General features: G+C 62.9%; 39 protein-coding genes, 1 tRNA gene and 6 pseudogenes. 22 read left to right on the top strand and 24 right to left on the bottom strand.

All coding sequences use genetic code 11. The annotated features are described in order from the left end of the window. From ACTHJR_RS17555 to hspQ, 3 genes are all read right to left on the bottom strand, one after another. A partial coding sequence (locus ACTHJR_RS17555) for a bL21 family ribosomal protein (protein ID WP_440524609.1) occupies positions 1–149 on the bottom strand: 149 nt, incomplete at its 3' end. 138 nt (positions 150–287) lie between these two features. Further along, positions 288–2,744, bottom strand: coding sequence for a TonB-dependent receptor plug domain-containing protein (locus ACTHJR_RS17550; protein WP_440524608.1), 2,457 nt, complete (start codon positions 2,742–2,744; stop codon positions 288–290). A 144-nt stretch (positions 2,745–2,888) separates the two neighbouring features. Further along, positions 2,889–3,269 (bottom strand): heat shock protein HspQ, encoded by a 381-nt coding sequence (hspQ, locus tag ACTHJR_RS17545; protein ID WP_440524606.1) that lies wholly within the window; start codon positions 3,267–3,269, stop codon positions 2,889–2,891. 135 nt (positions 3,270–3,404) lie between these two features. On the opposite strand from hspQ, the gene ACTHJR_RS17540 reads away from it, so the two are divergent. Next, a tRNA-Ser gene (locus tag ACTHJR_RS17540) sits at positions 3,405–3,494 on the top strand. Between the two features lie 187 nt (positions 3,495–3,681). Then, complete coding sequence (locus tag ACTHJR_RS17535) at positions 3,682–5,028, top strand: tyrosine-type recombinase/integrase (RefSeq protein WP_440524605.1); 1,347 nt, start codon at positions 3,682–3,684, stop codon at positions 5,026–5,028. 190 nt (positions 5,029–5,218) lie between these two features. Here the strand turns inward: ACTHJR_RS17535 and ACTHJR_RS17530 are convergent, their stop codons facing one another. Continuing rightward, on the bottom strand, positions 5,219–6,925 hold the full coding sequence (locus ACTHJR_RS17530) for a S8 family peptidase (RefSeq protein WP_440524604.1): 1,707 nt from the start codon (positions 6,923–6,925) through the stop codon (positions 5,219–5,221). On the opposite strand from ACTHJR_RS17530, the gene ACTHJR_RS17525 reads away from it, so the two are divergent. From ACTHJR_RS17525 to ACTHJR_RS17515, 3 genes and pseudogenes are all read left to right on the top strand, one after another. Continuing rightward, entirely contained in the window at positions 6,844–9,945 is a 3,102-nt protein-coding gene (locus ACTHJR_RS17525; RefSeq protein WP_440524602.1) for a hypothetical protein, read from the top strand. The two genes, ACTHJR_RS17530 and ACTHJR_RS17525, sit on opposite strands and share 82 nt — an antisense overlap. A gap of 2 nt (positions 9,946–9,947) precedes the next feature. Then, positions 9,948–10,370, top strand: coding sequence for a hypothetical protein (locus ACTHJR_RS17520; protein WP_440524601.1), 423 nt, complete (start codon positions 9,948–9,950; stop codon positions 10,368–10,370). Between the two features lie 33 nt (positions 10,371–10,403). Further along, positions 10,404–10,598: pseudogene (locus ACTHJR_RS17515) on the top strand (hypothetical protein); the annotation flags it as partial. Between the two features lie 13 nt (positions 10,599–10,611). Here the strand turns inward: ACTHJR_RS17515 and ACTHJR_RS17510 are convergent. Then, a pseudogene (locus ACTHJR_RS17510) lies at positions 10,612–10,710 on the bottom strand (IS5/IS1182 family transposase); the annotation flags it as partial. 94 nt (positions 10,711–10,804) lie between these two features. On the opposite strand from ACTHJR_RS17510, the gene ACTHJR_RS17505 reads away from it, so the two are divergent. The 4 genes from ACTHJR_RS17505 to ACTHJR_RS17490 all read left to right on the top strand — a co-directional run bounded on the left by ACTHJR_RS17505 (position 10,805) and on the right by ACTHJR_RS17490 (position 13,178). Continuing rightward, a complete protein-coding gene (locus ACTHJR_RS17505; protein ID WP_440524600.1) occupies positions 10,805–10,969 on the top strand; it encodes a DUF6572 domain-containing protein in 165 nt (54 codons plus the stop codon). Beyond that, positions 10,947–11,954 (top strand): hypothetical protein, encoded by a 1,008-nt coding sequence (locus ACTHJR_RS17500; RefSeq protein ID WP_440524598.1) that lies wholly within the window; start codon positions 10,947–10,949, stop codon positions 11,952–11,954. Before ACTHJR_RS17505 ends, ACTHJR_RS17500 begins: the two co-directional genes overlap by 23 nt. A 145-nt stretch (positions 11,955–12,099) precedes the next feature. Beyond that, complete coding sequence (locus tag ACTHJR_RS17495; protein ID WP_440524597.1) at positions 12,100–12,435, top strand: hypothetical protein; 336 nt, start codon at positions 12,100–12,102, stop codon at positions 12,433–12,435. After that, positions 12,432–13,178: a zeta toxin family protein gene (locus tag ACTHJR_RS17490; protein ID WP_440524596.1), complete on the top strand. Its 747-nt coding sequence runs from the start codon at positions 12,432–12,434 to the stop codon at positions 13,176–13,178. The genes ACTHJR_RS17495 and ACTHJR_RS17490 overlap by 4 nt, the downstream gene beginning before the upstream one ends. On the opposite strand, the gene ACTHJR_RS17485 is transcribed toward ACTHJR_RS17490, so the two are convergent. From ACTHJR_RS17485 to ACTHJR_RS17450, 8 genes and pseudogenes are all read right to left on the bottom strand, one after another. After that, entirely contained in the window at positions 13,175–13,696 is a 522-nt protein-coding gene (locus ACTHJR_RS17485) for an ImmA/IrrE family metallo-endopeptidase (protein ID WP_440524595.1), read from the bottom strand. The two genes, ACTHJR_RS17490 and ACTHJR_RS17485, sit on opposite strands and share 4 nt — an antisense overlap. Next, positions 13,693–13,983 (bottom strand): helix-turn-helix domain-containing protein, encoded by a 291-nt coding sequence (locus ACTHJR_RS17480; RefSeq protein WP_440524594.1) that lies wholly within the window; start codon positions 13,981–13,983, stop codon positions 13,693–13,695. Before ACTHJR_RS17480 ends, ACTHJR_RS17485 begins: the two co-directional genes overlap by 4 nt. Positions 13,984–14,135: 152 nt before the next feature. Beyond that, positions 14,136–14,978, bottom strand: a complete 843-nt coding sequence (locus ACTHJR_RS17475) for a hypothetical protein (RefSeq protein WP_440524592.1) — start codon at positions 14,976–14,978, stop codon at positions 14,136–14,138. A 202-nt stretch (positions 14,979–15,180) separates the two neighbouring features. Continuing rightward, positions 15,181–15,855: pseudogene (locus ACTHJR_RS17470) on the bottom strand (conjugal transfer protein TrbE); the annotation flags it as partial. Next, entirely contained in the window at positions 15,849–16,127 is a 279-nt protein-coding gene (locus ACTHJR_RS17465) for a VirB3 family type IV secretion system protein (protein WP_440524590.1), read from the bottom strand. The pseudogene ACTHJR_RS17470 and the gene ACTHJR_RS17465, both read right to left, overlap by 7 nt. Continuing rightward, positions 16,127–16,462 carry a TrbC/VirB2 family protein gene (locus ACTHJR_RS17460; RefSeq protein ID WP_440524589.1) on the bottom strand — a complete coding sequence of 112 codons (336 nt, stop codon included), beginning with the start codon at positions 16,460–16,462 and terminating at the stop codon, positions 16,127–16,129. The genes ACTHJR_RS17465 and ACTHJR_RS17460 overlap by 1 nt, the downstream gene beginning before the upstream one ends. Before the next feature lie 2 nt (positions 16,463–16,464). Continuing rightward, the gene (trbB, locus tag ACTHJR_RS17455; RefSeq protein ID WP_440524588.1) at positions 16,465–17,451 is read right to left on the bottom strand and encodes a P-type conjugative transfer ATPase TrbB; all 987 of its coding nucleotides are present in this window, start codon (positions 17,449–17,451) and stop codon (positions 16,465–16,467) included. After that, the gene (locus tag ACTHJR_RS17450; RefSeq protein ID WP_440524587.1) at positions 17,448–17,849 is read right to left on the bottom strand and encodes a CopG family transcriptional regulator; all 402 of its coding nucleotides are present in this window, start codon (positions 17,847–17,849) and stop codon (positions 17,448–17,450) included. The genes trbB and ACTHJR_RS17450 overlap by 4 nt, the downstream gene beginning before the upstream one ends. A gap of 115 nt (positions 17,850–17,964) precedes the next feature. Between ACTHJR_RS17450 and ACTHJR_RS17445 the strand changes: the two are divergent. The 4 genes and pseudogenes from ACTHJR_RS17445 to ACTHJR_RS17430 all read left to right on the top strand — a co-directional run. Then, a pseudogene (locus tag ACTHJR_RS17445) lies at positions 17,965–18,315 on the top strand (conjugal transfer protein TrbE); the annotation flags it as partial. A gap of 98 nt (positions 18,316–18,413) precedes the next feature. Further along, a complete protein-coding gene (locus ACTHJR_RS17440) occupies positions 18,414–19,166 on the top strand; it encodes an antitoxin Xre/MbcA/ParS-like domain-containing protein (RefSeq protein ID WP_440524585.1) in 753 nt (250 codons plus the stop codon). After that, the gene (locus ACTHJR_RS17435; RefSeq protein ID WP_440524584.1) at positions 19,163–19,750 is read left to right on the top strand and encodes an RES family NAD+ phosphorylase; all 588 of its coding nucleotides are present in this window, start codon (positions 19,163–19,165) and stop codon (positions 19,748–19,750) included. Before ACTHJR_RS17440 ends, ACTHJR_RS17435 begins: the two co-directional genes overlap by 4 nt. A 218-nt stretch (positions 19,751–19,968) precedes the next feature. Beyond that, positions 19,969–20,685: an IS6 family transposase gene (locus tag ACTHJR_RS17430; protein WP_440524583.1), complete on the top strand. Its 717-nt coding sequence runs from the start codon at positions 19,969–19,971 to the stop codon at positions 20,683–20,685. A 204-nt stretch (positions 20,686–20,889) separates the two neighbouring features. On the opposite strand, the gene ACTHJR_RS17425 is transcribed toward ACTHJR_RS17430, so the two are convergent. Genes ACTHJR_RS17425 through ACTHJR_RS17415 form a run of 3 tightly spaced genes read right to left on the bottom strand, consistent with a single transcriptional unit; the run spans position 20,890 to position 23,314 of the window. Then, entirely contained in the window at positions 20,890–21,315 is a 426-nt protein-coding gene (locus ACTHJR_RS17425) for an aconitase X swivel domain-containing protein (protein ID WP_440524581.1), read from the bottom strand. Continuing rightward, positions 21,290–22,534: an aconitase X gene (locus ACTHJR_RS17420; RefSeq protein WP_440524580.1), complete on the bottom strand. Its 1,245-nt coding sequence runs from the start codon at positions 22,532–22,534 to the stop codon at positions 21,290–21,292. Before ACTHJR_RS17420 ends, ACTHJR_RS17425 begins: the two co-directional genes overlap by 26 nt. 18 nt (positions 22,535–22,552) lie before the next feature. Beyond that, positions 22,553–23,314 carry a helix-turn-helix domain-containing protein gene (locus ACTHJR_RS17415; protein WP_440524579.1) on the bottom strand — a complete coding sequence of 254 codons (762 nt, stop codon included), beginning with the start codon at positions 23,312–23,314 and terminating at the stop codon, positions 22,553–22,555. A gap of 139 nt (positions 23,315–23,453) precedes the next feature. Between ACTHJR_RS17415 and ACTHJR_RS17410 the strand changes: the two genes are divergently transcribed. From ACTHJR_RS17410 to ACTHJR_RS17400, 3 genes and pseudogenes are all read left to right on the top strand, one after another. Next, a complete protein-coding gene (locus ACTHJR_RS17410; RefSeq protein ID WP_440524578.1) occupies positions 23,454–24,398 on the top strand; it encodes an ornithine cyclodeaminase family protein in 945 nt (314 codons plus the stop codon). 107 nt (positions 24,399–24,505) lie between these two features. Further along, positions 24,506–25,669: pseudogene (locus ACTHJR_RS17405) on the top strand (L-serine ammonia-lyase); the annotation flags it as partial. 112 nt (positions 25,670–25,781) lie between these two features. Further along, positions 25,782–27,233: an amino acid permease gene (locus ACTHJR_RS17400; protein WP_440524576.1), complete on the top strand. Its 1,452-nt coding sequence runs from the start codon at positions 25,782–25,784 to the stop codon at positions 27,231–27,233. Positions 27,234–27,310: 77 nt separating this feature from the next. Here the strand turns inward: ACTHJR_RS17400 and ACTHJR_RS17395 are convergent, their stop codons facing one another. After that, positions 27,311–28,192 (bottom strand): TSUP family transporter, encoded by an 882-nt coding sequence (locus ACTHJR_RS17395; protein WP_440524575.1) that lies wholly within the window; start codon positions 28,190–28,192, stop codon positions 27,311–27,313. A 166-nt stretch (positions 28,193–28,358) separates the two neighbouring features. Here ACTHJR_RS17395 and ACTHJR_RS17390 point away from each other — a divergent pair, with 166 nt between their 5' ends. The 4 genes from ACTHJR_RS17390 (at position 28,359) to ACTHJR_RS17375 (ending at position 33,277) form a co-directional block, all read left to right on the top strand. Next, positions 28,359–29,615 (top strand): M24 family metallopeptidase, encoded by a 1,257-nt coding sequence (locus ACTHJR_RS17390; RefSeq protein ID WP_440524574.1) that lies wholly within the window; start codon positions 28,359–28,361, stop codon positions 29,613–29,615. 10 nt (positions 29,616–29,625) lie between these two features. Next, positions 29,626–30,567: an alpha/beta hydrolase gene (locus tag ACTHJR_RS17385; RefSeq protein WP_440524573.1), complete on the top strand. Its 942-nt coding sequence runs from the start codon at positions 29,626–29,628 to the stop codon at positions 30,565–30,567. Positions 30,568–30,627: 60 nt separating this feature from the next. Further along, entirely contained in the window at positions 30,628–32,466 is a 1,839-nt protein-coding gene (locus ACTHJR_RS17380) for a M2 family metallopeptidase (protein ID WP_440524572.1), read from the top strand. A 103-nt stretch (positions 32,467–32,569) separates the two neighbouring features. Beyond that, positions 32,570–33,277, top strand: coding sequence for a fumarylacetoacetate hydrolase family protein (locus ACTHJR_RS17375; protein ID WP_440524570.1), 708 nt, complete (start codon positions 32,570–32,572; stop codon positions 33,275–33,277). Here ACTHJR_RS17375 and ACTHJR_RS17370 read toward each other — a convergent pair. Then, the gene (locus ACTHJR_RS17370) at positions 33,274–33,540 is read right to left on the bottom strand and encodes a hypothetical protein (protein ID WP_440524568.1); all 267 of its coding nucleotides are present in this window, start codon (positions 33,538–33,540) and stop codon (positions 33,274–33,276) included. The genes ACTHJR_RS17375 and ACTHJR_RS17370 overlap by 4 nt on opposite strands. Before the next feature lie 37 nt (positions 33,541–33,577). On the opposite strand from ACTHJR_RS17370, the gene ACTHJR_RS17365 reads away from it, so the two are divergent. After that, positions 33,578–35,782 carry a TonB-dependent receptor gene (locus ACTHJR_RS17365; protein ID WP_440524567.1) on the top strand — a complete coding sequence of 735 codons (2,205 nt, stop codon included), beginning with the start codon at positions 33,578–33,580 and terminating at the stop codon, positions 35,780–35,782. Between the two features lie 122 nt (positions 35,783–35,904). After that, complete coding sequence (gene ald, locus ACTHJR_RS17360) at positions 35,905–36,987, top strand: alanine dehydrogenase (protein ID WP_440524565.1); 1,083 nt, start codon at positions 35,905–35,907, stop codon at positions 36,985–36,987. Positions 36,988–37,044: 57 nt separating this feature from the next. Here ald and ACTHJR_RS17355 read toward each other — a convergent pair whose 3' ends face one another. The 6 genes and pseudogenes from ACTHJR_RS17355 to ACTHJR_RS17330 form a co-directional block, all read right to left on the bottom strand. Next, positions 37,045–38,403 (bottom strand): dihydroorotase, encoded by a 1,359-nt coding sequence (locus tag ACTHJR_RS17355; RefSeq protein ID WP_440524563.1) that lies wholly within the window; start codon positions 38,401–38,403, stop codon positions 37,045–37,047. Further along, positions 38,403–39,065 (bottom strand): annotated as a pseudogene (locus ACTHJR_RS17350) (aspartate/glutamate racemase family protein). The gene ACTHJR_RS17355 and the pseudogene ACTHJR_RS17350 overlap by 1 nt, the downstream one beginning before the upstream one ends. 14 nt (positions 39,066–39,079) lie before the next feature. Then, complete coding sequence (locus ACTHJR_RS17345) at positions 39,080–40,612, bottom strand: amidohydrolase family protein (RefSeq protein ID WP_440524561.1); 1,533 nt, start codon at positions 40,610–40,612, stop codon at positions 39,080–39,082. A gap of 95 nt (positions 40,613–40,707) precedes the next feature. Continuing rightward, positions 40,708–41,487, bottom strand: a complete 780-nt coding sequence (locus ACTHJR_RS17340) for an SDR family oxidoreductase (protein WP_440524559.1) — start codon at positions 41,485–41,487, stop codon at positions 40,708–40,710. Positions 41,488–41,505: 18 nt separating this feature from the next. Continuing rightward, positions 41,506–42,429 (bottom strand): dihydrodipicolinate synthase family protein, encoded by a 924-nt coding sequence (locus ACTHJR_RS17335; protein ID WP_440524558.1) that lies wholly within the window; start codon positions 42,427–42,429, stop codon positions 41,506–41,508. 43 nt (positions 42,430–42,472) lie between these two features. Further along, the coding region (locus tag ACTHJR_RS17330; protein WP_440524556.1) for a M24 family metallopeptidase at positions 42,473–43,581 on the bottom strand (1,109 nt) is incomplete at its 5' end.

Here is a 43,581-nt window from a genome sequence, read left to right as displayed (position 1 = left end):
GTCGGCTTGAGCTCCGAGCCCTCGCCGGCGAGCAGGACGTCGCCCAGGGTCACCGAGCTACCGGCTTCTCCGTCGATCTTCTCGACGACGATCTTGTCTCCGGCGGCGACGCGATACTGCTTGCCGCCCGTGCGCACGACTGCGAACATGGCCCTATTTCTCTTTCAAATCCGTATGCCCGCAAGAGCCAGGCCCCGCGGTTGAAGGGGCGCGCCTAAGGCAGCGGGGTGATTCTGTCAACCGTGGCGGCAGCGTTTTGTGACGCCGCCGCCATGTCTGAGCGTCCCTTACCAGTTGAACCCGACGCGCGCATAGAGATAGCGCCCGTTGAAGCCGAACGGCGAATAGTAAGGGAAGCCGACCACGCCGGTCGAGTTGTTCGCCGCGATCGTCTTGTCCGGATAGATGTCGAACAGGTTGTTGACTCCCAAAGCGACCTGCGCGCCCTTCTTGGGCTGATAGCGCAGTTCGAAATCGGTGATCGCCTTCTGACCGGTATGGATGTCCGCAGCCGGCGTCGTGCCGGGCTGATTGACATCACCATAATAAGTCACGCGCGCGGTCGCGCCGAGCTGGTCCCCCGACCATTCGATCGTGCCGGTAACCTTTTCGCCCGGCGTGCCTTCCTCGAGCGTCAGGATGCGGCTGCGCGCGAACAGGGTGGGAGCAGGGTTGAGCACCGAAGTGGTGGTGGGCACCTTGGTCACGTCGATCTTGTTGACGTTGGCCGCCACCGTGAAATCGAACGTGCCGGCACCACCCGAACGCAGCCGATAATGGGCGACGGCGTCGATCCCCTGAGTGGTCGAGGCGAGGCCGTTGATGAAGAACCGGGCAGCAGACACGCCAAGCGGATTGAGCAGGTTGCCGACCGCCGGGCTGAAGCTGGCCTGGATGTTCTCCGATAGTCCGATCTGGTCGCGGACCTTGATGTAATAGCCGTCGATAGTGAGGTCGAACCCGCCCGCGCGGATGACGGCACCGGCCGAGAGGTTGGTCGACTTTTCGGGTTTGAGCGGCAGACCGCCCAACGCCTTTGCGACCGGATCGGTTGGCGGATACTGCCCCGTCAGCACCGGCGACCCGTTGACGATGACCGATGCCACCGAGGTGAAATATTGCTGCTGCAGCGCCGGCGCGCGGAAGCCGGTCGAGGCGGTGCCGCGCAGTGCAAACCAGGGCGCAAAGTCATAGCGCAGCGACACCTTGCCCGTGCCGGTGGTGCCGAAGTCGGAATAATCCTCTCCGCGGCCGGCAATGCCGACGAGGAACTTGTCGGTCACCTGCGCTTCGAGATCGAGATAGACCGATCCGTTCTGGCGATGCTTGTCGATCGCATTGCGCGGCGCGAAGCCGCCGAAGCCCTGGGCGCCGGCTTGCGCATTCTGGATCGGTCCGAGCGCATAGGATGCGGTCTCACCGGGCTGAATCTGGAAACCCTCGCGCCGTCCCTCGACGCCGAAGGCGACGTTCAGCGACTGGAACACGTCGAACTTGCGCGTGACGTCGATCCCGCCGACGAGTTGGTCATAGATCAGCGCGCCGTCCGAGAAGTTCGTCGGGGACGTCGATCCATAGCTGTAGTTCGCGGAATTGAGCGTACGGAAACCGATCTTGTTGCGGCCATAGCTGACGTTCAGGTCGACATCCCAGCCCCCGACATCGCCCTTGAGGCCGAGCGCGGTATTGAGGTCGCGGGACTTGGTGTTGATCAGCGGCAGGAAGCCGTTGGGATATTGCGAATAGAGCCCCGCGACGGTGATCGCGGGATTGCCGTTCGCGGCAGGGACGGCGACGACGCTGGCGAGCCGCGGGAAGGCGGCGCTGCGCGTATCGCGGTCCTGATAGCCCGCCCAACCGTAGAGCTTCCAATTGGCGCCGACCGACGTGCCGAAATTGGCGAACACGCTGTACTGTGTGACGAGGGGGTCGCCGAAGCGGCCGGTCACGACGCTGGGCGATACGCGCGGGTCGAAATCGGCGCGGTTGGTCGGTTGGCGATTGATATACTCGCCCGAGATGGTGAGATAGCCGTCCGAGCCGAAGCCGATACCCTGCCAGCCCGAGACCGACACGGTGTGCTCGCCATTGGTGTGGCGGTCGCCGCGTGCGGTGTCGATATCCGTATTGTAGAAACCGTAAGTGGTCGACACGCCACCGCCGGAGCGGGCTTCGCGCAAGCGCAGATTGACCACGCCGGCGATCGCGTCCGAGCCATATTGCGCCGAGGCACCGTCGCGCAGCACCTCGATCCGGTCGAGCGCGACGGTCGGGATGGTGTTGAGGTCGGTCGCCGCCGAGCCACGGCCGACCGAACCGTTGACGTTGAGCAATGCAGAGGTGTGGGCGCGGACGTTGTTGATCAGCACCAGCGTCTGGTCGGGCGACAGGCCGCGCAATGTCGCCGGACGGATGGCGTCGGTGCCATCGACCGCCGAGGGTCGAGGGAAGTCGATCGACGGCGCGACCGCGGCGAGCGCGGCGCCGACCTCGGTGGTGCCCTGGTTGCGCAAGCTGCTGCCGCTCAGCACGTCGACCGGCGACGCGGTATCGAGTTTGGTACGGCCCGCGACGCGCGTGCCCGTCACGATGATTTCCTGGCCCGGGGCGGCGTTCTGGCCGTCGGCGGATGCGGCGGTATCCGGCGTCGCGGGAGTTGGCGTCTCCTGGGCATGCGCCGCCTGGCTGACGGCCAGCGCGGTGGTCGAAACCAGGATGGCGAGCGCGGTGCGACTAAAGCTCATTAAATTTCCCCTTTGCGACGCTACGAGCAACATTCTGTGCGACCATGTCGTCACAGCAGCGTCACATTTCTAGCCACGCGCGGGGGAAAGTATCGGAAGTTTTTCTTGCGGTGCACAAAAGTCACACCCGGCGACACCACCGGGCTAGTGACGATGCTCCTGCCGCAGGTTGTAACGGCCTGGCTCGAAGCCGTTGAACAGGCCGTCGATCGCCGGATGATCGACCGGTTCCTCGCTGTCGTCGTGCAGCAGATTCTGCTGGCTGACATAGGCGACGTAGCTCGACTCGCCGTTCTCGGCGAGCAGATGGTAGAAGGGCTGATCCTTCGACGGCCGGATCGCCTCGGGAATCGATTCATACCATTCGTCGGTGTTGGCGAAGACGGGGTCGATGTCGAAGATCACGCCGCGAAAGTCGAACACCCGATGGCGAACGACATCGCCGATCGTGAAGCGCGCGGTCGCGACCGGCGGCATCGCGACGCCGCCCTGCGAGAGCACATCCTGGGGTTCGGAACGAGTCATGGCGATAATGTAGAGTTTCTTCCGCGTCGCACAAGCGGACCGCTTGCGCGCGCCGGACTCCTGCGTTAGAGGCGCCGCCTTCGACCCGCGCCGGTATTGTCCAGGCGATGCTCAGCGGCGTGGAACCCCCAGTGCGGAGAGGTGCCAGAGAGGTCGATTGGGACGGTCTCGAAAACCGTTGTGCGGGTAACCGTACCGTGGGTTCGAATCCCACCCTCTCCGCCACCAACCCCTCCGCAGGGGTTCGTATCGGGCCACCGGTATCGACTTTTTCTCCCTGAAAACCGACGCTTAGCCGATCAGTTCGGCCATGGCCGTTCGTAGCCGTTTTCACCCATCCGGTGAATTTCGGGAGCCCGAACGTGGTACGCGCGGTCGAAAAACGTGGTATTTTCGTGGGAGACCTAAGTTGTTGACCGATAGGAAGATTTCGGCCGCCAAGCCCCGTCCGAAAGCATATAAGCTTTCCGATGCCAATCGTCTCCATCTTTTGGTGACCCCGAGCGGCGGGAAATTGTGGCGCTGGAGCTACGAATATGATGGCAAACAGAAGGGAATGGCGTTCGGTGCCTACCCGCGCGTTTCGCTGAGCGACGCGCGGGTCAAGCGGGACGAAGCGTACACGATCTTGTCAGAGGGCCGCGATCCGCAGGTCGTGAAGAAGCTCAAGATCGAGGCCAATATCGAGGCAGGCCGTCAGACGTTCGAACGGGTTGCACGCGAATGGCATGCAACCGTCAGGTCGCAATGGTCGAAGCGGCATGCCAATGACGTGTTGCGCAGCCTCGAGCGTGACGTCTTTCCCGAGATCGGTAACCTGCCGATAGGTGAACTGACTCCGCCAATCGTCCTGGCGGCATTGCGCGAGATCGAGGCTCGCGGTTCGCTCGAGACCGCGAAGCGCGTCCTGCAGCGGATATCCTGCGTGTTTGGCTTCGCGATTGCCGAAGGCAAAGTGAAGACAGATCCCTCGGAAAGGTTGGGTGAAGCGCTCAAACCCCTGCGCAAGGGACATCAGCCGGCGATCACGGACCTCGTGCCGCTCAGGAAGATGATGCTGGCCGCGGAGGAGGACTATGCCCGTCCCGTCACCAGGCTTGGCTTGCGCTTCCTGGCCCTGACCGCGGTTCGACCGAACGAGTTGCGCAGCGCGGCGTGGGATGAGTTCGAAGACCTGAATGGCAATGCACCACTTTGGCGCATCCCGGCGGCCCGGATGAAGGGTGATCTCGACCGCAAGGAAGAAATCGGGGGCGATCATCTGGTTCCGCTCACCGTCCAGGCGATCGCGGTGCTCAAGAACATCTGGCCACTGACCGGCGGTGGCCCTCTGGTATTCCCCAGCGCGCGTCATGCCCATCAGCCGATGAGCGTAAACGCGCTTGGCTATTTGCTGCACCGCGCCGGCTACCGCGGGTATCACGTGCCGCATGGTTTCCGTGCAGCTTTTTCAACGATCATGAACGAATGGGCGGAACGCCACGGGAAGAAGGGCGACCGTGCGATCATCGACCTGATGCTTGCCCATATACCGAAAGAGAAAGTGGAGGGCGTCTATAACCGCGCAGCTTACATGCCCAGGCGGCGAGAGCTGGCGCAGATTTGGGCGGATATGCTGTGCGAGGGCTTGCCTGATCCGTTCGTGCTGGTCGCTCGCTCTGCCAGGCCGGTCTCGACTGTTGGTTCGCGACGGTTCAAGCCGGCACCGGTCGGGCTCGAGTTCCGGTTTCCGACGAGGCGACGCGCGGCATCGGCTTGAGCAGCGACAGATGGGCTACTTTGTTAAACGGTTGGCGATCTCTCATAATCTAATTTTTGATGCTCAGCGTCTGAACGTGGGCCGTTTGCAGACTGACCGTTTCGGACCGAGAAAACGAAGAAGCAGACATCTCTACTTGATCGTCTCGCCTAAACTGAGAGGGTCGGAAGCTGGGTCGATTGTCGCTCCGTTAGATGTCGACCTCGACAGTTTGTTCGACCTCAATGCCAGCAGCAATCGCGCTTTCGACCCACAAATCCTGCTCGACATCGCCAGCGTCGATCGTGACGACCAAGGCATAGCGCATGGTGCCGTCGTTGCGCGACCGGTCACGGCAGGATTTCCACCAGCCGCCAACCGGGAAGATGGCGATGGCGGTGCGGTCGGCGAGATCGGCCGCGTTGCATCGCCATTCATCGACATGGAGCGACCCGGCAGAGATCGAGCGTTCGCCGAGCACCCGATCATTGTCCCCCGCGCCGCCGCCCACCTCATCCGCGCCTTCATCCCCGGCAACTGCAGCCGCATTGACGCGGCTCTCGAAAGCCTCTTGGCTCTCGCCGGTGCGACTTAGGTCGAAGCGCAAGCCCGCCGACCGATAGCGCCCGGGCGCCAAAGGCGCGTCGGCGCTCGGATTGGGCTCGACGAAATAGGAGAGGCTGACGCGCAGGCGTACCTGATGCTCGCCAAGCTCAAGGAGCGTCTGGACTGGCCAGGGCAAGGCATAGAAATGCGCCTGGTTGAGCCGGACACCCTTTCCTTTGTCATAGACGAAGGGCTGGATCTCTTGTTGGGAGACCAGCGCGAGAACATTCGAGGCCGATCGCAGCGCCCGCTCGAGATGGGGAACGCCATAGCCGAATCGGCGCAGCATCATGAGCCGCTCTGTCTTTTGGTTAGTCGCGAACAACGCCGCGTCCATAACCGGTGTCCAGCGGGCGCTATGGACTAGAAGCGCGCGGACGCTTTCGGGCCAGAGCGCGGGATCGTCCGCGAGCAACGCCGCCGCCATCCCGGCGAGCTGCGCTGTCGCGGCGCTGGTCGCCCAAGAGAGCGTGAGCGGCTGACCGAGCGGATCGCGGCTGGTGGTGAGGAGCGAGAGCGAATCGATGCCGCTCACCATGCTCTGGTCGGCCGCGTCGATTCCTTTGTTGCCCGCTTCCAGCACCAATTCAGGCTTGATCGGAGAGACCCCGCGCGCCCAAGCCGCCGAGACCCGGCTATAGGGACTGAGCGCGCCGATCGCTACCGCACAGTCCCAATGCTCGTACCCGGCATCAGTGATCGGGCCCTTTTGCGTATAGCCGCCGGCAGTCAGGACATTCCAAGCGTGGGCCGGGTCCTCGACCTCGTAGGAATCCCAATCCTCGAGGTCGTCATGCGGAAGGCCATCGGGCAGATTGCCGGCCGAGACGCAGATCAGCCTCTCGCGGCGATCATCGAGCTCGTCGCCTCCGAAGGCGGACATATCAAGCGCTGCGCTCCAGCTCGTCGCCTTGGGTCCGTACACATCGCCTTGGGTGACGGCGAGGCAGAAGACTCGCTCGCGCTGTGGTTTGGCGATCTCGGGACGCAGGATCGCCTGGCGAGTAGCGAGGCCATAGCTTTGCGGCTGGGTCGGGACGAAGCCGGGCGGCGCGAGCAGCTTCACCGCCTCACCGACAAAACGGATCGGGAGCGGGTCGTCCGAAGGCAGGATCGTTGTGAGATCACCATAGATGGCGAGACCGGACATCTCGCTGCCATGACCGTGATGATCGTCGGTCTGCAGACGCCAGCACCACCAGTTATGCCTATGACGACGCCGGACGCGTCGTGAAGCAGACCAGTGGCGATGGAACGCCCGAGGCGAGCACCACGTGGCTTTATTACGATGCGCTCGGCCGCAAGACGGCAATGGTCGATGGCGACAATTACCTGATCGTCTGGACCTACGATGCCGATGGCCGGATCATCGGCGAGACCCAATACGCCAACCAGATCACCGGCAGTTTCTCGCAGACGAACACAGTTTCTTCCCTCAAGACGCTCGCCGGCACCAACGCGAACGACGCGAGCACTTCCGCGACCTACGATGCGCTTGGTCGGATTCAAAGCTCGACCGACGCGCGTGGCTCGGTCACCACCAACGTGTATGACGCGATCGACGAGCTCAAGTCGGCAACCCAAGCGATGGAGGTGGGTGCCTACGACGACATCACGACGTCGTACACCTATGACAATTTCGGCGAAGTCGTCAAAACCGTCGATCCGCGGCTGAACGCTACTTACACCTATTACGACAAGCTCGGTCGCGTCATTCGCCAGGTCGATGCCGAACGCTATGTCACCGACACGAGCTATACTCGCGGCGGCAAGATCCATACGGTGAAGCGTTGGGCCAAGGTGCTTGCGAGCGGCGTGACGGTCACCGAGACCACCTACCCGCCCGACCCGACGACCGACGCGCTCGATGCGACCACGACGTTCGATTATGACAATGACGATCGTCTGACCAAGACCACAGATGCCGAACTCAAGTTCGAGACCTATGGGCTCGACGCGTTCGGGGACCGGACGACGATCACCAACAAGTCAGGCGGCACCAGCACGTACAATTTCAACAAGCGCGGGCTCGTCACCAGCATCGTGGTCACGGCCGACGTTTACAATTCAGCCGGCACGAAGACCGCGACGAGCTACACCAGCCACGCTTACACCTACGACCTTCGTGGCAATGTGTTGACGGATACAGAGGCGCCCGGCCTCTCCGAGAGCCGCGTCACGAGTTACGTCTATGACGATCTCAATCGGGTCACCGAGAAGCATCTGCCGCAAGTCCTCGACAACACCAACAGCACGTTGGTGACCCCGATCGAATATTACAAATACGATCATCGCGGAAACCAGATCGAGGCAAAGGACGCCGCCAGCGCCCGGACCTTGTCCTATTACGATCAGCTCGATCGCGTGGTCGTGCAGATCGATCCACTGGGCGCCTATTCGACCTACACCTATTCGAGCGTCGCCGGCGTCAACTCGATGATCGCGCGGTCATACGACACGACGGTATCACTGCCGGCCAATGCCGGCGGAACGCCTCCGGCAGCGCCCTCGGGCACCTATCGACAGACGACGAGCAATTACGACAAGCTTGGGCGGCTGACCTCGACGGTCGTCGCCGGGGTCTTGACCGGCCAGTTGGCAGGCTCGACCTACACGACCAATGCCAACACGACCCTGACGACGAGCTACAGCTACGACGCCAATGGCAATGTGGTCACGACGACCGACCCCAATGGCGGTGTCACCTATAGCTATTATGACAAGCTCAACCGCAAGACGGATCAGGTCGACGCCGGACGCTTCCTGACGAAATGGACGCTCGACGCCGAAGGCAATGCCCTCAGCGAGACGCGCTACGCCAATCAGATTCCGAACGCCGTCGCGGTCGCGACCATCGCCAGCGCCACCGACAGCACGCTGACGTCATTGCTGGGTACGGGCGCTGCCGATGCGGATCGTACGACCAACTTCACTTATGATCGCATGGGCCGAAGGCTCACCGAGACCCGCATCGGACTGACCTATTGGACGATCGACGCCAACAGCCCGACCGGCGCCTTGACCCAGGTCACCAACGGTTCCTCGACGATCACCTACACCTATAATGCTCTGGGCGAAGTATCGACCAGGACCGAGGCCGCGACCACGACGGGCAGTTCGGCCCAGGATGTCACGACCTATACTTATGACAATCAGGGGCGGCTTACGCGCACGGCCGGCGCTTCCTTCGCCGATTATTCCGGTGCGACGGTACAGGGCATCCTGGACTATTCCTATGACGGGCTTGGCGATGTGGTTCGCACCGTCCAGAATTCGACGCGCATCACCTTGTATAATTATGGTGCTGGCGGGCGCCTCCAATCGACGACCGACCCGACGGGCGCCAGTTCGACGCACACCTATTATTACGACATCGCGGGTCACAAGATCGGCGACGCCTATTATCGGCTCAAGTCGGACGGCACGACCTCGCTCCACGAGGGCATTTCCTATCAATATGACGCCAACGGTAATCTGACGCGTCAGGCATTCTCCACGGTGTCGGGGGGAACCTTCACCGATGCCGGTGACGTCACCAGCCTGGCGTATAACGCGCATGGCGAGGTCACCAGCCGGAGCCTCAATGGCGTCGTCCAGACGCAATTCCGCTACGACGCCGCCGGTCGTCTAGAGGCGTCGAACGCCAATGGCGGCGTGTGGAGCTACTATCTCTACGACGCCAACGGCAACCAGACCGCGGAGATCGATGACGAAGGCGCCGCAGGCGTCAATCTCGTCAACCAGACCCTGGCGTCGGTTCTGGCGATCGCGACCAACAGCGGCGCCTCCACTGTCGGAGGAAGCTATATCGATGGCGTCAACGCCACGCTCATAACCTACGATGCGCGCAATCTCGCTTTGTCGTCGACCCAGACCAAGCGGCAATTGACCGCGACGGGGACGCCGACCGACCTGACCACCAGCCGCGCTTACAACGCGTTCGGCGAGGTGACCAAGGACACCGACGCGTTGAACAACGCGACGACCTACACGTACAATACGATGGGCCGCAAATTGTCGGTCGTTCACCCGGTGGCCATTGTCACAGGTGCCAACGGCGTCGACAACACCGCCGCGACGCCGACCGAATATTATTATTACGATGCGAGCGGCCGGCTGATCGGCCAGAAGGATGCCAACGGCAATATCGTTTCACGCCTGCTGCTCGCGGGCACTCGGGCCTATCGCCAAACGCAGGCTGATTTGATAGCGAACGGAGACTTCCGCGGCGCTCAACAAATGGACATCAATGACATAAATACGAAATTTGGGAATAAATACGACGACGCGATCCAGCAGATGCTAAGATACAGCCAGAGCAAGGGGCACTAATCATGGAATTCCAAATCTCGCCACTCAAGGGCGTCGATGATATCGAATTCGGGGCCGCTCCTGCTGATGTGCGTCGGCATTTTGATAGCCAGCCAAAATCCTTTAAGCGAACGCCTCAGGATGCCTTCCCTTGCGACTATTTTGAATCACAGGGTGTGTTTTTCTATTATGATGGCGATGGGCGTCTCGAAGCGGTTGAGTTTGCGTCTCCGGCACGGCCCTCTGTCGAGAAACTGAATCTTCTTGGACTCGGCCTGGATGAGGCAACTGCGGCACTATCTGGTCTCGATAGCGAGGTCGAAAAGGAAGCTGACGGTGCAATTGCATACCAGCTCGGGGTCAGCATTTACGCGCCGCTCGCAAAAGAAAATCCTGCGGCGCCTGTCGAGAGCGTTCTCGCGTTTCGGCCAGGATACTACAACTAAATCGAGTAATTCTTCGCCGCAGAGGGAACGGCGATTGGCGAAGGCGGTGCGGCTTCTCGTTTCACCTTCCGGGGAGACAGCCGCAGCCCGGATGTCATTTTCAACGAGGGGTTTGCTTCTCGCGGAAACAGCACCGATCTGCTGGCTCATGCGTTCGATAATACACTGCCTTCCAGCGCGTATATTTCGACCTCAAAATCCGCCAGCGTGGCAGGTGGCTTTGCCGACAATGTCTATGTCGCACCCGGCGATCATCGACACGCGGCACGCCTCGCGGCTTATTGGGCAGGAGTGGCTCGATCACGCGCCGCTGGGAGTCAGTCAGGTCGTATCGGCTCATGCCGACGCTGAATCAGAGTTCGACACGACAGGAAAGCGGTCATGCGGGTAGCGCGCCAGTTGCAGTCGTTCCTACCGCGAGCGATAACCGCAAAATGAGCGTTGAGCATCCCAACGTAATCGATGCCATTGGTCTGAAAGATGCCGGCGCGAAGATCGTGATGGTTGTTTCAGATCATCTCTCTTGGGATGATCCCGAGCATATTCCGCTCTTGGCGGCCAATAATCGAGGCATATGTGCTGGCCCGACTGCTGGGTGAGGCACTGCCTTTCACGACCGATCCTGTCTTCGAGATGCGCTTCGCAGCGCTTGGTCTGCCCGCCACTGAAATCGAGGACTCGCTAGACCTCGGCGATGCCGTGTTGGCCGGCGGCGGGGGGGTCGCCAATGGCTTCTTGTGGGGTCTCGAATCACTCAATCCGATCGGGAAGCTCGCGATCGTCGACCCAAAGCGGGCGCGGAGCGGCAACGCCAATCGCTGCCTGTTCTTCGATGCCGACGATAAAGAGTTCAAGGCGACATTGTTGGCCGAACGGGTTACGCTGCCCGGCGTCGAGATCGAGCCATTTGTCGGCGTGCTCCATGACTATGTTGCAACGCGCATCGACAAGCGGCTGCCGACATTGATCTCGACCGCTGACAGCCGCGAGGTACGCCGGAGCTTTCAAAAGGAGCTGCCGTTGCGGGTGTTCGACGCATCGACCACGGATGTGTCGGAAGTCGTGGTTCATGCGCACGAGCAACCGACCGGACACGCCTGTCTTTCGTGCATCTATCCTCATGTCGAAGATGAAGACCATCGCGCCCGACATGTTGCGGGGTCATTGGGCCTCAGCCTGGAAGAGGTACAAGCCGGGTTCATTACGGCCGAGGTCGCGGCCAAACTTGCGACGTCCTTTCCTACATTGGGGACGGGCGAGGCGCTCATCAACACTGCGTTCGATACCTTACAAAAGGCCTTGTGCGGCGAAGGATTGCTGAAGCCTGCGCCCGGCGCAGAGCAAGCTGCGGCGCCGTTCTCGTTCGTGTCGAACCTTGCCGGCTTACTACTCGCGCTTGAAATGTATCGCTATCAGACCGATCGCGCGGGCTGGTCTCGAACGAACTATCTGGTGGTCAGTCCGTGGAAGGCGCCGCATCAGATGGTGCGTCGACTGAGGGCTCGGCTTGCGACCTGCGAATTTTGCGCCGATCCGATTTCAACGGCGACGCTTCGCGCGGTCTGGGCCGACGTTATAGCGTGACGGTTGACTGTTTCGGCGATTGACAGTTGGTCCTGCTGACAACGCTGTGCATGTGTAAGGCACACACGCCAGACTGCATAAATTTGACGTAGCGACGTCCGCAAATGCCCTTGCATGCCGGTGTGTAGGAGACATATGGAGAAGTATGAGTGTCAGTAACGCAAACATTGGCAGCAAGAAGCGGTCAGCGCGTGTGACGGTCCGGAAGACTGGCGGCAAGACGCGCGCGGTCACGTTTGGTTCGGTAACGGTGCGCGCAGCCAAGCCACCAGAGGCCGATATCGAGAAGAACGTCGCGTCCGGTCAGTCTGCGCTCGCGCGGGCCCGTGCGACAATGCTGAAACCTGGGGTGCGTCTTTCCACCAGCCGGGATGTGCCGCTCTATCATGTCGATCCCAACAAGCCTGATGAGGTGATCCGCAAGCTTGGGGGCAAGACCGAGCGTGGGCGGTTCGTCAACGGAGCTTTCCAGAAGCAATGATGCCGCTGGCCGCAGCGGTCGATGACGTGCTTGCTGCCCAACAGAAGTCGGGAAAGCCGCTGGCGATCATTCTCGCTGGCCATAACGGCTCGGGCAAGTCGACAATGTGGTATGAGCAGCTGGCGCCGCAGCTGCAGATCCCGCTGGTCAACGCGGATCGCATGATGCTGTCGATTTTGCCTGAGACTTCCTCGAACGCGCCACTACCTGATTGGGCCCGCACTCTGCGTGACGGCGACGAGAGCTGGATGAAGGTCGCGCAAAACGGTGTGCAGGCATTCGTCGCCGAGGCGTTGAGCAATGGTGTCCCGTTTGCGATGGAGACGGTGTTCTCGCACTGGAAGGAGCTGCCGGACGACAAGGTCGAGTCCAAGATCGACCAGATTCTGCAGATGCAGCGCGCCGGCTATTTTGTCGTTCTCTTCTTCGTCGGCCTGGCGAATCAGGCGCTGTCCGTTTTGCGCGTCGAAACCCGAGTGCGCGGTGGCGGGCACGCGGTTGACGCCGCCAAACTGGCCGAACGGTTTCCCCGCACGCAGAAAGCGATCAGAGCAGCAGCCTCGGTCGCGAATGCCGCCATCCTCGTCGACAACAGCCGAGAGCAGAAATACGCGTTTTCGGTGTGCCGGGTTCAGCTCAAGAAAAAGGTGAGCTTTGATATTCGATTGCTCCCCGGCGAACCGCTGACCGCGATCAGCTCATGGCTGGATATCGTCGCGCCTATGGAAGGCGCGGCAGGCTAGCGGCGTAGCAAATTGGTCAGCCGGATCAGCATGGCTTGCTGGCTTACCTTGAAGAGATCGGCGAGGCGCGCAATTTCGCTGTCATCGTTCAGATCGATCCAGGTTTCGCCAAGTGCCCGGCGCACCCAGTCCGCAGGCATCAAAAGATTGGCTGCAAAGGCGTTAGCTTCGACCTCCTGGATATTTTCTGCCGTGCCTGAGCGCGGGTCGCGCAGATTGACGCGAAACGCCGAATCTACATGAACCTCTTCGCCTTCATGCAGCATGAGGTGACCGATCTCGTGCGCGATAGTGAATCGTTGGCGAACGTCAGAGTGCTCGTTGTTGACGGCCACGATCTTACGCTCGCCATCGCGGATCAGGATTCCGGAAATGTCGGTCGCGACCTCGACATGCCGAAGTTCCGCACCGAGCTTGGCCAATATTGGCTCGAGCGCTACGGGTGGTTGCTGTTGATCAGCGATCAGCTCGGAAGAAATTTTGCGAACGCGAGCGTAGGCGACGGGAATGTCGCTCAAGAGTGTGCAGTCTCGTTCTTGAGCGTCTCGACAAGCTCGGCGACATCCGCGCGCAGCAACTTTTCGGTGCTCGCCGCCGGCGGAAACAGTTCCGACGGCTTGGCCTCCAACGCGTTTGCCAGATCGAGTATCTGATGGAGCAGTACGCGCTGTCTGCCCTTTTCGATGTTGGTTATCGACGTCCGCGACAGATCGACACGACGACCGAGCTCTTCCTGCGTAACCTGGCGACGCTCGCGCAGCGCACGAACCCGACTACCAAAAAATGTGTAAAGCGGATCCTGCATACAAACCGTACTTTAATGACAGTGTCAGTGTAGCAAACATTGGAAGTAGGCTCAACACTCCGATCAACGATTGGCGAACCAATTTTCGCCCCAGTTTGCGAAGCAGTTTACAAACCAATTTTCGGATGAATTTTCGAACACATTTTCGAAAACTATCGGCGCAACCGTTGCGCATAGGCATTGTCGAGACTCACCGCGGTGAAATGATCGACGAAATCGCCGGCATCGTTGCCAGGGTTCACGTCGCGCTGAAAATCGAGGTGCGGCAGATGCGCGAATAAAAGGTCGGTCTCGTTTTCGATCGCGCTTGTCGCGTTGATCACGACGTGCCCGAGCAGTGGCCTTGGCTTGCCCACCGCGTCTGCGATGGCATTGCGGTCCAGCAGTTCGACGACCCAGATGAAATGCGGCAATTCGCGGTTGATGGCGCGGATCTTGACGTCTTCGGGCAATCTTGTCGCTGCGAGATGGTGCCGGTAGCGGGCGGCGGTCGTGAGGTACGTTCGGAATACTAGGCCGCTGTCTGCATCGAGATCGAAGAGGGATTGCAGCCGATCGATCGCCGCCACTGGCAATTCCTTCAAGGCGCCGGTGAATTTGTCGCCATGCTCGGCGATACGCCGCACGAATTCGCGGGCAATCAGATCGGCGTGATCGCCAAGCCGCACGACACGTGGCGACAGCGGCACAAAAATATGTGTGACGTCGACTGCGGCCATGATCGGGTTGCCGTCGACGCAGAGCAATTGCTCTGCCGGCAGCATGGCGACATCGTCCGCGGTCAACGCCATCAGTCGATAGGGACCCCGTTGGTCGTCGTGCACGACCAACGCCCTGACAAAGCAATCGTAGCTCTTTCCCTCGCGCACTGCGTCATGCGCTTCAACATAACCGACTGCTGTTAGAGCATGGCCATCCCGCCGATCATCGGCGATGTTCGCGAGTCCCAGGATGACCGGCAGGCCGGAATCGAGATAGCGGACGATTGTCGGCACCGCTGTGTCCTGAAGCAAAGGCAGCGAAGCGTCCTTCGTCGGCTCGGTAACTGTCGCGGTGATGTCGCTGGCATTGCTTACCTCGACGGGATCGTCGACGCCGGCATCGTCTTCGATAAAGGTCGCGCAATAGGGTTGATGGCCGATTCCCCGCAGCGCCCGCACGATGTGGATCGGGCTCAACCCTTTGGAGCCATGCGGCAAGCCGCGGCTCGAGTCCGCCGACCAGCTCGGTGTCGGCGAGCACGCCATCGAGATACATCGGGCAGTCGGGAACGGCGACATCGTGCGACCGGCCAGAGATCGTGCGATGGAGAAAAGTGAGCGTCTCCGTTGAGGTCAGTCCCCTCACCTCGGGCATGAACCCGCGAAAGAGATCGAGGACACGATCGGTTTCGCCAACGAACCCGGCCAGCGCGGTGCGCCAGTCGCGGTCGCCCTCGCCTTCCGGCCGGTCGACCAGGCGCCGCCCCGCTGCTTCGCTCGTATCGGCGGGCGGCAACCAGAGTAGCGTCAGATGGTAGCGGCTCTCGAAATGCTGTCCGGCGGCCTCGAAGCCGGCACGCCGCTCCTCGTCGACCAGCCAGGAGGCGGCATCGGGAAACGCACTTTCCGGATAGCCCAGTGCCTCGCGCCGCTCCGCTTCGAAGAACAGAGCCCAGCCGGTACCGAAGCGCCGGAGCACATTATTGGCACGCGCGCAGACGCCGAGAAGTTCGGCTTCGGTCGCGCTTTCGAGATCGGGGCCGCGAAAAGCGAGGCTACGCTGGAAACTGCCGTCCTTGTTGAGGATCACACCGGGCGCGACGAGCGCCGCCCAGGGCAGATGATCGGCGAGCCGGTCGCTCCGCCGCCGATATTCGGCGAGGTTCAGCATGACAGATAGCCTTTCTGGCGCAAATGCCGGATCAGCACGGGCGCAAAGTCGGGATCGCGGCGCGTGGCGATGACAGCGATCGAGTGACCGGCGGCCCAGACGACCAGGCCGATGATCCATTGCTGCAGCCCGAGACCGAGCGCGGCCGCGATCGTGCCGTTGACGATCGCGAGGCCGCGCGGCGCACCGCCGAGCAGAATCGGCGAACCCAGGCTCGACTGGATCTGGACCTCGAAGCCGTCGAGATGCCCGGAGGACGCAATATTCGCCATCACACCAGCGCGCCGCCGCCGAAGCTGAAGAAGCTCAGGAAGAAGGACGAGGCGGCGAAGGCGATCGAAAGACCGAAGACGATCTGGATCAGCCGGCGGAAGCCGCCCGACGTTTCGCCGAACGCCAGCGTCAGACCCGTCGTGATGATGATGATCACCGCGACGATCTTGGCGACCGGTCCCTGGACGGATTCCAGCACCTGCTGGAGCGGCTGTTCCCAGGGCATTCCCGAGCCGCCGGCCCAGGCGGGCGTTGCCGAAAAGGCAAGTGCGACGACGGCGACGAGCGGCAATGCGACACGCGACCGCGCGAGACGGACGGATAGCAGGCGCATGATCATTCTCCTTGTTGCTGGTGAGGGTCGGCGGTGACGTCGATGACCGCGTAGCCGCCGTCGGGATCGAGCCCGGTCACGTGCGCGATGCTGTCGATCCGGCGGGCCGTGCCGCGCCCGCTGATGAAGACGACGACGTCGATCGCATCCGCGATCAATCGGCGCGGGACGGTGACGACGGCTTCCTGGATGAGCTGCTCGACGCGGAAGAGCGCGGAGCGCGCGGAATTGGCGTGGACGGTGGCGATGCCGCCGGGATGCCCGGTGTTCCAGGCCTTGAGCATGTCGAGCGCTTCGCCGCCGCGCACCTCGCCGACGATGATGCGGTCGGGGCGCAGGCGAAGCGTCGAACGCACAAGATCGGCCATCGACACCGCGCCGGCTCGTGTGCGGAGCGCCACGGTGTCGCTCGCCGGCGACAGCAGCGCGCGCGTGTCCTCGATCAGGATCACGCGTTCGTTGCGCTCGCCCATCACTGGGAGCAGCGCATTTGCGAGCGTCGTCTTGCCCGAGCTCGTTCCGCCGGCGACGAGAATGTTGTGGCGGTCGCGGACCGCGATCCCGAGCAGCTCCGCCATCCGGGCCGACATGATGCCATCGGCGACATAGTCGGAGAGCGTGTAGATCCACGTGGCGGGCTTGCGGATCGAGAAACAGGGCGCGGTGCTGACCGGCGGGAGCACGCCTTCGAACCGCTCGCCGGCGCCTTCATCATGCGCCGGCAATTCGGCCGAGACGATCGGCGAACCGGCATGGGCTTCGACCCGTGCGTGGCTGGCGACCAGGCGGATGATGCGCTCGACCTGGCTGGCATCGAAGCGGACCAGCGCGTCGGTCCGCCCCTCCCCCAGACGATCGAGCCTGAGCGCGCCGTCGGGGTTGACCATCACCTCAAGGACCAACGGATCGGCCAGCGCCGCCGCGATGATTGGGCCGAAGGCAGTGCGCAGCATCGCGCGGCGTCGTTCCGCGGAGAGTTGCTCGGTCATGCCGGGTCTTCCGATGGAGGGGCGCCGAGCGTGCGGGTGCCGGCTGCCAATTGGCGGCCGACCTGCGCCACGAATGCATCGAAACGCTCGCGCCCGACCGCCAGCGCCGCCTTGTCCGCGTCGGGCAGCGGCGCCGTCACCAGTAATTGGTAGCGGACGAACAGCGCCAGGCTTTCGAGCACGACATCGATGTCGCGCCGGACCAGGCCTATGTCGCGGCCGATGCGATCGAGCCGGGCCTTCAGGAGATCCTCGATCTCCTTCGCGCCACGGCGCGCCAGCCAGGATTTGATGGCGTCATTGGCGAGCCGCGACTTGTTGCCGCGATTGCCAGCGGCAAGCGTGTCCAACGCCTGAGCTACCTCGCGATCGAGGTAGAGATTCTGCCGGACTTTCATGGCAACAGACCCGGGATCAGATCGCGCTGCCCGCTTTCGTCGAGCGCGAAGCCACGCGTCGCCGGCGTGAGACCTCGGGCGCGGTCCATCGCGCGCTGATCGGCGACGAGATCCCCATCCTCTTCGCCAGCCAGAAGCTCCGGCCCCACTTCTTCGGGGCGCTCGATGGCTTGGCGGTCAGCATCTTCGCACGCTCACCATCCTGGGCTTCCCCAATATGAGCCGGCCGGGAATCCTCGACGCGCTCAATGCGTCGGACTTCGGCTATCGTTGGGTCACGCGCTTCGTCGCGCTCGACAAGACCGACGCTACCAAGGTGCTGACCAAGCTGCGGCGCCAATGGTTCAACAAGCGCAAGTCGGTCACCGCGCTGTTGCGCGAGGTTCTCTACAACCAGCCCGCGCAGCTGCTCGACAGCGATGCCGACAACATCGTTGAGCTGGACTGTGACGCTGTTGTTCGATCCTGTTCGGATTGGAATTGGCGTACGCCAACGACTGAAGTCGATATCCTCTTTTGCAATGGCCCTTGCGACCGAAACCATGCGCGTTCGATCTGTACGATATGGACAATGTGTACGATGTGGACTATATCGTGCGCAAGGAGTCCAACATGTCAAATGACACTCTTGTACGTGAACGCGGAGCGAACTCCGTCAAGGTCACTCGAACCGCAGTCCAAACTGTGCTGCGAAAGAGCAATCCGGGGATTCCAAACGAGATAGTCCGGGATGCCGCGTCGGCTATTTCGACACTTTGGAATATCCTCTCGCAGCTTCCGCCGGCCGAGTTTCGCGTGCTGTCGAAGGACAGCGACCGATTGCGCGAGGTCTTGACGGACGTAGCTGCCCAGGCCGCTCCCGAACGTGTGCACATTCCTGCGACCGGGCCGGCAGTCCGGAAAAAAGGGAGCGGCCTTGGCACACGAGTCTCCGTGAGAGAAGGGCGCGCGCGGCTCGATCGATTTGTCACGCCGGTCTCATTGGAAAGCTGGGCTGGTCCTGTGGCTGGTGCAGGCGAGATAGAGGAGCAACTGTCGATTCCTCGCTCGACGCTCAATGCATGGCTCAAGAGGAAGGCAATTATCGGACTGCTGCGGGGGGAGCGGAAGCTCGCTTATCCGCTTGAGCAGTTCATAGATGCGCGCCCCTTACCGGGCGTGGCCGACGTTCTTGAGGTGACGCCGGACGCAAGGGCGGCTTGGCTTTGGTTCAGGCAGTCGCATGTCGCACTCGATAATGAGACTCCTTTGGCATTCCTGAAGCGTGGCGGCGACAGAAAGAGGGTCGCGCTCGCGGCGCGACGTGACTTCGCATGATTCCGGCGGTTCTGGATCCCGACATCCTTCGAAAATACACCAAGGATTGGGACGGGAATGACTATCTGCGCACCACTCCTTGGGATCATCGTGCCACGCCGCTCGGCATGGGGTACGGAAACACTCGCTTCGCGAGCACCGCCAGGAGCTTTCGGCTACTCTATATTGCCGAGACACTCCCTGCGAGCCTGGCTGAAGCGGTTGTGCGCGACCGATTCGAAGGCGTCTCGCCTCCGCGCCAGATGACGCGGGGCGAATTCACTGACTGGGGTGTTTGCGAAGTCGATACGTCCAGTCGACTCCGACTCCTCGATCTCACTGGCAATGCCTGCTTCGACCTTGGGGTGTCCACGGACATTGCGGGTGGTAAGGCACAAGACGAAGCGCGAGAGTTTAGTGAACGCCTCTACGCCACCACCGACCTCGACGGCATTCTGTACCACTCGCGACTGCAGAAGCTCACCGAGTGCGTGGCCGTTTACGACCGGGCTGTCGGGAAGCTGGCGGCAACACCTGTCAGCCGCCTTGAAACACTCGTCGATCTGATTCCGGCACTGGAAGCGCTCAACATCCAGCTAATCTAGCGGTCGAACAGGCGCCTTTAGATGCCGCAAAGGGCCTCGAGAATTGTCCAAAATGGCGCATGAGCGAACCTTGGGGCTTGCCTATGTACCGTGGGTTCGATAGAGAGACACGCAATCGAACTGACGTGATAAGTGTTTGTTTTTAGACGATAAAATATTTGGCGGTGCTGTCAGACGTAATGCACCGGTCGTTAGGGGAGGGGTGATAGCGGGCTCGGATGCCCCGTCCATGCAAGCTAGCCAGCCCGTTTCGCTATTTCAATTCGTCGCCCGAGGTGATCCGCCTGGTGGTGCTCATGTATGTTCGGTTTCCGCTGTCGCTGCGTAACGTCGAGGACCTGCTGTTCGAGCGCGGGATCGACCTTTGCCACGAGACGGTGCGGTTCTGGTGGAACCGGTTTGGTCCGATGTTCGCCGGCGATATCCGCAAGCGCCGGGTCTCCTACATGAAGGGGTTTCGCCATTGGCGTTGGCATCTCGATGAGATGTATGTGAAGCTCAACGGCGAGATGGTCTATCTCTGGCGTGCGGTTGATCATGAGGGCGAGATCCTCGAATCCTATGTCACCAAAAAGCGGGATAAATCTGCTGCTTTGGCTTTCATGAAGAAGGCGCTGAAGCGGCACGGTCGAGCCGAGGTTGTCGTGACGGACGGCTTGCGATCCTATCCCGCGGCGATGCGCGACCTAGGCAATCTCGATCGGCGCGAAATGGGCTGGTGGCTCAACAATCGCTGCGAAAACAGCCACATCGGATTTCGTCGACGAGAGCGAGCGATGCTGCGCTTTCGTCGGATGAAGACGCTGCAAAAATTCGCCTCCGTCCACGCCAATGTGACCAATCACTTCAGTCTCGAACGCCACCTCGTCGATCGCCAAACCTACAAAGAGCGCCGCTCCGCGGCGCTCATCGAATGGTGGGCGATCGCCAGCTGAGCCGCCGTTATCAAAGACCGACTTGCATCCGCCAGAGAGCGTTTCGCATTAGACTGACACCACCCCTTCGCGTATTGGACGATCGAATGGTGGATTGGCAGACGATGCGGTTGCCGGGAGTCTGGACGCACGAAACCGACGAAGGTCGCGAATGCACACGGCGCCAGCGCCTCCCGAACCCGATTGCGCGGCGCCCGATTCGACCTAGATGCGGCTGACCGATCCCGAGCGGTCGATCCCGATCTCGGTTGCCGCTACGAGGTCGGCATAAGCGGCGTCGTCCGCAAGCAAGATCGGCAGCGCCACGTCGTAGAGCTCTGCCGCGACAAGGCCGCCAATCACGAGAATCGGATCGATCCGAGAGAGGATGATCGCAGCCGGCGCCGTGCCCAGGCGCACTGCCTCGACGAGCGCGCTCGACGACGAAGACGATCCGCGACCGCCCGGCATCACGAGGATGGCGTTGGACAGCAATCGGCCAAAGTCCGGGTGCGAGACATCGCAAACGCGACCCGTTTCGAGGTCCAGCCCGCCCCACAGACTGAGGGGCGCCGAAAGGACAATGACCGGACCCGCGGCAGCGCCAGGGACGAGCAGCTGGAAATTACCGCTGATCATCGGGCGCAACATGTCCAAGCGTGGCGGAGCGCAAGCAACGCTCCAGCGTCATCAGGCCAACGCGTCGCCGCAGGTTGCCCGGCCCGTAATGAGCCCATTTGCCCGAGTTGGTCGCGATCGCGCCTTGCCGTTCGCGGACGACGGGCGCGAGATAGGTACAGGTATCGACGACGATCTCGATGCCGAAGTCGAACAAGGGGGCGAAGCGCCCGTCGCTACGGATCATGGCTTCGATTTCGCGCGAGGTCGAAACATACACTTCGATTTTCGCGATCTCCGACTGCCGTCGCACCATATCGGACAGATGCTCGAATTCGCTGAGCGAAAAGTGAGGCGTGCCGAGACAGACGGCCGCCAGCGGCTCGCCCGGTTGGACCGGGCATAGTGTCGCCAGCGCCTTGCGCAGGTCTTCTGCCGTAATCTTGATGCAGGGCAGGGCCTCGGGATCAGCTATCGCCGTATCGGCCTCCGGTGTGATGCCGACGACATGAAACAAGGCAAGCGCGCCGGAAGAAGCGGCGGCAGCACCGAGAGCCTTGAGCTCGTCGCGATTGGCGACAGCCAGATTGGTGATCGCGGGAACATGGCCGATCGACTGGCGGCCGAGCACATAGCCGAGACAAGCGAAATACAAGTCGCGCGGCAAGCCGAACTCGCTCGGCGCTGGAACCTCGACCAGAAGCGTCGCCAACCGATTTTCCGGTCGATGAAGGCCGGCATAGGGCACGCGGCCGGTGAAGGCGGCACACAAGTCGGTGAAGTCACCATAGCGATCGGTTCGCGCGCCCAGTACGGAATTGGCAAACACGATCGCGTTGGATTCCGCCCAGGCGATATGTTCGCCGAGCATCGGCTGGTTCATCCGCTGATACGGTGCACAGGTCAGCGTCGCCAGGCACCCGACCTGCTCGTGGAGCGCGGTCAGTTCGCGCTGCGCATCGATGATTTCGGGTGGGCCTTGATGCCAGCCGGGATGAACCACATCAACGGCGGCAACGTTGAGGGTGGTCGGTACCCGGACCTGCCCACCAAGATCAGCGAAACGTTTGACGAAATCGATGCTCGACGGGCCGTGATACAGGCATCCGTCGATATGAGCGGAGCGGATCGAGATGAAGCGGTCTGCGCCCACCACTTCGCCGTAACGTTGCAATAGGCGCATCGCATTGGCCGCAGCTGGACCGAAGCCACCGGCGAGCAAGTCGCGATCGATAGGTTCGAGAGTCAGCATTGTCTGGGGTCTATCCGCTCAGGGCGCGGTTGAGGTGAGCTTGCGCGTTTTCCGCTTGGGTGCCGCGTCGCCGATAACAGCCTCGGCTATGCCCATGGCTTCCTGGGCGAACGAGATCATCGGTTCCTCGGACACGCCGTCGACGTCCGACCCGATGCAAAGGATGCGAGCGGTGCCTTTGCCGACATTCACATAAGCGTGGCCGACGCCGCTATCGAAGAATACGCTCTCGCCGGGACTTAGACGCAGCGGTGCGTAAATTTCGGTGTGAACCTCGATCTCGCCTTCCAGCACGTACGTGAATTCGTCGCCCTCATGCTGGATAAGTTGCTCGAATTCCTTTGGGTCGCGGGCATGGATCTCCATGATGACCGGCGAGAAGCGCTTGTGGATGATATCGTGCGCCAGGTAATTGTACGTGTAAACGTTCGCCGCGACTTCGAAGCCTTCGCCGACGCGATGGACACTACGCCGGCCGGAGAACAGCGAGACGCCCGATTTCTTTTCGCCCGAGGTGAACAGCCGCGACACATCGACCGACAGCGCCGCCGCGAGCTGGACGAGCTTGTCGTAGGTCAGCGACCGCTGTCCGTTCTCGATCTTTGAGAGAGTCGAGATCGACAAGCCGGTGGCCTTTGACGCGTTGGCCAGGCTCCAGTTGCGCTCTTGGCGGATCGATCGCAGCGCCGCCCCCAACGTCAGCTTTTCCGATTCAGCGCCCACAACCATACACCACTCCAAACCGGCACAAAAACGGCCGGTACAATAAAGTATGAGCAAACCCGGAGAAGCGCAAGCAGTCGATTAGCCAATATTGACCAAGTTTGGACAATTTGGAAAATTTGGACTGGCGAGCGCCATCGAATTCGGGCAAACGGGTTTGGGGGGCGCGGATGCCCGAAGGGGAGAGTATGTCGGCATGATCCATTTCGATGGCGCCAGTATTGGATCCCGGCTCCAGCTGCGCGCAATGATCGACCGGCTTGCGACGACCATGCGGGAAAGGCCGTCGGCGCCGGTTCGACAGCGTCTGGTCGACCCGCACGGGCGAGAATTCCTGGTCATGCCGGCAATGGTTGCGAACTATGCCGGCATCAAGTCACTGACGATCGTGCCGCAAAACCGCGGAACCCAGCGACCGGTCATCTCTGGCCTGTTCACGCTGTTTGAGCTCGAGACCGGCCGGCAGCTGGCGACGATGGATGCCGAGGAGCTGACGGCGCGGCGTACGAGCGCGATCTCGGCCGCCGCAGCAGAATATCTGGCGCGTGACGATGCCTCGAACTTGCTCGTCCTCGGTTCAGGGCATCTCGCGCCTTATATGGCGGCCGCGCATGCGGTAGTGCGGCCGATCGAGACGATCCGCATTTGGGCCAGGGATGCGGATCGCGCGAAAGGAGCCGTCGACAAAATCCGATCTTTACTACCGTCGGGTAGCCAACCGGATATCGTGGTGGCGGCCGATCTCGAGGAAGCGACCCGGTCCGCCGATATCGTGACGGCGGCCACCAGCGCGACAGCGCCGTTGATCCGAGGGAAATGGCTGCGGCCTGGCACCCATGTCGACCTGGTCGGCAGCTATCGGCCCGATATGCGTGAGATCGACGACGAAGGCATCAGCCGCGCCAGGATTTTCGTCGACGATCGGGCGGCGGCGCTGACCGAGGCTGGCGACCTGACCGATCCCATCGCGCGAGGTCTGATATCGCGGATGGCGATCTGCGGTGAGCTTGCGGATCTCTGTGCCGGGCATGGCGGTCGTGTCGCGAGCGACGAGATCACGCTCTTCAAATCCGTTGGGACGGGGATAGCCGATCTCGTTGCCGCGATCGAAGTATGGGAGTCCGGCGCGTCCCTTCACTGAGCGATGGCGGCAACGCCTGACGCTGGCACGTTCGCGTCGGACCGCGACGACCGTGACTGTCGAGCCCAGGCCGGGCGCCGAGCGAGAGTGTCTGCCATTCGAAATGCCGGCCGCAAACGATCCACCCAGATCGGGCCGAACGCATAGTAGCGCAGATCCGCGCCACCGGCCGGCTCGCGACGGGCGGCGGGGCTCGGGAAATAGCCTTCGATGAGGCCCGGCATCTTCACCTTCTCCGGCGCGAACGGCTCGATTTTCATACGAACGGTCTGCGCTTTGCGGCTTATGACGATGCCGGACGTGAACTCCTGTCGCGTACCTATTACTCGATCGGTGGCGGCGCGGTGCTCGACGAGGACGAGATCGGGCGCAACGCAGCGCCCGATCTCAGCTGGGACGTGCCCTTCCCATTCAAGTCCGGCGACGGACTACTCACGCTCGCGCAATCGACGGGCCTGACCATCGCCGCGATCATGCGTGCCAATGAAGAAGCGATTTTCCCGCCTGAAGAAGTGGTCGAGCGCCTGGCCGTGATCAGGGACGCCATGTCGGCCTGTATCGATCGGGGCGTAGGCGCCGACGCCGCCGAGCTTCCCGGTGGCCTGCGGGTGAAGCGCCGCGCGCCGGCCGTCTATCGAACGCTCATCGCTAAACAGGAGCGGGCGCTCTCGGACCCACTGTCGGTCATCGACTGGATCAATTTGTGGGCACTTGCGGTCAATGAGGAGAACGCCGCAGGCGGCCGCGTCGTGACCGCACCGACCAATGGGGCGGCGGGCATCGTTCCGGCGGTGCTGCGATATTACGAGCGCTTCGTGCCGAGCGCGTCCGATCGCGGGGCCGAAGACTTTTTGCTGACCGCGGCCGCCATCGGATCGCTGTTCAAGGAGAATGCGTCGATCTCGGGGGCCGAGGTCGGCTGTCAGGGCGAGGTTGGCGTTGCTTGCTCGATGGCAGCGGCCGGACTGGCTGCCGCGCTGGGGGCGTCTCCCGCTCAGGTCGAGAATGCCGCGGAGATCGGCATGGAGCATAATCTGGGGCTGACCTGCGATCCGGTCGGCGGGCTCGTTCAGGTACCCTGTATCGAGCGCAACGCGGTCGGATCGATCAAGGCGGTCGAGGCCGCCCGGCTGGCGATGCTCGGTGACGGCACCCACCGCGTTAGCCTCGATCAGGTGATCGAGACGATGCGGCGCACCGGTATCGATATGAGCGAGCGGTACAAGGAGACGTCGCTCGGCGGCCTGGCGGTCAACGTCGTCGAGTGTTGAGGCGCGCGATCGACCGGCGGCGCCGCACGGCGCGATTCACCCAGCAACTCGACGCCGCGCGCGGTTTCGCGACGCGGAGGATCACTTCTCGTTTCATGAAGGGGCATTGGTCATGGCTGACGGACAGAAGACATCGGGGGTGCTCGCCTCGCTTCGTGGGCCCTTCAAGGCGATCGAGCCGCCTCAAACAGACGCGACCCATAAGCTTCATCGGACGCTGAGCTGGCATCATCTGGTCGCCCTCGGTGTTGGCGCGATCGTCGGCACCGGCATCCTGACCCTGACGGGAGTGGGCGCGTCGCTGGCCGGGCCAGGCGTGCTCCTGTCGTTCCTCATTGCCGGTGTCGTCTGTGCGGCGGCCGCGCTTGGCTATGCCGAACTGGCGGCGATGATTCCGCAGTCCGGCTCCGCCTATACTTATTCCTACGTTGCGCTGGGCGAGACGATCGCCTGGATCGTCGGCTGGAGCCTGATCCTTGAATATTCGGTGGTGTGTTCAACCGTCGCCGTCGGCTGGTCGGGATACTTTGCCGGATTCATGAGCGGACTGGGCCTCGACATACCGCACGCGCTCGCCAATGGCCCGGACGCGGGCGGGATCATCAATCTTCCGGCAATCGGCGTTATCGCAATGGTCGCCGGGCTGCTGCTCGTCGGCACGCGGGAATCCGCGACCCTGAACGCGATCCTTGTCGCGCTGAAGATCGCGGCACTCCTCCTTTTCGTTACGATCGCCGCACCGCATTTCGATGCCGCCAACTTCCATCCCTTCTTGCCTCACGGCTTTGCGAGCCATGTCGATCCGGATGGTACCAAACGCGGTGTCTTGGCCGCCGCGTCGATCATCTTCTTTGCCTTTTACGGGTTCGACGCGGTTTCGACCGCCGCCGAGGAGGCGAAGAATCCCGCGCGCGACATGACCATCGGCATCGTCGGATCGATGGTATCATGCGTCATCATCTACGTCGTCGTCGCCGCCTGCGCTATCGGCGCCGTGCCGGTCGATCGCTTTGCTGCCTCGCCCGAGCCGCTCGCCCTGGTGTTGCGGCTCCTCGGGTCGACCACGGCGGCAACGGTGTTCGGGGCAGCTGCCGTTGTCGCACTACCGACGGTCATCCTGGCGTTCCTGTTCGGTCAGACGCGCATCTTCTTCGTGATGGCTCGCGACGGTCTGTTCCCGGCGTCGCTCGGCCGCGTTGATGCGCGGAGCGGTGTTCCGGTTGCGGTAACCTGCGTGACGGCGGTAATCGTTGCGGCGATCGCGGCTTTCCTGCCCTGGTCGGAGATCGCCGCCCTGGCCAATGCGGGAACTCTGTGCGCCTTCGTCGCTGTCGGCGCCGCCATCCTGGTCCTCCGCCGCCGCGAGCCCGGCCGGCCCCGGCCTTTCCGCGCGCCGCTTGCATCCATCGTTGGCGCCGTCGCGATCATCGGCTGCCTTTATCTGTTCTGGAATCTCCCGTTGGCCACGCAATTGCGGTTCTTCGGATGGAATGCGATCGGCCTTGTCGTCTATCTCGTCGTCCGCCGTCGGGCACGGAAAAACGAAGCGGCACTACAGGCCTGACCGCCGCTTCATGGCCGTCGGCAGCATGCCGACCGGTCCGAAACGTGAGGCCGGTCAGGCAGGTTTGCAATGCGCTGCTATTGGGCGGGCGGGTTGCTGTCGGGCGCTTTCAGCGACGATCGCCACAGGATCGCCGAGGCGTACAGCACGACGGCGACGACCAGCCAGCGCAGCACGGTAAGAGGCATCGCTTTCACGACGAGAGCGGCAACCAACACTGCCGGAACCCCGCCGATCGCGATCCCCGAGACCATGCGCAAATCGAGGCCGTCTTCGCGCAACACGCGGATACCCGAGGTGATGATGCAATAGGCGCACGCGCTGCTCATCACGGGAAAGGCCAGCTTCGGATCAATCCCGATCAGCGAGAACACGAGCAGGGTGGGGGCGTAGTTGCCGACCCCGAAATTGAGCAGCACGCCGAGCAGGAGATGCAGGACAATCGACACGCCGAGCTGCAAGCCTGTCGATGCCGATGACGCCTGGGTGTGCGGTGTCAGGCCGAGATTGGCGGCGACGTAGAAAATGGCGGCGATGATCAGCGCCGTCGCGACCATTGCCTGCACAAGACGGATCGGCGCGTGCCGGGCCAGCGGCGCGCCGATCTGCCCGCCGATCACCATCGCGACGACCGACCCGGCAAGAAGCGGCCCATCGACCTTGGCGCCCAGCAGGATGAGAAATACCGCCGACTGCATCAGGACCGGCAGGGAATGTCCTGCGACCATGGTCGAGGGAATCAACCGGTCCGGCACCAGGCGCTGCAGTTTCAGCCAGGCCATGGTCGGCGCAAACGATCCGATCCCCAGCGTATCGAAGAAATTGGTGACGGCACCGATGGCCAGGCCGATCGGTCGCGGCGATGGGCTGCCCGATGCGAGAGCGCGCCTGGCCAGCAACGCGATGAACGCAAGCGCGGCAACGGCGAGCGGCACCAGGATGATCAGCAACAGCGTCATGCGCCCTCCCGAACGTGGCGATCGGCCGACCGCCCCGGCCGTCCGGACCCGGCGATTGGCGCATCGAGGATCTCTGTTTTAGTGCGCCAAGCCTAAATCTGGACACAAGGATTGACAATATGGAAAAATAGCAGTTGTTTTGGAAAAACTTCTTGGGAGCGTGGCCATGGCGATCGAACGTCGAACGTTGCTGATGGGAGCCGTGGCGGGCGTGGCGGCCGGCGTGATGATGGCGCTGCCCAAGGCGGCAACCGCCGCAACGGAAGGGTCGCTCGCCCCGTTGCCGAATCGACCGGCCCCGATCTCGGTCAAGGAACGCACGGATCGCGTTCGCAAGGCGCAAGCCCTGATGCGCCAGCACGGCTTCTCCGCGATCGTGATGGAGCCCGGGGCGAGCATGGTCTATTTCTCCGGGATCAAATGGCGCCGGAACGAGCGTCCGACTTGCGTCATCATCCCGGCCGAGGGCGATATCGGCGTGGTCACGCCGTTCTTCGAAGAGCCGTCGGTCCGCGAGACGCTAGAAGTGCCGGCCGACGTGCGCACATGGCTCGAGCATGAGGATGCGATGTCGGTTGTTGCCGGCTGGCTGCGCGATCACAAGTCGGCATCTGGCGTGGTCGGGTTCGAGGAGACCGTGCGTTACTTCCTTATCGACGGGCTGACAAAGGCGCTGCCCAGCGCCACCGTCCGTAATGGCGCTGCCGTCGTCCGTGGTTGCCGGCTGGTCAAGACGCCGGCGGAAATCGCGCTCATGCAATATGCGACCGACATCACGATCGCCGCGTATCGCTACACGATCCCACGCGTCGAGGCGGGCATGCGGCCGGAAGACATCAACGCAATCATGAACCGCGCTCATGTCGGCTATGGCGGCGTCTCGCAATTCGAAGACGCGTTGATCGGCGAGGCCGCAGCCTATCCGCACGGCTCCGAAAAGCCACAGATCGTGCGGCCGGGCGAGATCGTGCTGATGGATTGTGGCTGCTCGGTCGACGGCTACCAATCCGATATCTCGCGCACGTTCGTGTTCGGCTCGCCGAGCAAGCGTCAGCGCGAGGTTTGGGATCAGGTCAAGAAAGGCCAGGCGATCGCGTTCGAGAAGGCACAGATCGGTGTTGCCGCGGGCGATGTCGATGCAGCCGTTCGCGTCTATTATCAATCGCTCGGTTATGGCCCGGACTACAAGTTGCCGGGCCTTTCGCACCGGACTGGTCACGGTATCGGACTCGATGGGCACGAGCCGTTCAACCTGGTGAAGAACGAGACCTCGAAGCTCGCGCCGGGCATGTGCTTCTCGGACGAACCGGGTCTCTATATCCCCGGCGAATTCGGCGTTCGGCTCGAGGATTGTTTCCACATGACCGAGGCGGGGCCGAAATGGTTTTCGACACCGTCGGTGTCGATCGAACAGCCTGTTTAAGGGGGATAGCATGACGTCTCTTTCTCGCCGCTCGATCCTTGCCGGCGCGGGTGCGCTTGGCGCCGCTGCATTGCCTGGCGCTGTTGCGGCCGCCACCAAGACGCCAACGTCACCACCCGAGGCGACACTTCCCCATTCGGAAATGTTCGCGCTCACATCAGCGGAAGGGCGCACTTACGGTGTCAGTATCGGCTATCCGCTCCCCGACGACCCGGACATCACGCTGGCGATCAAAGGGCGAAAGCCGGTGCCCGTCTACACCACCGACCGGTGGACCAGCTTCGGATTGCTGGTCTCGATCTCGCGTCTGATGCGCTGGGGGGGCGAGTTGCCGCCGATCGTGGTGATCGCGATCGGCTATGTCGACGAGCAGAAAGGCTATGCTGACGACACGCGTGCGCTCGATCTCACACCGACCGGCAATCCCGGACTCGACCCCAAGGATCTCGGTAACGGCAAATATGGCGGCAGCGCCGCATTTCGGCGCTTCATCGTTGACAAGCTGCAACCGGAAGTGCGCCGCCGTGGCGATTTCGACCATGATAATGCCGTGTTGGTCGGGCACTCGTTCGGCGGCCTGTTCGCGGTCGACACGATGGTGAACGCGCCTGGCGCGTTCAAACACTATCTCGCGGTCAGCCCGTCCTTGTGGTTCGACGATCGGATCGTCATGCGGCAGCTCACCACCGCGCTCGGGGCCGGTACCAGCTATCCCGGCCGAATGGCGGTTTATATCGGCGAACATGAAGAGCGGATCTCGCCACCCAAGGCACGAATGGTCAGCAACGTGCTCGATCTGCAACGCCTCGTAGCCGACCATCGCAGCCAATTCGCCGCGCCGCTGGTGCAGGTGCTGCCGGGCCTGTCGCATCATACGATCATGGGCATCGCGTGCACCTATGGGCTGCAATATCTTCTCTCGCCGCCCGAACGGCTCGCTGAAACCTACTGACCGCCCTCAATTTTCCCGAGTCGCGCGGCCGCGCCCGCGCGACTGATCAAGGAGCTCTACATGGCCCGCCGGATTTCTTCACGTCGCGCCGCCGCGTCGCGCCTTGCTGTCGCGATCATCGCGGCCGGCTCGAGCCTGGCGATAGCCGTCCCGCTGGCGGCCCAGACCCCAGCGACGCCGCCGACCGCGACCGACGCTCGCGCGTTCGTCGCCGACGCAGAGCGTCAACTGGAAGCTGCCTCGACGTTCGACGATGTAGCGGGCTGGATCGAGGCGACCAACATCACGGTCGACACCGACTGGATGCTGCAACGGTCCGACGCGCAGAAAGCTGCGCTGTCGGCGAAGATCGCCGATGAGGCGCGTCGGTTCGACCGGACAAAGGTCGATCCCGTCACCGCGCGAAAGCTCGGCTTGCTCACGCGGCTCGGAGATATGCCGGCCCCGGGTCGTGCGGGGGCTGCTGAGGCGCTATCCGAGGTTAGCAATCGCCTGGCCTCGGGCTATGCGACGGGCACATTCACCTACAAGGGGCGAACCTATACGCTGCGCGACGCCGAGGTGGAGATTGGCCGGTCGCGTGAGCCAGCGGACCTTCAGGCGATCTGGGAAGGCTGGCGGTCGGTGGCCAACCCGATGCGCGGCGATTATGCGCGGATGGTCGTGCTCGGCAACGAAGGCGCACGCGAGCGTGGCTATGCCGATGTCGGCGACATGTGGCGCTCGGCCTACGACATGCCCTCCGACAAGTTCGAGGCGCAGGTTGCCCGGCTGTGGAAACAGCTGGCACCGCTCTATGACAGCCTGCACACCTATGTGCGGACGCGCCTCAATCAGCGTTATGGCGATGCCGTCCAACCCCGTACCGGCCCGATCCGCGCCGACCTGACCGGTAACATGTGGGGGCAGGACTGGAGCACGATCTACGACATCGTTGGCGAAGGTCTGCCGGGTGCTAGCGGCGGCCTTACAGCATCGCTGCAAGCGAAGGGCTTTGACGGCGAGAAAATGGTTCGCAGCGCCGAGCAATTCTACATCTCGCTCGGTCTGCAACCTTTGCCGCAGACTTTTTGGGAGCGGTCAATTTTTGTCCGGCCGCCAGGGCGCATGATGGATTGTAATTCATCTGCATGGACAGTTGGCGATCCCGGCGATGTCCGCCTCAAGACGTGCTTTGCCGTCAATCAGCACGACTGGATTACCGCTCACCACGAACTCGGGCACATCTACAATTCGCTGGCGGTACGCAACCAGTCGTACCTATTCCGTGGCGCGGCAAATCCGGGTTTGAGCGAAGGGCTTGGCGACTTTGTCGCGCTGTCCGCCGGCACAGCCGCCGACCTCAAGACCCTCGGCTTGGACAGCCCGGCCGGCAAGGATGCCGACATCGCTGCCCTGATGGATGTCGCGCTCGGCAAGCTGCCGCTGCTTGGTTTTGCGGTGTCGGTCGATCAGTGGCGCTGGGGCGTCTTCGCCGGGCGCATCAAGCCAGCCGACTACAACAAAGCGTGGTGGAAGCTGGTCGAAACCAACCAGGGCCTCATGCCGCCGCGCGCGCGACCCGACGATGCCAACGACGCGCTCGCCAAATATCACCTGACCAACAACGTCCCCTATATCAGCTACTTCATGGCCTATGTGTACCAGTTCCAGCTGTACCGCGCGGCGTGCCGGATGGCGGGGTGGAAGGGGCCGCTCCATGAGTGCACGATCCGCGGGAACAAGACCGTCGGTACGCGCCTCGAGGCGCTGATGGCCGCGGGCCGGTCGCGGCCGGCGGACGAGACGATCGATGCCTTCACCGGCGATCACGGCGCCGATGCCAGCGCGATGCTCGAATATTTCGCCCCACTCAAGGCATGGCTCGATCGCCAGAACGCCCTGGGAGCGAAGCGATAAGCTGGCTTCGTCATTTGCTGAAGCCAGGCTGCGGCTAACTCGGCATCATTCGGCGGCAGATCTTTTCGCTGCGGCGCGACTGGAGGTTTTGAGGCGGCAGCGCTTGGCGGTCGCGTTATTGCAAGGTGACGTGCGTAGTATGACGATGCCCATTGTCCTCGCGCCGAATGCGCAGATCCGGGGTTCGGCGGATCGATTTCCGATCCGCCGAATCTACTGCGTCGGACAAAATTACAGCGATCATGCTCGCGAGATGGGGTCGGACCCGAGCCGACAACGACCCTTCTTCTTTTCCAAACCGAGCGACGCTGTTGTCCCGAACGGTTCGGCGATTCCCTATCCGTCGGCCACGACCGAGCTCCATCACGAAGTCGAACTCGTCGTCGCTCTCGGTTCGGGTGGCACGAATCTGTCCAAAGAGGAGGCGCTTTCTTGCGTCTTCGGATTTGCGGTCGGGATCGACCTGACGCGGCGCGACATGCAGGCGGCAGCCAAGCAGGCGGGTCGCCCCTGGGATCTGTCAAAGGGGTTCGACCAGTCGGCGCCGCTCGGGCCGATTACGCCGTCCTTACCGCCAATACAGGGCGAGATCGCCTTGATGGTGAATGGCGACCATCGTCAGCAAGGCGATATCGCGCAGATGATCTGGAGCGTGCCGGAGATCATTGGCGAACTCTCGATTTTCGTCGAGTTGCGCGGAGGGGATCTGATCTTCACCGGGACGCCGAGCGGTGTCGGTCGGTTGCGCCAGGGCGATCGGATGAGCGCCCGGCTCTCGGGAGCCGAGCCGCTCGAAATCGCCATCGTCTAGATCGGTCGACCACAGGCTCGGATCGTCGTTCCCGCCAGCAAGGCGCGGCGGCGCGATCGGTGCGAGATATCCAGCACAATCGACAAACCTGGTGATGTCTCGAACGGCGCCCGCGCGCGGTGTCGCTCGATCAGCGATTCGCCTTTCTGTCCAAGCGATTCGTGCGCTTCGGGCGGGCTGAGACGATCCACGCATTGCGACATAAGTGCAACGATTCTCAACTTTGTAAAAAAAAGTTGACAAAACGGAAAAATCAGCGCCATTTCGACCCAGATAAACCATTCGAGGGGAGGTCCAGCAGTGGAAACCGTGTTGAGTCAGCATCGCCTGGCCGGTCGCACCAATTCATCCGGGCGGCGCGGGTCGAAGTTTGCCCATCTGACAAGCGCGAGTGCGCTGAACCTGCTGGCGATCGCCATGATCCCCTCCGTCGCCCACGCGCAGGACGTACCGTCGTCCTCCAGTGCGGTGCCGGCACCGGCAGACACCAATGCCAACACGGATGCAGCCGACGACATCGTCGTGACCGCGACCAAGCGCAGCGAGTCGCTGCGCTCGGTGTCCGGGTCGGTATCGGCGCTTACCGGCGCCAATCTCGATGCGATCGGCGCGCAGGGCTTCAAGGACTATCTGCAGACGCTTCCTGGCGTGCAGTTCCAGGCGTCGGTGCCCGGCGTCTCGAACGTCACGATGCGCGGTATCGGTACGGCCTCGACCTATCCCGACCAGGGGCAGGCGACGACCGGTATCTACATCAACGATATCCCGGTGACCGATCCAGGCTTCGCGCTGTCGGTTCCCGATCTCGACGTGTTCGACGTCCAGCGCGTCGAAGTGCTGCGCGGCCCGCAGGGCACGCTGTACGGCGCCGCGACGCTCGGCGGCGCGGTCAACTACATCTACAACCCGGTATCCCTGACGGACGTGCAGGCAGCGGGCCAGGCCAGCCTGACAAAATCGGACTATAGCAGCGATCTCGGCTATACCGCCAAGCTCGCCTTGAACGTGCCGCTGGTCAACAACGTGCTCGGCGTCCGCCTTGCCGCCATCCGGCGGTCCGACGCGGGGTTCACCGACAATATCGGGACCGGCACCAAGGACAGCAATTTCCATCGCGTCTGGGCATTCCGCGGCAACGTTCTCCTGAAGCTCAGCGACAATTTCAACCTGAGCTATTTCGGTCTCTACGATCAAGCGAAGAACGGCGACGGGTTCGCGGTCTTTCCTCAGTTCGGTCAATATGTCCGCGACACCACGGTCAACGAGCCCACGACATTCACGACCCAGCTTCATAACGTCAAGCTGAACGGCGATTTCGGCTTCGCGACCCTGGTCGTGTCGTTGGCCGATCTGCGCAAGAAGCAATTTTCGCAATATGACGCCTCGACCTTCGACGGCCCGGGCGCCTATGGCAACGGCACCGCCAAGAATCATTCGCAGATCGCGGAAATCCGGCTGGCATCGTCGGGATCGAACAAGTTCGACTGGCTGATCGGCGGCTATTACGACAAGACCAACGAATATTATCCGTCGCCGGAATTCGTCGGCAACACGCCGCTCACTTTCTTCTCGGTCAATTACCGCTCGCACGAAAAATCGATCTTCGGCGAAGCGACCTACCATTTCACCGATCAGCTCAAGCTGACCGTTGGCGGCCGCTATTACAATATCGACATCGCGACCAACACGGCCGCCGGCGTGTCGACGCCTGGTTCGCCCTTGGCTGCCGGCAAGCAGAAGAGCAGCGGATTCAGCCCCAAGGCGTCGCTGACCTACGAGGCGTCGAAGGACTTCATGGTCTATGCGCTCTACTCGCGCGGTTTCCGCATGGGCGGCGTCAACCTCAATCCGTCGATCCCGAGTTTCCCGACGCCCGCCACTTACGGCTCGGACAGCGTGAACAATTACGAGATCGGCACGCGCCTCTCGTTCGTTGATCGCAAGGTGTTCCTCGATACCACCGCCTATTATGTCGACTGGAGCAACGTCCAGCTTCGCCTCGCGCGGCCCGACAACCGCTCCTATGTCGCGAATGCCGGTTCCGCCCGCAGCTATGGTGTCGAAAGCTCGCTGACGGTGCGTCCCTCGCGCAATTTCGAGCTCCAGGGTAACGTTACCTACCTGACGGCCGAGCTCGCGAAAACGCTCGTGCAGGGCAACGGCACAGTGCTCCTGAAGGGCCGCGACTTGCCGGGTGCGGCGCACTGGACGACCTCGGCCAACGCCAAATATACGTTCAACGGCCCCAATGCGCCGTACATCATGATCGCGCATCAATATATTTCGGGATCGACGAACAATTTCGATCCGACTTCGAAGGCCGGCAATTACAGCCTGTTCAGCGCGCGCGCCGGCGCTCGGTTCGACAAGTTCGATGTCCAGGTGTTCGTGTCCAATATCTTCAACAAGCGCGGCATCACGACGGTCGATTATTATGGCGCCGACCAGGTCTGGTACGTGACCCAGCCGCGAGCGATCGGGCTGAGCATCGACTGGAAGATGTAGCTTTCCTGCGCGATGGTCGCGCATCCTGCAGGGGCGCCCTCCTTCGCCCCATTTCCTCCCTGGGCGGGGGCGGACCTTGTCTGCCCTCGCCTTTCTTTTCGATCACAGCCGGAGACGAGATCATGCGCGTGGGAGTCCCCAAGGAAATCAAGAACCACGAATACCGGGTCGGACTGACGCCAGGTGCGGTGCGCGAATATGTCTCGCGCGGCCACAGCGTCACGGTCGAACATGCCGCCGGTACCGGTATCGGCGCCGACGACCAGGCCTATGTGAAAGCCGGCGCCAGTATTGCCGACGGTCCCGAGGAAATCTTCGCGAACGCCGAGATGATCGTGAAGGTCAAGGAGCCGCAACCCAGCGAATGGGTGCAACTGCACGATCGCCAGATCCTGTTCACGTATCTTCATCTCGCGCCCGATCCCGACCAGGCGCGGGGCCTGATGGCATCGGGTTGCACCGCGGTCGCCTACGAGACCGTGACCGACCAGCACGGTGGCCTGCCGCTTCTCTCACCGATGAGCGAAGTCGCCGGCCGGCTGTCGGTCGAGGCCGCCTGTACCGCGCTGCGCGCGGTGTCCGGGGGCAGGGGCCTGTTGCTGGGCGGCGTGCCCGGCGTTGCGCCGGCCCGGATCGTCGTCATCGGTGGTGGCGTGGTCGGCACTCATGCGGCCCGGATGGCCGTCGGGCTCGGTGCCGAAGTCACGATCATCGACCGCTCGATCCCACGTTTGCGCCAACTCGACGAACTGTTCGGCGGCCGTGCGCGCACCCGCGTTTCGACGATGGAGGCGATCGAGCAGGAGATTGCGGGGGCCGATGTCGTCATCGGCGCGGTGCTCGTACCGGGTGCTGCGGCACCGCGGCTCATCACCCGCGAGATGCTCGGGCTGATGAAACCGCGCGCGGTGCTCGTCGACGTAGCGATCGACCAGGGCGGTTGCTTCGAGACGAGCCATGCGACGACGCACGCCGATCCGACCTATGACGTCGACGGCATCATTCACTATTGCGTGGCGAACATGCCCGGCGCCGTGCCGATGACCTCGAGCTACGCGCTCAACAACGCGACATTGCCCTACGGTCTTGCGCTGGCCGATTATGGCGAAGCGGCCTTCGATCGCGATCCTGGTCTGTTGGCCGGCCTGAACGTCCGCGATGGCAAGATCGTCAACGAGACGGTGGCGCGCAGTCTAGGCTTCTAGGTCGCACGGCGGGATCGGCCGACCGGCGACCGGTGGACCCGGTCGCCGGTCCGGCCGTCAGCCCTGGTGCCGCACATAGCGGCCCTGGCCTTCGCGGCCCGTCACGACCGAGCCGTCCCAGACCATATCGCCGCGCAGGAACGTGGCGGCGATACGCGCCTGGAAGGTTTCGCCATCATAGGGACTCCAGTTGAGCTCATCATGCGTCCGCGACGCCTCGAACACGATCGGGCCGGGGCGAAGCACCATGATATCCGCGTCCGCGCCGACGATCAGGCTGCCCTTTTTTGGCCAAAGGCCGAAGAAGCGGGCCGGCCGCTCGCCCAGATATTGCGCGAGCGTGCGCTCGGGCGCGGGGACTTTGCCGACAAGGTCGGTGTAGAAGGAGGGGACGAGCGTCTCCAGTCCGGGAATGCCGGCGCCGGCATCGAAGATCGAGTCGGTCAGCTTGTTGTCGATCGGCCCGCTCGAATGGTCCGACGAGATGAACGCGACCTCGTCGCGCAGGAGCACGCCCCACAATGCCGGGAGCACGCCCGGCCGGATCGGCGGACTGACTTTCATCCGCGCGCCGAGCCGCGCGATATCGCGCGCGGCATCGAAATGCAGATAGTGGACCGGCATTTCGGAGGTCGCCGTCACGCCCATTTCCTGAAAGGCGCGAATGACCGCAAAGCCTTCGGGGCAGGAGACGTGGACGAGATGGACATGGGCGCCGGTCGCCATGCCGAGCGCGAGGAAGTTCGCGGTCGCGGCGAGTTCGGCTGCGACCGGTCGGCTGGGCTCGTGCCATTCGGGCGTCGTCAGCCCCTTGGCCTTCAGCGCCGCGATACTCCCGCGGACGATCTCCTGGTCTTCATTGTGCAAGCCGACCGGCAATTTCAGCCCGGCCGCGGCGGTCAGGATATCGAGCGTATCGTTCCCGCCGACGCGCGGGAAACGCACCGGGTGGCTTTCCATGCTGGAGATCTTGATCGCGCACGCGCCCGCGGCTGCCAACTCGACCAGCGCGCCCGCGCCATGGCCCGGCGCGACGGTTGCGTAGAGCGCGACATCGGCATGCGATTGCGTCTCGATCGCCGCGACCTTCGCCTCGAGCAGTTCGATCGTCGTGAGCGGATCGGGATTGTCATAGGGCATATCGACCAGTGTCGTGACGCCGCCCGCGACAGCGGATCGCGTCGTCGATTCGAAACCGGCCCGCCCGCGCGCGCTGGTCGCATGGGTCTGGCCATCGATCGCGCCGGGCATTACGAAATCATTGCCCGCGTCATGGAGTTGCGCTGCCGCCGGTGCTTCGCCCTCGCCGATCGCGGCGATGCGGCCGCCCGCCACCGCGAGCCATCCACATGGCAGATTGCGATCGGGCAGGACGAGCGTGCCGCGCACCACGAGGTCGTAAGGAGCCTGATCCATCAAGAGCGTCCCTTGTAGTTGAAGGAGAGGAGGGCGGAGGCACGCAGCACCGCCGCCTGGACCGGGTCGATCACCGGCATCGCGAGCGCATCCTCGAGCCGCGCCCGATACGCGCCCATCGTGGCACAGCCGAGGATCAGGACCGTTGCGCCATCCTCGTCGCGCAACGCGCGGCCGACCTTGATCATGCGAAAGAAGGATCGCTAGATATCGAGCAGGTCGAGCACGCCAAGATCGAGCGAGCGGTCGCCGGCCAGCATCCCGCCGAAACCGAGTGTTGCGACCGCACGGGCATGGCGCTCGATCGACGCGCTTCCGATCGACATGATGCCGAAGTGCGCGCCGAGCACGATCGCCTCGCGATAGGCCGACTCACCAATGCCGACCACGGGTGCGGCCAGTTCCGCGCGGCACAGGGCAAGGCCGGGATCGGAGAAGCATCCGACGACATAGGCATCGGCGGGATGGGCGAGCAGATAATCGCAGGTCGGGATGACGACCGTCTCCACGTCGCGCTGCGTTTCGATCGCGGGCGGCGTGCCCGTAAGCGTGTGGAAGTCCGGCCGGTGGCCGGGATGGAGATCGATGCCCGCACATCCTCGTGCCATCGCGTCGGTGACGGTGGTCGAGCTATTGGGGTTGAGGACCAGGATCGTCTTCATCGTACCGATCCCGCTCAGCGTGCGTTGCGCTGGTCGAACGGCGCCGTTGCATGCGGCGACAGATAGTCGGCGTAGAACTTGCGGACATAGGGGAGCAGCGCCTTCGACAGCTTACGCCGTTCGACCTCTTCATTGGAAAGCGCGCCGGCCAGTTGGGCGTGCAGTTCGGTGAGCGCTGCTTCCTGATCGACGCGCGTGAAGAAGCGGTCGCGATAGATCACCTCGCCGTCGCACATGACGAGCCGGACCGCGTCGCTCTTGGCGCGCTGGATCACCGCGTCGATCGTCGGGGTGTCGGTATCGAGATAGGGCCAGGAGATGCGATGCCAGTCGATCAGGGAGAGATCGGCGGCCCGGCCCGGCTCCAGTGTGCCGAGCTGCTCGCCGAACGGTGTCGTCCGCGCGCCGCCGACCGTTGCCATCCGCAGGACCTGACCCATGCCGGGCACATCGTCTTCGTCCATCCCCGGCACGCGATTGGCCCGAAGCACCAGCCGCATTTCCTGCAGCATGTCGCGGTCGTCATTGATGCCGGCTTCGTCGAGGCCGATCGCGGTATTCACGCCGCGCGCCTCATAGGCGTTGAGCGGCGCAATCCCGCTACGGAGCCGGAAATTGGACGAGCAATTGTGGCAGACACAGGTACCGGTCTCGGCGACACGATCGATGTCGCGTTCGCTCAGCCAGACACCGTGGCCGAGCGTCAAATTGGGGCCGAGCAAGCCGAACCGGTCGAGATATTCGACCGCCGTGCAGTTGCCGCGGCGCTTGGCATATTCCTTCTGATACTGCGTCTCCAGCAGGTGCATGTGCATCGGCACGTTGTAGGCACGCGATGTCTCGCCAAGCGCGGTGAGCGCATGATCGGAACACCAGTGGAGATTGGCCGGCGCTAGCTGGATCCGCTTGCGGCGGCTTTGGGCGTGCTTGCCGAACAGGCTCTTGAACATGTCGAGCTGGTCTTCGACGACGAGCTTGCTGCGCGCGAACCAGGCGGCCGTCGGCCCGCGAAGCTCGGCCGGCAGTCCGGCGATGAAGTCTTCGTCGGCCTGGTAGACCAGCCGGTTCTGGTCGCGCAGCATGAACGAGTAGGACACGCGCATGCCGACATCCTCATAGGCTTTGAGAATGTCCTCGACCTTGGTTTCGAGGTCGGCAAAGGCCGGTCCGCCCTGAATGTGCGCGACGGTGGTGATCCCCGAGGAGATCATGTCGAAGGCGGAGTAGAGTGTGTCGAGGTAGAAATCGATGTTGCGCGCGACCATCCGCGCGGCGAACCACAGCTCGAGCGGCAGATCGGGGCAGCCGAGTTGGACCGGGGTGAGCCCGACATGGTGATGGCCGTTGACGAAGCCCGGCAACATGACCTCGTTGCCCGAGCCATGGACCGGTGTGTTCGGGTAGCGGCGGGCCAGATCCTCATAGGTGCCCGTTTCCAGGATGATGCCATCCTCCTGCAGGATGGCACCGCTCGCGATTTCCTCGAAGGAGTGGCGATCGATCGCCTTGGTGAACATGGTGCTCGAGCGAACGATGGAGGCGGTCACGACGAGGTTCCTTGGACTGGAGGAAGGGACTTCAAGCCGGGTACCGAACCGGCGCATGCGCAGGACTCGCGCTCGATCGAAGCATTGGCTGCCATTCACAGGCTGCGGATGGCACCGCCATCGACTCTGATCTTGCTGCCGGTGACGTACGACGCGCGCTCGCTGCACAGGAACGTCGCCACCGCGGCGAATTCGGCCGGATCGCCATAACGGCCGATAGGAATGCTCGCGGCGGACGCTCGGGCAATTTCTTGGGGCGAGGTGCCGGTGCGCTTGGCGGCGGCGGCATCGAGCTCGTCGACCCGGTCGGTGTGGATGCGGCCGGGTAGCAGGACATTCACCGTCACGCCGCTCGGCGCGAGTTCGTTGGCCAGCGTCTTCGACCAGCCGAGGATCGAAGCGCGGATCGTGTTGGAAATGCCGAGATTGGGGATCGGCTGTTCGACCCCGGAGGAGGCGATCGTGAGGATACGGCCCCAACCGCGCTCGACCATGCCCGGTGCGATCTGCGCGGTGATGTCGAACAGGCTTGTCGCCATCGTCGCGAACTGTCGCTGCCAGACGCTCGCCGTCACTCCGGTGATCGGGCCGGGCGGGGGGCCTCCCGAATTGTTGATGAGAATGTCGATCGGGCCGTCAGCCATGAGCCGTTCGATCGCGGGGGCAAGGCTCGTCGTATCGGCAAGATCGAGCGCGAGCGCCGTGATGCGCTGCGCGATTGCGGGCTCCAGGTAATTCGCCCAGCCGATGCCGCCCGAGCGCGAGGCGGCGACCACCGTGGCGCCTTCGCTCGCCAGTGTGCCAGCGATCGCAGCACCTAGACCGCGACTGGCACCGAGGACGAGTGCTCGGCGGGTTGTGAGTTCGAGATCCATCTCTGCCTTTCGCTGCGGTCAGTTCGCGCCAAGCCGTCGCTCGAGGCGCGCGATGAGGTTTTCGACTTCGCCGGCTTCGAGCGCGCTCAGACGGCGGCCGGGCTTGCGCTGGCCGCTGGAGGCGATCGCGCCACGGCGGGCGAGGACATATTTGCGGACCGCAAGGCCGGCGCCGGGCTGCTGCTCGTAGCGAACGAGCGGCAGATGGGCGTCGAACAGTTCGGCCGCTGCATCGGTGTCGCCGGCTGCATGAAGCCGACAGATGTCCACCAGCATCTCGGGATAGGCATAGCCCGTCATCGCGCCATCGGCGCCGCGACCCAGTTCCTCGGGGAGGAACAGGCCCCCATTGCCGCACAGGATGCTGATGCGCCGGCCGCCTTTCTCCTCGATGTCGCGGAGCGCCGTGATCTTGTTGAGTCCGGGCCAGTCCTCGTGTTTGAGCATCACGCAGGTGTCGATGCGGCGGACGATCTCGCCGATGACGTCCGGCGCGATCTGGACATTGGTCGCCAGCGGGAAGTCCTGGAGCACGAACGGAATGTCGCCGAGCGCGTCCGCGGCGGACTGGAAATAGTCGACGATCTGCGCGTCGGTTCTTACCGACGCGGGTGGCGCGACCATGACACCGGCAGCGCCAGCATCCATCGAGAGGGTAGCCAACTCGCTCATGGCGGCAAAGCCGGCGCTGCTGACGCCGACCACCACCGGAATGCGGCCGTCGACATGCCGGCACACCGCTTCGACGAACGCGCGGGCTTCGGCCGCGCTCAATTTGGGCGCCTCGCCCATCATCCCGAGGATGGTGACGCCCGAGACGCCGTGGGCGAGATAGAAGTCCATCAGCCGGCCGACGCCGTCGAGGTCGAGCGCGCCATCGTCGGCAAAGGGCGTTACCGAGATGACGAACACGCCACGGGCCGTTGCATCCAGTCGCGTCACACTTCCTCCTGTCCGCCCCTGGCGCGGGCGAGCGGCCGGGCGCTCACACCGGTTCGTCGATCGACCGCGCCGGTTCGGAGAACCAGCGCGGGCCGTCTTCGGTCATGTAAAAGCAGTCTTCGGTCCGCACCCCGAACTCGCCGGGGATGTAGATGCCGGGCTCGTTGGAAAAGCACATGCCGGCCGCAAGCAGGCTGGCTTCGCCTTCGACCAGATTGAATGGCTCGTGCAGGTCGAGACCGATTCCATGACCGGTGCGGTGCGTGAGGCCGGGCGCCACGTAATTGGCGCCATAACCGAGCGCCTCATAGTAGCGGCGTGGCGCTGCATCGACGTCGCCCGCGGCCACACCGACCTGCGCGCGTTCGAAGGCAAGGCGCTGACCCTCTTTGGCCTGGTTCCAGACCTGGCGCTGGCGCTCGTTCGCCTCGCCGAACACGAAGGTGCGCGAGATGTCCGATTTATAACCCGCGACCGAACAACCGCAGTCCATCAGGATCAGCGCGCCGGGTTCGACGATCTGCGGCTGCGACGATCCATGCGGATAGGCCGCGGCCTCGCCGATCAGCGCGTCCTCGAAAAACGACGGGGCGCCGCGGCTTTCGTGTGCGGCCTTCATCATCGCCTTGATATCCGCCGGCCGCATGCCGACCGCGATCCGCGGGATCACCTCGCGATAGGCCGCGATCGTGATCTGGTTGGCATGATGCATCAGCGCGAGTTCGGCGGGGCTCTTGATCTGCCGGCATCGCCGCGTGATCTCGGCACCGTTACGGATATCGGCGGAAGGCAAAGCGCGTGCCAGGCCATCGACGATGAACAACCGTGTCGTTTCCTCGAATCCGATGACGGCCGAGCCAAGCCCACGATCGCGCAGCCAGCCGGCCACGAGCGCCATGGCATTTTCGTTTTCGCGCCAGGCGCGGATGTCGGCGGGAATCGCGAGCGTTTCCCTGAGCGTCGCTTCCTCGAATGCAGGCGTGACGACCGCCATCTCTCCGTCGGCGGTCAGGACCAGGCAGGTCGGCCGCTCGCTACGGTAGAATTCGATCCCGGCGAAATAGACCATGCTAGCGCCGGGCTCGATGACGATCGCGCCATAGTCGAGCTGCTGCATCTGGTCCTGCGCCATGGCGATCCGCGCGAGCCGCT

The sequence above is a fragment of the Sphingomonas sp. genome (assembly GCF_051962185.1).
Classification (GTDB): Bacteria; Pseudomonadota; Alphaproteobacteria; order Sphingomonadales; family Sphingomonadaceae; genus Sphingomonas.
Note: the sequence above shows the minus strand (reverse complement) of the source record. Positions and strands in the feature narration are given on the sequence as shown.

Excerpts from the sequence above, each read along its gene's own strand:
- trbB (WP_440524588.1), bottom strand. The coding sequence starts at position 17,451 with ATGACCGAGCAACTCTCCGCGGAACGACGCCGCGCGATGCTGCGCACT.
- ACTHJR_RS17410 (WP_440524578.1), top strand. The coding sequence starts at position 23,454 with ATGATCCATTTCGATGGCGCCAGTATTGGATCCCGGCTCCAGCTGCGC.
- ACTHJR_RS17385 (WP_440524573.1), top strand. The coding sequence starts at position 29,626 with ATGACGTCTCTTTCTCGCCGCTCGATCCTTGCCGGCGCGGGTGCGCTT.
- ACTHJR_RS17380 (WP_440524572.1), top strand. The coding sequence starts at position 30,628 with ATGGCCCGCCGGATTTCTTCACGTCGCGCCGCCGCGTCGCGCCTTGCT.
- ACTHJR_RS17480 (WP_440524594.1), bottom strand. The coding sequence starts at position 13,983 with ATGCAGGATCCGCTTTACACATTTTTTGGTAGTCGGGTTCGTGCGCTG.
- ACTHJR_RS17395 (WP_440524575.1), bottom strand. The coding sequence starts at position 28,192 with ATGACGCTGTTGCTGATCATCCTGGTGCCGCTCGCCGTTGCCGCGCTT.
- ACTHJR_RS17550 (WP_440524608.1), bottom strand. The coding sequence starts at position 2,744 with ATGAGCTTTAGTCGCACCGCGCTCGCCATCCTGGTTTCGACCACCGCG.
- ACTHJR_RS17400 (WP_440524576.1), top strand. The coding sequence starts at position 25,782 with ATGGCTGACGGACAGAAGACATCGGGGGTGCTCGCCTCGCTTCGTGGG.
- ACTHJR_RS17370 (WP_440524568.1), bottom strand. The coding sequence starts at position 33,540 with ATGGCGCTGATTTTTCCGTTTTGTCAACTTTTTTTTACAAAGTTGAGA.
- ACTHJR_RS17435 (WP_440524584.1), top strand. The coding sequence starts at position 19,163 with ATGATTCCGGCGGTTCTGGATCCCGACATCCTTCGAAAATACACCAAG.
- ald (WP_440524565.1), top strand. The coding sequence starts at position 35,905 with ATGCGCGTGGGAGTCCCCAAGGAAATCAAGAACCACGAATACCGGGTC.
- ACTHJR_RS17520 (WP_440524601.1), top strand. The coding sequence starts at position 9,948 with ATGGAATTCCAAATCTCGCCACTCAAGGGCGTCGATGATATCGAATTC.
- ACTHJR_RS17495 (WP_440524597.1), top strand. The coding sequence starts at position 12,100 with ATGAGTGTCAGTAACGCAAACATTGGCAGCAAGAAGCGGTCAGCGCGT.
- ACTHJR_RS17450 (WP_440524587.1), bottom strand. The coding sequence starts at position 17,849 with ATGAAAGTCCGGCAGAATCTCTACCTCGATCGCGAGGTAGCTCAGGCG.
- ACTHJR_RS17420 (WP_440524580.1), bottom strand. The coding sequence starts at position 22,534 with ATGCTGACTCTCGAACCTATCGATCGCGACTTGCTCGCCGGTGGCTTC.
- hspQ (WP_440524606.1), bottom strand. The coding sequence starts at position 3,269 with ATGACTCGTTCCGAACCCCAGGATGTGCTCTCGCAGGGCGGCGTCGCG.
- ACTHJR_RS17505 (WP_440524600.1), top strand. The coding sequence starts at position 10,805 with ATGAGCGTTGAGCATCCCAACGTAATCGATGCCATTGGTCTGAAAGAT.
- ACTHJR_RS17460 (WP_440524589.1), bottom strand. The coding sequence starts at position 16,462 with ATGCGCCTGCTATCCGTCCGTCTCGCGCGGTCGCGTGTCGCATTGCCG.
- ACTHJR_RS17390 (WP_440524574.1), top strand. The coding sequence starts at position 28,359 with ATGGCGATCGAACGTCGAACGTTGCTGATGGGAGCCGTGGCGGGCGTG.
- ACTHJR_RS17425 (WP_440524581.1), bottom strand. The coding sequence starts at position 21,315 with ATGTTGCGCCCGATGATCAGCGGTAATTTCCAGCTGCTCGTCCCTGGC.
- ACTHJR_RS17465 (WP_440524590.1), bottom strand. The coding sequence starts at position 16,127 with ATGGCGAATATTGCGTCCTCCGGGCATCTCGACGGCTTCGAGGTCCAG.
- ACTHJR_RS17440 (WP_440524585.1), top strand. The coding sequence starts at position 18,414 with ATGGACAATGTGTACGATGTGGACTATATCGTGCGCAAGGAGTCCAAC.
- ACTHJR_RS17355 (WP_440524563.1), bottom strand. The coding sequence starts at position 38,403 with ATGGATCAGGCTCCTTACGACCTCGTGGTGCGCGGCACGCTCGTCCTG.
- ACTHJR_RS17430 (WP_440524583.1), top strand. The coding sequence starts at position 19,969 with ATGCCCCGTCCATGCAAGCTAGCCAGCCCGTTTCGCTATTTCAATTCG.
- ACTHJR_RS17340 (WP_440524559.1), bottom strand. The coding sequence starts at position 41,487 with ATGGATCTCGAACTCACAACCCGCCGAGCACTCGTCCTCGGTGCCAGT.
- ACTHJR_RS17490 (WP_440524596.1), top strand. The coding sequence starts at position 12,432 with ATGATGCCGCTGGCCGCAGCGGTCGATGACGTGCTTGCTGCCCAACAG.